The sequence below is a fragment of the Gilliamella sp. B3801 genome, from assembly GCF_026536645.1.
GTDB lineage: Bacteria > Pseudomonadota > Gammaproteobacteria > Enterobacterales > Orbaceae > Gilliamella > Gilliamella apicola_I.
Genome location: NZ_JAFNNR010000005.1, coordinates 115,344 through 173,014, shown reverse-complemented (window position 1 = coordinate 173,014; position 57,671 = coordinate 115,344). Strand labels below are relative to the sequence as shown.

Below are 57,671 nucleotides of genomic sequence, written 5' to 3'. Positions count from 1 at the left end.
CTGAAGCACTACAAATGGCCGCAGCGACATTACCTTTTGCAATTGATGTGAAAGCTATAGCGGATTGAACGGTGGCAGGTAGAACGCAAAGGTAGACAAATCCTAAATAAAGATTTTCAGAGAGGAAAGTTGGCACCAATAATTGCATCATGACGCCCAAAATCGGAAAAACCACAAAAGTGGTGATAAAAATCAGCAAATGTAATCGCCAATTTTTAATGCCAACAACGATTGCTTGAAAAGAAAGCTTTGCACCATGCATAAAAAACAGTAAACCAATGGCGAAGGTGGTCAAATGTTCGAATGCAGTTTTGGTTTCACCTTTACAAGGAAACAAGCTAGCAGTCAGCACAACGCAAATCAGAATTAATAAAAATGGATCTATCTTAAAACGTTGTAATATATTCATAATTAACAGTTTACACGTTAAAAAAATCGCCACAATTGTGGCGATATAGTTACAAATAAAAAAATACTATTCTAAAAAGCTACGTAACACGTCTGAACGGCTAGGATGACGCAATTTACGCAGTGCTTTGGCTTCAATTTGACGAATACGTTCACGTGTTACATCAAACTGTTTACCAACTTCTTCAAGCGTATGATCGGTATTCATATCAATACCAAACCGCATACGTAAAACTTTTGCTTCACGTGGGGTTAATCCAGAAAGAATATCACGTGTTGCGCTACGTAAACTTTCAGATGTTGCCGCATCTAATGGTTGCTCAAGAGCCGTATCCTCGATAAAGTCCCCTAAATGTGAATCTTCATCATCACCGACTGGGGTTTCCATTGAGATTGGTTCTTTGGCAATCTTAAGTACTTTACGTATTTTGTCTTCAGGCATTTGCATGCGCTCTGACAACTCTTCTGGCGTAGGTTCACGACCGATTTCTTGTAACATTTGACGTGAAATACGATTCAATTTATTAATCGTTTCAATCATATGTACTGGAATACGGATAGTTCTTGCCTGATCCGCAATCGAACGAGTAATCGCTTGTCTGATCCACCAAGTTGCATAGGTTGAAAATTTATAACCACGACGATATTCAAACTTATCAACTGCTTTCATCAAACCAATATTACCTTCTTGGATAAGATCTAAGAACTGTAAACCACGGTTTGTATATTTTTTAGCAATAGAAATCACTAAACGTAAGTTTGCTTCAACCATTTCTTTCTTGGCACGACGAGCTTTTGCCTCACCAATAGACATACGACGATTAATATCTTTAATCTGTTCGATAGAAAGATTAGTTTCCGTTTCAATTTTTTGAAGCGATTCAATTTGTGCAGCAACTTGCTCTTCAAACTCTTTTAAATTAGCGGCAAAAGCCCCTTTTGAGCTTGATGCTTTAGTAAACCAGTTCATGTTATTTTCATTACCCGTAAAATAGGTCATAAACTGTTTTTTCGGCATTTTACTTTGTTCGACACAAATCTTCATAATGACACGTTCATGTGCTCTTACACGATCCATCATGCTTCGCATATTGTTGACTAGAATGTCGAACTGTTTACCAACTAAACGAAATTGCTTAAATATTTCAGATAAATTTTCGATCTCTTTTTGTGCTTTTTTGTGAGCTCGTCCGTATTTTTTGATCGCTTCTGATGTTTTATCGTGTTGCTCTTTTAATTCAGCAAATTTAGCACGTGCAACTTCAGGATCAATAGAGACATCATCGTCTGCTGAAGAATCGCTATCTTCATCTTCGCTTTCATCATCACTGTCATCAAGTTCGATGTCAGCTTCACTATCTTCCAAATCTTCAGGAAGTGCATCACCTGATCCTTCAGCATTAGGATCAACAAAACCAGTGATTAGGTCGGATAATCGTACCTCACCACTTTCGGTTAAATTATATTGTTCTAAAAGATATGTAATTGCTTCTGGATATTCTGATACCGACGTTTGAACTTGGTTAATCCCATCTTCAATACGTTTGGCTATATCAATTTCGCCTTCACGAGTTAGTAGTTCCACTGCCCCCATTTCACGCATATACATACGGACGGGATCGGTTGTTCTACCAATTTCTGACTCAACATTTGATAATACCAATGCCGTTGCTGCTTCAACGGCTTCTTCATCAGGGACATTGTCTGAAAGTAATAAGTCATCAGAATCTGGGGCTTCTTCAAGCACTTGAATCCCCATGTCATTAATCATTTGGATTATATCTTCAATCTGATCTGAATCAATAATCTCTTCAGGCAAGTGATCGTTGACATCAGCATAGGTTAAATATCCTAACTCCTTACCTCGAATGATTAGGAGTTTAAGCTGTGATTGAGAATTTTGCTCCATAAAGGTATCCACATTAAAGTTGTTCGGTCATGTATATTATATATGTAAAACGCGGTAAAATTTGGTTCTACATATACCCAATATTTAGTCTTTTTTCGATAAAACAAGTATAAGTGTCGCTAATTCTTTTTTCTCTGCGGTACTTAAGCCGGAGACTCTCTCTTTTGCGATCAGTTCATCTTGCCGTTGGGCGAGTATATTATCATATAACTCTTTTAACGTATGCGAAAAAATTGACTCTATTTGATTGTCTTGATAATGGTGCTCCCATATTGCTAACCGATTTAGTTGCTTATAAAACGGTTTATCAATATATTCAGTTAAGATCTGTGCAGTAGTTATATTTGGGTAATGTTGGCATAATTCAAGTAGTTCAATTAAAATTTCAATACCCGCCATTTTCACTTGACTGATAGCTTTAATATCGGTGACTAGCTTAGCAAGATAAGGGTACTGAATTAATAAGCCGATTAAAATACGCATAGTAGTAAGTTTTACCTGAGACACAGGCGTATTAACCACCGTGTTTGTATCGTTTTTAGTGCGACTTGCACGCAAAAATTGCTCAAGCTGAGACACATCAAGTAAACCCAAATATTTACCTAATTGTTGCAACAAGTTTAAACGGAATGCTTTTGCTTTTACTTGATCAATTAAAGGTAAAGCGAGTGAACTTAATTTAGATTTTCCTTCAGGCGTTTTTAAATCAACTTGTTTCAAAAGTTCATCAAATAAAAACTTAGATAAATTTGGTGCCGTTTGTAAATAGGACTCAAATCCATCTTTACCTATTTTTCGAACCAAACTATCCGGATCTTCATCTTGTGGTAAAAAAGCAAAAGTTATCTCTTTACCGTCAATTAAGCAAGGTAATAAAACATTGAGTGCTCGCCAAGCTGCACTACGCCCGGCATTATCGCCGTCGTAACAAAATAGGACTGAATCTGTTGCTCTAAATAACAGCTTGATATGCTCTTCAGATGTCGCTGTACCAAGTGCCGCAACAGCATAATCTATCCCAAATTGGGCAAGCGAGACAACATCCATATATCCTTCAACCACCATCAGTTGTTTAGGATTACGATTCACTTCTTGTGCTTCATAAAGACCATACAACTGAAACCCCTTATGAAAAATAGGCGTTTCGGGTGAATTGATATATTTCGCATTATCATTGATAATCGTTCGCCCACCAAAGGCAATCACATTACCTTGTCTGTCACGAATCGGGAACATAATTCGACCACGAAAGCGGTCATATTGGTTACCATTATCATTCGTGACTAACATACCAGCTTGATTATAAAGCTCGGCTTCTGCTTTGCTTTTAACCACGTTTTGTAAGGTTAATCGCCACTCATTTGGCGCAAAACCAATTTTATACCGATTGATAATTTCGGCATTCAATCCGCGTTGTTCAAGGTATTGATTGGCATCTGTTGATGTTGGTTGGGCTAATTGTTGCTGATAAAAATGGGTAATTTTAGCCATTAACGTATATAAATCTCGGCGAATATTTCGAGATTCAATATGTTTGGATTGGTCGATTTGCTTGTTTTCACTATCGACATAAGGGACACGAATCCCTTGCATATTGGCTAGCTCTTCAATAGCTTCTGGAAATGATAAACGTTCATATTGCATCAAGAAAGTGACGACAGAACCCGTCGCGCCACAGCCAAAGCAATAATAGATCTGTTTTTTTTCGTTAAGCGAAAAAGAAGCCGTTTTTTCATCATGAAAAGGACAACAACCAAAATAGTTATTTCCCTGTTTTTTCATTTTAACACGTTTACTGATCACATCTAGAATGCTAGATCGAGCTATCAGTTCTAAAATAAAATCGCGAGGAATTTGACCTTTCATAATGAACGTTCAACCAATATTGGCATTTTAGAAAGACAACAAGCCGTACCTTGTGTACGGCTTGTAAGAATTCTTTATATTAAAAATATAACAAATTGATTTTTATATCAATTTAAATTTTAAGTATAAATAATCGCAAAAATATTAATATAAACGAGTGCGACGAGCGTTTTCTCTTTCTAATTTCTTAGCATGACGTTTAACAGCCGCTGCTTTAGCGCGTTTACGAATTGTCGTTGGTTTTTCGTAAAATTCACGGTTACGAACTTCAGCTAAAACTCCTGCTTTTTCGCAAGAACGTTTAAAACGACGTAATGCTACATCGAAAGGTTCATTTTCACGTACTTTAATTACTGGCATGTGCCTCTCACCTCAAAATTGGTTAATATCACAAAGGACTAAAAATTAGTGCGCAATTTTACCTCTAATCAACGTATGTTGTAAAGTAAAAATTTGATTTATTCTAATACAGCAAATTAATTTGCTAAACAGCTTTTGGCATCAGATAATTACTCTAATTTTAATAAGAAAAAATAAGCAGGAGCTTTTATGTCACCATTTATTACAGGTCAATATCCTAAGCGCCGACTCAGACGTAATCGGGCACAAGATTTTAGCCGACGTCTAATTGCAGAAAATAATTTAAGTGTTAATGACCTGATTTATCCGGTTTTTATTGTTGAAGGAAATCAGATTACTCAACCGGTTGCATCTATGCCAGGTGTAAACAGAATGAGCATTGATGTGTTATTGAAAGAAGCCGAACAAATTGTTCGATTAGGCATTCCGGTTTTATCTTTATTTCCCGCTATTGAACCTGAAAAAAAATCGCTTCTTGCACAAGAAGCCTACAATGAAAATGGTTTAGTTCCCAAAGCCGTACGTGCATTAAAAAAAGAATTTCCTGAGCTTGGCATATTAACCGATGTAGCACTTGATCCTTATACGACGCATGGACAAGACGGTATTATTAATGAACATGGTTATGTTCTAAATGATGTTTCTGTCGAAACACTTGTTAAACAAGCCTTGATGCAAGCTCATGCTGGTGTTGATGTTATCGCACCAAGCGATATGATGGATGGACGCATTGGCGCAATTCGTGACGAACTCGAAGCCCAAGGTTTTCATAATACGCAAATAATGGCTTATTCCGCCAAATATGCCTCGAGTTTTTATGGCCCTTTCCGAGATGCAGTCGGCTCAGCTAAAAATATAAAAGGTGGAAATAAAAAAACTTATCAACTTGACCCATCGAATAGCGATGAAGCCTTGCAAGAAATTTATCAAGATTTAAGTGAAGGTGCTGATATGGTCATGGTAAAACCCGGCATGCCTTATCTTGATATTATTCGCCGAGTGAAAGACACCTTTGCCGTTCCGACTTTTGCCTATCAAGTATCTGGGGAATATGCGATGTTAAAAGCAGCAATTGAAAATAATTGGTTAGAAGAAAAATCAGCAATTATGGAATCATTACTCTGCTTTAAACGCGCTGGTGCAGATGGCATATTAAGCTATTTCTCTAAACAAGTCGCCGAATGGTTAAATAACACTTAACAAAATTAATTTTAGCCATTTATAAAATTGACATGCATAGATTTGCATGTCGATTTTTACCCGCCTCTTTATTTAAGATTTTGATAAACATAAAATTAGTTAACCTATTATAAAATATCTAGATTTTAAAATCATCTTAATTGTTAATCGTCCATTAATTTAGTTTTCTTAAAATTTCAATATCGAGAAAAAATTTCTTAAAAAAACTTCAAAATTTACAAATCAGAATAATGTAAAAAAGTGTTAGCTCACCTACTTGTTAAGCTAAATATCTGATAATATTTGTGATAGCAAGTGATTAGGGAGTAATAAATGATTTATGAATTAGTTCCATCTGAATTACACAATGATCTTAATAATTTTCTTCATAACTTAAGAAGAATAACTCTGCAACGTTTTGAAGCATGTCCATTTTGTGGTAAAAGCGATTTTTATTTGATTCGGACAAACCCGACCAACACTTATCGTTGTAAAGCATGCAATAAGTATTCTACCGCGGCGACGAATACTCCTTTCAATCGTTTGACACCATTTAATTGGTTAGAAATAATATTCACTTACCGTATAAAAAATAAAAGCTATCAATATATTGCCAAAAAATTAGCATGTTCACTTGAAAAAGTTATACGACGCGATCATGCAATCATTCAATATTTAAAAATAAATTATACTTGTTTATACAGGTGGTATACCGATAATAAACAAGCCAAAATCACCACAACCTTAGAAGAACAACATCAAGTCATGAACACCAAAATAATGGCATTACTCAATGAAAAAACGCCTACTTGTCTCCATTGTGGATCATCAGAAACAATCAAAGTCGGAACACGAACATGCTATCGATGTAAACGTTGCCGACAAAGTTTTAATATTTTAGGTGATACCCAATTAAATAAATTACCTAGAGCAGACTTATGGTTACAATTTATCGATTTATTAGTATCAGGTGAAAATAATTTACAAATCGAAAAAAAGATGAATTTTAGCAGTAACACTGTCAGACGTTGGCGTTCTGCATGGTGTGACATGATGAAAAACTGGGATTGTAATGCATTAGCGGTATGGTGTAGCCGTCACTAAAATATGAATATTTTTAAGAAAACAAAATGAAAACGTTTAAACTTAAAAATATTCATTAAACCGATAAAACAACTTTAATCTTCACCAAATTTATCGTAATCACGACATAGCGCAATAGTATCTTCGATTAACCGTCTTGCTATTGTGCCATATTCTGGGATTTTAGGAAGATTGGAATAATGATACCAACCAGCATCAACTAATTCGTTTTTATCTATTTGTATCTCTCCGCTGTCATAATCAGCTAAATACGCCATCATTAGCGAATTAGGGAATGGCCACGGTTGTGATGCCACATAACGGATATTTTTTATTTGTATCTTGGATTCTTCGAAAACTTCTCGCTTAACGGCCATTTCCATTGTTTCACCAATTTCAGTAAATCCCGCCAAGACAGTATATAAATCATCCTGATTATGACGAACATGCTTTGCAAGTAAAATTTTATTTTTGTCTCGAATAGCAACAATGATAGAAGGTGAGATTTGTGGATAATAACGCTCTTTACAGTTATCACACATACAACACCATTCCGTCTTACTGATATACATCTTGCTTCCACAATAGCCACAATACTTGTGAGAACGATAAAATTCAGATAATTGAACTGCTCGCCCTGCCATATGGAATAATGATTGATCGGCTTCATAGGTAAGCAAAGATCGAATAGAACTCATAGAGTTTTTCATTTGCTTGCAAATAAGCCAAGCCGTTTGTCCATTCCATTCACCGATTGGTTGTGCAAGCTCTTGAGTAAAACCTAGTTCGTTTGCTTGTCCAAACGGCACTTTACCATTCGGTAACCATAGACGCCCATTTTGACTAACAAACCAATATCCCTTTTCATCTCCAGTTAAATGTAATTGTTGCTGTATATTCATAATCAATTAATACTCAAAAACAGATACGAAAAAGGAGGATTTTACTCCTCCTTCAAATTCTCATTATTTCTTTTTCTTTTCGTGAAGACCTTTTTTCTCTAATTCCCAATAGATAATACGTTGCTGCGCAATCGTAAATAAATTACTGACAATATAGTATAAAACTAAGCCAGATGGGAACCATAAGAAGAATACCGTAAAGATTAATGGCATATAGGTCATCAATTTTTGTTGTAATGGGTCTGTGACAGGTGTTGGTGACATCTTCTGAATTAAGAACATTGTCCCACCCATTAATAACGGTAAAATATAATATGGATCTTGTGCTGATAAGTCATGAATCCAAAGGGCAAATGGCGCATGACGGAGTTCGACACTATTACCCAACATATAGAATAATGACAAGAAAATTGGCATTTGAATCAACAGTGGTAAACAACCCCCTAAAGGATTCACTTTTTCTTGCTTATAAAGCGCCATGGTTTCCATGCCCATTTTTTGTCGGTCATCACCATAACGCTCTTTTAACGCTTGTAAACGAGGTTGTAATAACTTCATTCTAGCCATTGAGCGATATTGCGCGCGTGTTAATGGGAATAAAATACCACGAACGATAAACGTGATAGCAATAATTGCAATTCCCCAATTACCAACAAAACTTTGGATAAATTTCAATAAATAAAATAGAGGTTGAGATAAGAACCATAACCAACCATAATCCACAATTAAATCAAGATGTTTTGCTGTTTGCTTTAATTCGCTTTGAATTTCAGGCCCTAACCACAATTTTGCACTAATCGTTTGCGTACTGCCTGCTTGCACTGTCGTGGATTCACCTTTAAAACCAATGGTTGCTTGCGAATTCTTCGCTGCAGCTCGAGAATAGAATAAATTCTTCTGATCCTGTGTTGGAACCCAAGCCGATGCAAAATAGTGTTGCAACATCGCAACCCAGCCTGTTGTTGTTTCGATAGATAATGCTTTATTTTTAATATCGTCAAAACTGTATTTGCTATAATTTGTATCAGCGCTAGAGTAAGCCGTACCACGGAAAGCACTTAGCCCTAATCCACCACCACCTTCAGTCACGGCATCATGTGGTAACTCAATAGTCTGTTTTAACTGCCCATACATCGCAACTTCAACAGGCGTTGAACTTTGGTTATCAATTGCATACTCAACATCAATTGCATAACTGCCACGATGTAACACATAATATTTAGTGTATTTCACGCCATTGATTTGATAACTGAGCGGTACGCGCAGTTCATCTTGCCCGTCAGCTAACGTATATTCGGTCTGCGCTGTTTGATAAACAGGACGTTGAGAGTTTTGCGTCGCATTATCAGGGCCATCTTTACCGGTTAAACCACTTTCGGCAATATAAACATAATCAGGACGTGAGGTTAACAATTGGAAAGGTGTACCTGAATGGAGAGTCTGCTCATATTTTAATAATTGAGCCGCTTGCACATCACCGCCGTAAGTATTAATGGTAAGTGAAAGAACATCAGATTTAACAATAATGCTCTTACCAAGCAGTGAAGCATCATTCGAATCATTATCACTAACATGTTGTGTCATTTGATTGGTAATAGGTGGTTTAGGGGCATGATCCTCTTCCCAAGCCTTCCAAATAAAAAACGATACAAAAAGTAAAGCAATAACTAAAATATTACGTTGAGATCCCATTAGTGTTTTTCTCTATTGTTTTTAATATTAGGAGGAACAAGATCTTCTCCTCCCTCATGTAAAGGGTGACATTTTAATACACGTTTCACTGTTAGCCAACCTCCTTTTAATAATCCAAAGCGTCTTAGCGCAATTATTGCATACTGAGAACACGTTGGGGTAAAGCGACATTTTGGACCAAATAAAGGGCTGATGACTTTTTGATAAACACGAATCATTAAAACAAAAATATTTATTATCAATAATTTACAAGCCATTACATGCTGTTTGATAACCAATAAAATTTTGTTCACATCTGGTGTTTGCCGACAATTTTTTGGCATAGTTTATCTAATGTAGCGAAAAGTTGTTGATTATCTAATTCTATAACAGGTTGCTTCGCCATTAAAATAAAATCAATGTTAGGTAATTGATGTTGATGATGACGGAAATACTCTTTAGCAAGTCGTTTGATCCGATTACGCTCATGTGCTCGCTTAACCTGCTTTTTAGCTATAGCAAATCCCAAACGTGGATGCGATAACTGGTTTTTACGAGTAATTAGCGTAAGGAAAGGCGATCCCGCTCGTGTGGATTCTTGAAAAACATAATTGAAATCAAAGGGAGTTAACAAGCGCAACTCCCGAGGAAAAGTGAGTTTAGTCACTCAACTTTAAATTAGCTAGAAACAGTTAAACGAGCACGGCCTTTAGCACGACGGCGAGCAAGAACTTGACGACCGTTTTTAGTAGCCATACGTGCACGGAAACCGTGAGTTCTGTTGCGTTTTAATACTGATGGTTGAAATGTGCGTTTCATGACGATTTATATCCAAATCTAATTTATCAACAAGTTGTAGAGTAAAAACTCCACAGCATTAATTAAAGAGGTCGGAATTATAGAGGCTATTTTATTTTTCGTCAATGAGATTTTAAAAGATAAATGATATAAAAATAACCTAAAATAGCCGTCACTGCCGTAAGTATCAGATATCATGTCACCCTTTAATATCGAATAAATTAATCATTAAAAGTTAGAACTCGCTTACTTTTTTCACCGCCGACTTCACGTGCTAATTTAGGAACTAAATAACCCGATACCTGTTCAGATAACTGCTTCATTAATTGTTTAGCGTGCTTGTCTTCTACTAAAAAATGAGCGGCACCTTGTACTTTATCTAATAAATGTATGTAATAAGGCAAAATACCATTATCAAATAGCTTATTACTCAATTGTGCTAACGTCGTTACATTATCATTAATATTTTTCAATAACACACTTTGATTAAGAACGGTCACATTATGTTGCTTTAATTGATTAACCGCTTGTGACACATCATCATCAATTTCATTAGGATGATTAATATGCGTGACAACAACAATTTGTAAACGACTTTTAGCAAAAAGTCGACAAAGTGTATCAGTAATACGTGAAGGAATCACTACCGCTAAACGGGTATGAATGCGTAGCCGTTTAACATGCTTAATTTTTTCTAATTCACTCATTAGATAATCTAATTCATGGTCTTTAGCCATTAATGGATCACCACCAGATAATATGATTTCATCAAGCTCTGGATGATTCGTAATATAATCTAATGCAACCGTTAAATTTTTTTTATTACCTTGATTTTCATGATACGGAAAATGTCGCCTAAAACAGTAACGGCAATTAATCGCACACGCCGTTTTAGTCATCAACAAGGCTCGATTGTGATATTTATGCAATAATCCCGGAATAGCGTTATCTTGTTCTAGCAACGGATCGGCACTAAAACCACTAACTTCAATCATTTCATTATCATTACAAAGCACTTGTAACAATAGCGGATCCGTATAGTCACCCTTCTTCATTCGATGAATAAAAGCCATAGGAACTCGAAGCGGAAACTGTTTTTTCGCTTGTTTCATTGATATAGAAATCGTATCTGGATCCAAATCTAAATAACAATAAAGTTGCTTGATATCGGTCACAACATTAGCAAGATCAAAAATCCAGTCATCTTTATTTGGTAGTTCAACTTTTTGCTGTATAATATGGCTCATTTTTGTAATTCAGAATCATAGTTGGAGCTTTTATGGCATCTTATAGTACTAATGAGTTTAAAGCCGGTCTTAAAATAATGCAAGATGGTGAGCCGTGCGTAATTGTTGAAAACGAATTTTATAAACCCGGAAAAGGGCAAGCAATTAACCGCGTTAAAATTAAAAAATTACTTTCTGGTAAAACCGTTGATAAAACGTTCAAATCAGGTGAATCAGTTGAAGCTGCCGATGTTGTCGATATGAATCTAACCTATTTATATACCGACGGTGAATTTTGGCACTTCATGAATAACGACACATTTGAACAATTATCTGCTGATGCGAAAGCAGTTGGAGATAACGCTAAATGGTTAGTTGATCAAGCAGAATGTATCTTAACATTATGGAACGGACAACCTATCGCCGTTACCCCACCTAACTTTGTTGAACTTGAAGTTATCGAAACAGATCCAGGTTTAAAAGGTGATACAGCAGGAACTGGCGGTAAACCAGCAACATTATCAACTGGTGCTGTTGTCCGTGTACCACTGTTTGTACAAATTGGTGAAGTACTTAAAGTTGATACACGTTCAGGCGAATACGTTTCACGTGTTAAATAAAATCGGTTAAATATCTTAACGATTGAAAGAATATAGCGAGGCTTAAACAGTCTGGCTATATTCAAAACAACGCTCACAAAGTTACTTGTCAACATTGATAAAATAACTAAACTCTTTTTTATCCTTCATTTCCAGTTTTTCAAACAACGACTAAATAGTTATTTAGCACCGATATAACCTAATTGTCGCCATGATTCATAAACTACCACCGCAACGGAGTTAGACAAATTCATGCTACGGCTATTGGCTAACATAGGAATGCGAATTTTATGATCTTGTGGAAGCACATCAAGTATAGAAGCTGGTAATCCCCGTGTTTCTGGGCCAAACATCAAAAAGTCATTGTGTTTATAACTAACTTCACTATGTGACTTTTGCCCTTTTGTGGTTAATGCATAAACTTGGGTGGCTAAATCAAGTTGGTTTGATTCTAAAAAATGATGAATATTTTTATAACGTTTTACATCGACAAACTCTTGATAATCCAATCCTGCACGCCTAAGTTTTTTATCATCCCAAAAGAATCCCATTGGTTCAATAATATGTAAATTAAAGCCCGTATTTGCACAAAGACGGATAATATTACCTGTATTAGCAGGAATTTCGGGTTCGAACAAAACAATATTTAATGGCGCTTTAGACACAACAATTCTCTTCTATTTTTTATTTTGGATAGGCAATACTATCACAACTCTTAGTCCCCCTAACGGACTTTTCTCTGCTTTAACAGTTCCGTGGTCTCGTGTTATCGCATTACAAACAATAGCTAAACCTAAACCTGTCCCACCTGATTCACGATCTCGTGCTTCGCTGGTACGATAAAAGGGTCTAAAGATCTGTTCTAATTCATTATCTGCCACCCCTAACCCATCATCGTCAATAGTAATAGTTAGGTGTTTATGATGCGCGACAAAATCCACCACAATTTTATGATTTGAATAACGAAAAGCATTGCGTATTACATTTTCAAGCGCACTACATAACGCCGCTGGATAACACAAAATAGTCTGATTGCCCGGTGGATTTATAATTAAGAAATCTTTTCCAATTTGTTCTGCTTCAAATGTGGCATTATCAAGCACTTGCTTAAATAACACATTAATACTATTTAATTCCCGAATCTCATTATTATCATATTGATGTCTGGCTAATGATAATAGATCACCAATCATGGCATCGAGTTTTAAGGCTTCATTATTAATACGAGTGACTTCTGTACCTTCGCCTTGCTTACGACGCAATAATGATGCGGCAAGCTGTAAACGTGTTAATGGTGTTCGTAATTCATGAGAGATATCGGAAAACAAACGTTGCTGAGATTCTTGCATTCGTTTCAGTTCCCGTAACATATGGTTAAAACTTGCACCTGTTGCTTTATACTCAGAAGAACCAATTGTTTCGAGATCTGGCCACTCTTGTAAATTACCTTTAGCAACCTGATCAGCTGCGCTTTTTAAACGTCTTGCTGGTTTTGCGATACTCCAAGATAACCAAAGTAAAAATGGTGAGCTAATTAACATCGTTAATGCTAACAACAAAAAGGGATGATCGAAGATAAGGCTAACAAACTGTGATTGAATATCCGATGCTGGTTGTAAAACATACAATTTATATTGCTCTTTAGCGTAATTAACCAGAAATGGGCCGATGATTTCTTGCGAACCATAAATCTTTTTAGCAGGATCATCAACATTATGAGATTTTTCACTAAAGTTTTTTACTAAATCTATGTTTTTAGTATCTGCGGTTATGATTTGCTCATTGGGTGTTAAGATAAATAAGAATTGTTCGGATTTTTGATGATTATCCATAACAACAATAAAACGCATCCACCAACGAAAACTATTTTTAGGAACATTGATTAGCTCTTTTTCGAGCTGATTAGCGAGTATATTGCCAGTTTCTTTTTCTTTATTCGCCAAATAAGTTAAATTTCGGGAATCCAGAGTCGGCAAAACGATAATCAGCATCAAAAAAAAAGCTATTGTCAGTAAGAATATAGTGAATATTCGGATAGTCAGACGATCAAAAATCCACATATCTTCTTACCTTTTTAATAAACAACATCTAACTTTGTAACAGATCATCATTCTGATCTACGACAAATAGATAGCCCTTAGATCGCAATGTTTTAATCCACGGTAAGCCATCACTACGGGGTGGAAGCTTCTTACGTAAATTAGAAACATGAACATCAATTGAACGCGCAAGAGGAATAAACTCTTTACCAAGCACTGTTTCACTCAAGGTATCACGAGAAATTATTTTTCCTGCATTTTCAAGAAGTTTTAATAATATTTGAAATTCGGTGCCTGTTAATTCAATATATTTGTCATCAAAAGAAACAGATTGTTGCTTTCGATTAACGGTTAATTTATCAATCGTATATTGAAGAGACTTCTCACCAAAGCCACCAACTAAATTATCCCAACGTTTACGACGTAATAGTGCGTTAATCCGCGCAACTAACTCCCTATCATTAAATGGTTTCAAGATATAATCATCTGCACCAAGTTCAAGTCCAATAATTTTGTCAAACTCGTTGTCTTTAGCTGTTAAAAAAATAACTGGAACCGTGTATTTATTTCTAAGTTGAGATAAAACACTTAATCCATTCATTTCAGGCATCATAATATCAAGTAATATAAGATCAATGGTATTATCAAACTTATCTAAAGCCTGTACTCCATTATTAGCTGTTACAACTTCAAATCCTTCTAATTCTAATAATTCACACAACAACGAGGCTATCTCTGGATCATCATCAACTACAAGTAATTTGTTCATTACAACCCTCTTAATCCTATTGATTCATAATATTTATATTTTAATTAAAATTAATCCTATTATTGATATAGCTTTTATTTTTTCCTTACCGTTATTATATATGCAAAAAGTGCTAACAATATACAAAATTCTTAGCAATTTTATTCTTTAAATATTTTAACGTTACAAAAACCCTGTTCAATAAGGTATAAAGCCTGTAATTTACTCATTACACCTCGTGCACAATAAAGTAAATATTGCTTAGATTGATCTAAATCGCCGAATTGAGTGGCCAACTTATAAAATGGAATAAGCTTAACTTCAACATCGTTTAATTCAAGAGGCTGATCTTCTTGTTCATCTGGGGAACGAATATCAATAACCACATGTTCATCATTAAGTTTACTAACAGTTTCTACTTGCGTGATAGTTGTATCGGCTTGTTTAGCAATTTCGCGGATATCGATATTTTCAGCTTCGTCAACCGCCTTATCTAAAATAGAAAAATCAAAATTCAACTCTTCGGCTTCAATTTTTTCTTTTACTGCCTTCACGGTTGGACTTTTCGAAATCACACCACAAAATTCTGGCATCGTTTTAGCAATATCTTCCGTTCCAATCTGACGAGCAAGATTAATAATAGTTTCTTTATCATGCGTAATAAGAGGACGTAACACTAAAGTATCACTGACATTATCGATTAAGCGTAAATTGGTTAAAGTTTGACTTGAGACTTGCCCTAAAGCCTCACCAGTAACTAACGCTTCGACCTTATAGCGCTGAGCAATTTTTGAGGCAGCTCGAATCATCATTCGTTTAAGAATAACGCCCATTTGACCGTCATCCACCTTTTCAAGAATCTCACCTACCACGTCGGCAAAATCGATAGCAATAAAACGAACTTTATGTGAACTCCCAAAACGCTCCCATAAATAGTGTGCCATCTGTTTAACACCAATTTCATGTGTCTTACCGCCAAGATTAAAAAAGCAATAATGAACACGACAGCCACGTCTAATGAGCATATAGCTTGACACACCAGAATCAAAACCGCCTGAAATTAACGAAATCACATCTTCTTGTGTGCCTGTTGGAAACCCACCAATACCATCATATCGACCTTTAACAAGCAACAACTTATCTTTATCAATTTCTAAATTAACAGTAATGTCAGGGCGAGTTAATTTCACTTTAGATGAAGCAACATATTGATTAAGCCCCCCACCGACATAACGCTCAACATCAATCGAGGTAAAATCATGTTTTCCTCGACGTTTAACCCTTACACAAAATGATTTGTTTTCGATTAACGGCGCATAGTAATTCAATGCTTTTTCGAATATGTCATGAATATCCACATAAGGCATCTCATCGACCGCTAAAATATGATGAATACCGGGAATCCGGATTAATAAATCAAGAATTTGCGCTTCACTGTTGGCAACTTTTGGACGGACTTCAATAAAATCCCAATGACGAATAACCGCAACGTCTTCAATATGACGTTTCAAAATGTTACGAATATTACTGGTCAATATTTTTATAAAACGTAAACGAACAGATTCACTTTTAATGGTAATTTCAGGAAACAGCTTAACAATAAATTTCATAAAACAACGATACTATAATAAAAATGGCGACATTATACTGATTTTTACCCCGGAAACATACAATTGATTACGATAAATACAGAAAATAAGAAAATATACTTGCTTGTTTGTCACACTTTCGCTAATATTTCGCATCTATAAATTTTTGTTGTATAACACTTAAAAAGTGACAGGTTAAAATGTACGGAATTTTAATAGCAGGTTATTTGGTTATTGCTTTAGCAATAATTGTACTAGTATTAATACAGCGTGGTAAAGGTGCTGAAATGGGCTCTTCATTTGGGGCAGGTGCATCTGCAACCTTATTTGGTTCATCAGGCAGTGGTAACTTTTTAACACGTACAACTACCGTTTTAGGTGTGCTATTCTTTGCATTAAGCATTGTGTTATCTAACATGGTCGGTACCAGTAAATTCAGTCACATTGACGTGAATGAAAGTACGCCTGTGACAACACAACAAACAACAAATGATAATCCGACATCGGATATTCCAAATTAATTACGGCGCCGTGGTGGTGAAATTGGTAGACACGCTATCTTGAGGGGGTAGTGCTCTAAGGGCATGCGGGTTCAAGTCCCGCCCACGGCACCAATTCAATAATCAGCAACATTCTTCAAAATTCTTTAAAACACATCAAAGCTAGTAAAAAAAGCCTTAAAGCCTAGTTTTCTATTCTTCAAGCGTCCATAAGATATATTTACAACCACATTATTTATGTTATACGTATCTCATATAACTAAAAATCGTATAACGATGGCTTGTATAACTGTCCTATTAACAGTTACTCAAATCAAAACAACTAAATTATAAGATAAAGATTATTCGTTATCAGACGGCAACAATTTATTTTTGAGTTTAATTTGGTTTGATTATTTTTATTCTTTTGCTTTTGAATAAGGTTAAGGTATTGGTTGATATAAGGCTTAATCACTTAAATTATTCTCTTTTTTTAAATTGCGATTAATATTTGTTAATACTGGTTAATTTTTCTTATGTTATCACTACACTAACAAGAAATGACTACATATTATTTTCTTTTTAAGCTATTCTATTAAGTACGCTATAACTAATTTTTTTGTTATAGCTTTTCTATTAGCCTTTAATCATTTGGCTATATTACTTAATCCAATTTACTAAACCAAACAATGGAATATATCATGAAAAAATTCATTCCTATATTATTCTTATGTAGTTTGTATGGTAGTAATAGTTATGCAGATGAAAGTCAAAATAGTTTCCAAAAACAACCTCAATCACAAACAAATACCGATTATACTGAATATAAAGCTCATTTAGCCGATAATCTTTCTTTGTCATTTTTTGTTGATAGCCAAGAACAAAAAGCCATACCCGTGTTATTGAAAGATGGCAAAAAATATCAGCCAATTAGTATCAAATACTGTATTAAAAATTCTGATGCTTGCTGGCGACAAATTATTTATCATAATTCACTTTCTCATATTAGTTACAACCTTGATAAACCCGAAAGCAGAAAGAATTTATTGATATGGAAAATAGAGTATCTCGATAATGGTCAATTAGCTGAAACCGATTTTACACAGGCACCAAAAACAGGAGCTTTACCTGATGGGGATGATGATTATGATCCGTATATCCTTTGGCAATCAGACTTGAGCAATTATTAGTTCAAAATAATGTCAGCCAATAAGTTAATATAATAAGAATTAGCAAATCGATAATTTGCTTTTTGATTATATTAACTTATGTTTTCTCTAAAAAATGAAATTTAATCGGTCACCACAAATTAGAATTTTATTCTTCTAACTCAATTTGTATTGAAAACTCACGTTAATTTACTAAAAAAGTATTTCTAAAATTATCTTTTCAAATCAATAAAAATGGCGATAACTAAAATAAGAAATATCCTATGCGAATATCTAAATTTTCCTTAAAACTTAATCAGTTTCAAAAATTTTATAATTAACAACTAGTTGTTAAAATTGTATTTTTATGTTAATTTGCATCATCAATTTAACAATCTTATAGTTAGACATAAGAGTTATTGGATATTTAATAAGGATATGTATGTTATCAACTATTATTATTATTCTAATTTTTATCACCGGTTGGTTATTCTTTGCCTATAATAAACTACGTGGTTTAGCCGAAAATGTTAAGCAGACACAGGCTAATATTTATGCTACGGTCAAAAAGAGACAAGATATAGCACAAAGACTTTCTGATATTGCTTCGAGCTATGGGAATCACGAAAAGCTTACACACTTTACCATTACTGAAAGTGACAGCATTAGCAACGCAGCTACCCGCACGTCACAAACTTCTCAGATATTAGGGAATGTTCAAATGTTAGCTAATCGATATCCTGATTTAAAAGCCAATACAACTTACCAACAATTAATGGTTCAATTAGATGAAATTGAAAACTCAGTTCTGATAAGAAGAGAAGCTTATAATGCCGCAGTACAAGTATATAATTCCACTCGCGGTAGTGTTCCTCATCTATTCTATGCTAGTAAACTAGGATTTGGTGAAGCGGCCTATTTTGAAATGGATCAAAATGGTACTGAACAACAAGCATCGTTTAAAACCGACGATGGTAAAATATTAAGAGACACAATTGGTAGAATGGCCTCAGTAGCTTCTGGAAGGGTAAAAAAAATTAAAGAAAAAACAAATAATAACTCAGAAGATAATCAGTCCAATCAACAAAATTAGTTAATCCTATTTTTACACCTACAACCTTGTTGTTTTATCAGAATAACAAGGTAATCTTCATTTAAAATAATTTTTTATTTTTCATCACAATTAATTAAATTTTTAGCATTCTATAGTTGTAGTTTCAAAAATGAAGGTAAAGCACTCTTCTGGATATTGTTAACCCGTACCTAGTCAATTTTGATATTCTTTTTATTAAAAGCTAATTGAGGAATTTAATATCAGACAATAACCTCTTTATCGACTTTCATCAATAAAGAGGTGGTATAAATCAATCCAGTATTCCGTTATGCAAAGCCTTTTAATCCAACCACATGAACATGTTCTTGATTGTTAATCACTTTACGTACCAGTTTGTAGGTTGTACCTTTTTCTGGACTAATGTTTTCAGGTGCAGCAATAATAAGCTGCATTTCTAACCGTTCACAAAGTTCAAAGAGTGTGGCAATAGATTTGGCATCAAGTCGAGCGGCTTCATCCAAGAATAATAAACGACATGGCGAGATATCTTTATTACGTAAGCGTTTGGATTCTTCTTCCCAACTTTGAATAACCATTAATAGTATTGACATACCGGTACCGATTGCTTCACCGGTTGATAATGCACCACTTTCAGCACGTAACCAACCATCTGCCCCTCGATTAACTTCAACATCCATTTCTAGATAGTTGCGGTAATCAAGTAATTCTTCACCAATATTTTGTGCGGTTCGTTGTCCCATATCGATATGAGGATTTAAACGTTGATAAAGTTTTGCTAACGCTTCAGAGAAGGTTATGCGGTTATTGCTGAAGAGATCTTGATGCTCGTTCTGGTCATCTGCTAATGCCGCTAACAGTGATGAGTGAGCTTCACGAATCGTGACATTTAATCGTACGCCATTCACCTGTCCAAATGCCACCGCTTGTAAACCTTGGTTAAGCATACGAATACGGTTTTGTTCACGCTGAATAGTTTTACGGATAATATTTGCTACACTTTTTGAGCTGATCGCTAACTGTTGCTCACGTGAAGTTAATTCTTCGGTCAAGCGTGATAATTCAATTTCCATTTGTTCAATGGCTTCAATTGGGTCATCCGTTTTGACGATATCTTGGCGAATTCGCTCGCGAAGATGTTTATAAACGGCAATATAAAATTGAATTTTGCGTTCTGGTCGTTTTGGATCTTCGGATAGTCTTAATACATCACGTAAGTGCTCGTTGTCATTGACCGCTAAACGTAATGAACCTAACGCTTTATCCGACATTGAACGTAGTTCATCTGCACTTAAATAAGCCAGCTCACGACGATGTAATCGGCGTTCAACGCTGTTTTCTTTAACTAGACGTAATACTAAGCACCACCCTGCTTTAGCTTCAACAACTTGTTCTCTAAGCTGTTTATAATCCCGCAGTGTTTGTGCTAGTCGTTTTTGCATTTGCGTCATTTCGCTTTCACACATAATGAGCTGCTTTTCAAGCGACGTACAATGTTGGCGATTACTATTTAGTTTTTGATGAATTTCATCACGACGAGCTCGAGCACGCTCTTCAGTGATCGCATCCGCTTTCACACCAATTTGATCTATTTCTTTATGCAGTTCATTAAGCATATCTCTTTTAGTTTCAAAGGCGCTTTTTAGTGAAGCTAACGTTTGATTATATTGATTATACTTATCTTGATATTGCTGCATTTGACTGCGTGCTTCAGTTCTTTGTGCTTCAACAATTTCTAATCGAGCGCGCAATTTTTCGTTCAAATCAGTATTTTCATTCAACATTCCAGCTGAATCTTCGTAACTAAAGTGAGCTCGGCGTTGCATCACTTCCGTAAGTGCAAAAACTTGCTGGCGAATAGTGTGTTGCTGGGCTTTAACGATGTTGTATTGTTCACGTAATGCTTCGTTTTGCTCAGGATCACTTTGTAATACAGCAACTAACGGTTCAAGCTCAGAAACGGTATGGCGATGACGGCTGACGTATTGCGCCGCATCTTGTGCTTCAGCAACCTGTTCACGCAATTCATCTACTCTATCCGCTAAATCATCATCAGCCAGTAAATGCATTTGAGCAACTAATCGGTTTACTGTCACTAATTGCTCTTTACAATTGGCAACTTGCTGTTGATTTTGTTTATCAATCGATTCTTGTGATGTCAATTGACGTTCAATTTCATTGCGTCTTGTCGCTAATTTTTGCGCTTCAGCTTCGGGATCGATATCAAAGGCAACCGATAAATATTCACCAATAAATTGACCAACATTTTGTTCAATACGTTGTAATTTTTGTAAATCAAATGAGAGGTTAGCATAACGTTCATGCAGTTCATCTCGCTCTAATGATAGTTTTTCAAGATGAATTTCACGTGCTGCTCGCCCAAATAACGGAACTTTTGGAAAACTGGAGAAGCGCCATTGGCGTTCACCTGTTTTAACTAATACAGCCTTATTCATCTCTTCACAATCAAAAACACTATCATCAAATGAGGATGGATCACCTTCAATAAAATAGATATCTTCTGGATAATCTTCTTCACTGGTGGTCAGATTTTCAAGTTGTGCTTTAACTTGCGACAAATCCGGCACCACAATTGCTTGACGTGATGGACCATATAAGGCTGAGAAATAAGGTGCATCATCAATGGTGACATCTTCATAAATTTCAGAAAGTAATACACCATTAAATCGCTCAGCTAATGCCGATAAACGACCATCATCAACCCCACTTGGTTGATTAAGTTGTTCAATTTGAGTTTCTAATTGATTTCGTTTGAACGTTATCTGATCGCGTTCTGTAACTAATGCACGTTCTTGTTCAAGCAGCTGTTGCATATGTTGCGTAACAGCTTGACTGTGGGTAAAGCTTTGTCCAGTTTGCTCTTGTAGGGCAATTAAGGCATCTTGTGCTTTTATCCACATTGGTGCTTTTTGTCGATAATCCGCTATTTTGGATTGAATTTGTTCAAGTTCTTGTCTGAATTCGATTCGTTTTTCACTTGATTCATTGGCCAATATTGCGTTTTCATCAAGTTGTATTTCAAGTTCTTGTTTTAACTCGTCAAGTTGATCATATTCAATTTGGCGACCAATACGTTTACAGAATTGGGTTAATAGTGATTCGGCTTCTTTTTGTTCAAAAAAGCGTTGTTCTAATTCATCAAGTTGGAGTTGTAAATGTTCAGCTTGTTCAGCTTGATAACATTGTGACGGCCATTGTCTTAATGCTTCTTTCGCTGCACGCCAAGCATCACTACGAACAACATCGCCAACTAATTTCACCACTAATTGATATGCCCGATCAAATTGATTTATCGCCGCATCAGAAACACTGAGTCTTTGCTCCATTTCAAGCACTTGATCAGTTATTTCTTTTTGTTTTTCTTCAAAAACTTCAAAATGATTTTCGATATTACTTATGCCTAATTTGGGTAATTGACATAAAGATTGAGCATTTTTTAGTGCTTGCAGCGCTTGTTGATATTGAATTGCACGAGTTTGTTGTACATCAAGTGCTTGTTGATAATCCGCTAATTGCGTTTTGATTTCATCAACTTCGTGTTCGGTGTGTTCCACTTGATCTCGATAGGTTTGATACTGTTCATTCGCTTCAAGTACAACTTCATTTTGCTCTTCAAGTTTTAAATTGAGATCATCTAAATCAGCTTGATAACGGTCAATTTTTTCTTGTTGGCGTAGCGCTGTTTGCGCTAAATTAAGGTGATCATTGGCTGCTTGTAAGTCGGTTTCTAAGTCACTTTGTGCATCTTGGAACTCTTTAAGTTCTTTTGCCATTTCAACTTGGCGGAACTGGTTACTAATGAGCAAATCTTGTGTTTTGAACATATCACGACGTAAACCCAGCACCGATTCAATATGTACACGACGCTCGTTAGCATGACGCATATAATCCGCAGCCACGTAATCGGTTGATTCAGTGATAAGATGTTTAAATAGGTCCCGGTCAGATTGAGTCACCCGAATAGCTTCTAGTGTCATTCGGTTTTCACGAAGTGCCGCTTCCATATCCTGAAACGCTTTACGTACACCACTATTTTCAGGAAGTAAGTAATCACGAAGTGAGCGAGTAATCGCACTTGAAATACCACCATATAGTGACGCTTCAATCAACCGGTAATATTTACTACGATCGGATGAGGAACGTAAGCGCTTAGGTAATACACCAAAGTCAAACATAACCGAATGATAATCGGTAATTGAATTAAATTGCTTAAAGATAACGCCTTCTATTGTTTCGACTTTATCTTTTAATTCGGGCAAGGATAAAATTCTAGCTTGTTTATCATTTAAACGTTCGGTTACCAGTTCAGTTGGGCTAATGCCAACAGGCAAACCTTGTAATAGAAAAGGTTTGATGTCGACTTTTTTATCACGCCCAGCCACCTGCTGTAATCGAACACCACATATAATTCGCTGATTACGTGAATTAATGACATCAAGCATGGAATAACAAACGCCAGGTTTTAATTTACCATGTAAACCTTTATCACGTGATCCTGATGTTGCACCGGCTTCAGTAGTGTTTCGAAAGTGTAATAGTGTTAAATCAGGAATTAATGCGGTCACAAACGCCGCCATGGTTGTGGATTTACCTGCCCCATTCCCGCCTGAAAGCGTGGTGACAAGTTGATCTAATTCAAATGTTCTGGCAAAAAAACCATTCCAGTTTATTAGGGTTAATGAGTGAAACTTACCGTGTCCAATCATAATTATTCAATCTCCTCATTAACATCTTCTTCTTGTTCTTCGTTATTATCATCGTCTAGGATAAGCGATGACTCGATTTTGATTGCTTCACCGTCTCGAATTAAACGTAATTGTGCTTCTTGTGCATCATCACTACTGCGCACATCGGCCCCAAAACGGAAGATAGATTCGTTGATACGAAAACGGCTACTGTCATTACCCACAATAAAAAATATCATGCCTAAACGACGTAATCGATTAAGTGCCGTTTTGACTTTATCAAATAGCTTTTGCCGATCCAAATCTGATCCAGTCGACCGTTGATTAACTAATTTAAGTAATTTACTTTCATCTGCTAATGACACAAGCTCATCAAAAAGTTCTTGTAAGGTAAAAATACCTTCATGCGCTAGCCGTTCAGGACTTAAATATAAGTAACAAAGAACTTTACCAACTAACATATCAAGTTCTGATAACACCGAACGAGGGATTAATGTTGTTGAACGAGGACGAAGGTAGAAAAAGCCTTCTGGTGCACGAATTAATTCGACGTTATAACGTTGATAAAATTGTTCCAGTTCAAGTTGAAAATCCATTAAAAAGGCGTGATTATCTAGTTCATCTATACCGATATGGCGTCCGGAACGCAATAAACTATCAAGCTCAGGAAAAAGGGGATTGGCAATTGCCTGTGCTAATTTAACGGGCATATATTTATCGATAGATGCTTGGGAACTTGCCGCAACGCGCCCCATAACTTCATCAAGATGATGAGCTGTTTGTTCTAATTCTAAATCTTTAGTATCTGTTGATGACATGTGCTTGTACCTTAGCTCCATAATCGTTAATAGGTTTCCATTCGGCTGGGATACCGAGTAAATCATTTTCGGCAATCCCTAAACGAATAGCCTGATCGATAAATAATCTTGCAATATCAAAATGTTGTTCCCGTGGGAACTGTGCTAGATAACTATGAATAGCGATACTCATATCCAGTGGTTTATTTTCTTGTTTGAAGACCAATAAATTTTGTTCGATATGGGCAATAATGTGTTCTTGAATCTCTTCAATCATTTCAAATTCAAGTTCTGACGGTAATTCACCTGTTACTTCTGCTTCATGTAGTGCAAGTTCTTCATCACGCATATCAAGTAGGCGATCAGCATTGGCAAAAATAAGTGACCATGGTAAATCGAAATAGCCTTGTATTGATTTACGTAATCGCTGTGAAAAGACTCTATTTTTATCTAAATCAATAGCGGTACGGATAAATTTATGAACATGGCGATCATAACCAATCCAAAGATCAATCGCCTTTTGTCCCCAGCCAATAATACGATCAAGTTTGCCTTGTAAATCCATAACCACATTATTGATTTTATCAAGTTCAGGATTATCCATGGTTGCATCTTGAATCAAGAGCAGACTTGCTTGGAGTTTATCGCCTGCAGCGGCGAGTGTATCTTGCAATTCTCGTAATGTTTGTGACGTTTCAGTGAGTAAGCCTTCACAACTACTAATTGCTGCTTGCCAATCTTGGCTCAATAATGCCGAAATATTTTGTTTTACATCCGCTTGTTGCTCATCCATTACCCGTTGGGTAATATCAATACTATCAAAAATCTCTGCAACGGAGTATTTCAAGGGTGCAAAAACGTTACGATGCCAGTGAAGATCATCACCACCTTCTAGTGCTGCATCTGCTGCACGTTTTAGCTCTTGAGCAACAATAGAAAGCTGAATTGATAAACGTAACGTAGAAAATTCTCGTTGACGAATATAGTAATCCGAAATGCCAATTCCCAAAGGCGTCAAACGATAAATTGAATAACCATCAGTCATTTCGCTAGCAAAACGCGTAATTAATCGCTGGCGTACTAAATCATTAATGGCATTATTTGCTCGAACAGCAATGGTATCTTCACTCTGTTCAAAAATTTGTGATACATGCCTGAAAGCATCAATTAATTCAGATTCAGTCATTTCACCATCAAAGCGTTCGCTATTTAAGACGGCTATCGCCAATAAAAAAGCGAGCCGTTCAACTGGCAAATTAATTGAAAAATCATTTTTTTTTGCCCAAGAGACCAGTTCTGGCACTGATTGGGAAAAATCCATCATAGTGGTTCCTTAATAATAGATGCTCAATTGTTGAATGCGCCCTAAATATAAATGAGTAAGACAATATATTGCGTTAAGGACAAAATACTTTTGATTATATAACAAATTGTAATAGTTAAAAATAGCAAGTTTAAGATTTGTTATTCATAATATGTTTTTATATATCAAAAAAATAAAAACACAATTTGGTTATTTATATTCAAGAATTGTAATGCAATTATTTTATTACTAAAGCGATCAAAAACGAACAAAACATATTTTATATTTAATTATCATATTAAACATTTTTTGATGATCAATAATTACACAAATAGCATTGACTTTTTTTATATCGATATGATAATGATTATCATTTTCATAAAATATAAGGATTTTTATCATGCGTAAATTATTTGTACTCATCTTATCAGGAAGTGTTACTTGTATGATATCACAATCGCTTTCTGCTCATGGTATTTGGATCGCTAATCGGGTTGATCAAAAGCAAATCGTTTTAGGTGAAGGTCCGTTAGATAATGGTTATCAAACGGAATATGTAAAAAAGATTCATGCTTATAACGGTAATTGGACTTCTTTACCGATTAATCAAAAAAAACATCAAAATTATGTGACCGTTGAACCGACAGAAAATACCGCTGTTGTAACCGTTAGTTTTGATTATGGTTATTGGACTAAAAATGCACAGGGTAAATATGTTAATCTTCCGATGAATAAAGTAGAAGGAGCGAGTAAAGGAACCCATGCCATTAAATACAGTGTCAATTATTTATCATCCGTCAACGCACCTAAACGGGTTGAAGATATTCCGTTACAAATAGTACCAGCAGTTGATCCAACCCAATTAAAACGCGGTGATAATTTACTTGTAACGGTCTATAAAAATAATCAGCCATTAACAAATACTGCTGTTATTATCGATGTCGTTAATAATTTAGATAAAACGATTACAACTGATGATAAAGGTCAAGCGACCATTACTATTCCTAATCAAGGCTTAAACGTAGTAGGTGTCGAAATAGGTTTTCCCCTAAAAGATAGCCAACTTGCGACTCAAGAAAAATTTTTTACAACATTAGTTTTTACACTCATGCCAGAAGAAGATTAATTTAAACAATAAAAACGGGATTAAAAAATCCCGTTTTTATCTTGATTTTATACTTCAGCTTCGACAGGTCGAGGAATAAAGAAACTACAAACTAAGGCTAAAATTGTAATGATTAATCCTAATAACATTCCATTAAAATAACCCTTAACGGTATAACCACTTATCATTTGTACAGCAGGCAATAAAGCAAAACTTAATCCTGCACCTAAATTAAAAGCCCCTGCATTCATGCCTGGCAGAAAACCTAAGTTTTCTTTAGGCGATAAGACTATACCAAGACCATTTAAAATGATATTCGCCATTCCTGCATAAAAAATACCTAATGCAATAACACCAATAATTAATATCGGTAGTGAATCAATCCCGTAGAACATGATCATTAATTGACTAATGACACATCCTATTAAACCTAATTTAAGTACCTTATTGTAACCTAAACTTGGCGCCAAACGTCCAGAAAATGGCCCTATCAACCACCCAATTAAGGCATAAGGTGTTAACAAAATAAGTGAAGCCCAATCAGCTTCTAAACCAAATCCGATTTCAGGATTTTGCGCTAATGACATCACTAACCCATTAACGACGGCAAAAATCCCTGTCATAGTTAATAAAGTGGTTAACAATATTGCCCAAGTTGCTCTGGTTTTTAAATGTACTATCGTTACTAATGGTTGTTTACTGGTTTTTTCTGTTTTCCAAAATAGAATAAAACAGATACCAGCAAAAATAGTTAATCCTATGACTTTAAACCAGTTGGCAAGGGCTAAATTCCCTGCTTCATTTAGCGCTAGTAACAATGCAGCAACGGTAAGCACAATGAACAGCACGCCTAACCAATCCATTTTGGTTCCTTCAGAAGGTTTAGACTCAGGTGCATAACGATGAACAAAATAGGTAGATAGCGCTGCGGCAATCGCAATGACCCAAAACACCGAACGAAAACCGCAATAAGTTGCAAGCAGACCGCCGGCAATTGCATCTATGCCAGCAATACCGCCATTTACAGCGGTCACTATGCCCATTAACATGCCATATTTTTTGACATCTTTAACTTCATGACTGAGCATCAGTAAACAAAGTGGAACGACTGGCCCTGATACACCTTGAATAATTCGCGCAATATATAATACAACGATATTCGGGGCAACCGCTGCAAGCACCGTACCTAATGTCATAATAAACAACATAATCGTTAAGACTTTTTTACGACCTTTTATATCACTTAAACGGGGTAAAAATAATGAAAACAGTGCAGCAGAGGTGAAAAAAGCGGTTTGGGATAATCCGACTTGAGCGTCGTTAGAACCTAATTCTTTAGCAATAGTGACTAATACTGGGCTTAACATACTCGCATTGAGTTGAAATGCTACACAAGCAGCAAGCAATGCAAACATTAATGTTAGCATACTATTTTTTTTCTGGCTTAATTCGGCCATATTTTACCTCGTTAATACTTATTATTGGACAATACTTGGTTTTACCATAACCTCAACAGCAAATTACAGGGCTATTAATTGTTACGTATAAATCAAAACAACACTGTTTTGTGTTTATAAGACTGACACTAAAAATCCCAACGATTTAATATCAATTGGGATAGGTTGACGTTTTATCTCGCCAGCATTATTTACCGATTTTTCCATAAATCTTTTTAATTGAACTATTTTGATTGAATGTTCTGATAAATTCCAAGTTTTATACGATGAATCACAAGCCAACTAAACCTGTTTTCTTTCTAATAAATGCAAAGCTATCAGTAGAAGGAATGATCAATTTTAGGTAAACTAACACATCTATTTCTTCCTTAATTAGTTCACTATCAAAAAGATTTAATCACATTGGTTGCAGGGTAAATATTTTAATTTTAATTCACAGATTTAAAATCCAATTATTATTAAATTTAATATTAATATTTCGATAATAAAAAATAAATTCCCTACTCGCACCGTCGCTAATTTATGCTAAAATCGAGAAACATTTACAAGCTCACTTAACATAAGGACGTAACGCAATGCATATCGGTATACCTAAAGAACGGTTAGCCAATGAAGCAAGAGTTGCTGCTACACCACAAACTGTTGGACAACTGTTAAAACTTGGTTTTACAGTTTCAGTTGAACAAGGTGCTGGACATGCTGCTCATTTCGAAGACCAAGCTTTCATTGATGCTGGAGCCACAATTCAAAATACTCAAGATATTTGGCAAAATGACTTAATTCTTAAATTTCACGCACCAACTGATGAAGAAATCACGTTGATGAAAGAAGGATCAACTCTCATTAGCTATATTTATCCTGCTCAGCATAAAGAGTTATTGGAAAAACTTGCTGCCAAAAACATAACAGTCATGGCAATGGATTGTGTGCCACGTATTTCACGAGCACAATCACTTGATGCATTAAGTTCAATGTCTAACATCGCTGGTTATCGTTCAGTTATTGAAGCGGCAAATCAATTTGGTCGTTTTTTTACTGGTCAAGTTACCGCTGCAGGTAAAGTCCCACCAGCAAAAGTTTTAGTCATTGGTGCCGGTGTTGCCGGTCTTGCTGCAATCGGTGCAGCGGTGAGTTTAGGTGCAATTGTTCGGGCATTTGATACTCGCCCTGAAGTTGCCGAACAAATTAATAGTATGGGCGCTGATTTTTTAGAATTAGATTTTGAAGAAGAAGCCGGTTCAGGCGACGGCTATGCAAAACAAATGTCAGCAGCTTTTATTGAAGCTGAAATGGCTTTATTTGCTGAACAAGCCAAAGAAGTGGATATCATCATCACAACCGCTCTTATCCCCGGTAAACCTGCTCCGAAGTTGATTTCTAAAGAAATGGTAGAGTCAATGAAACCAGGTAGTGTGATTGTAGATTTAGCGGCACTAACAGGTGGTAACTGCGAATTAACCAAACCAGGTAAAGTTTTTGAAACCAATAATAACGTTAAAATCGTTGGTTATACTGATTTAGCTAATCGTATGCCTGCACAAGCCTCACAGCTTTATGGTACGAATATTGTTAATTTACTAAAATTGCTTGCTAAAGAGAAAGACGGCAATATTGATATCAACTTTGATGATGTTGTTATTCGTGGTGTGACAGTGGTTAAAGATAAAGAAATCACTTGGCCTGCACCACCAATACAAGTGTCGGCTCAACCGCAACAAAAAGCGACAACGCCTGTTGTAAAACCCGAACCGAAACAAATGGCACCACAAAAAAAATTTGGAATTCTGGCTCTGTTAATCATCGCCTATTTTTGGATTGCTAATTCAGTTCCGGAAAGCTTTTTAGGGCATTTTACTGTTTTTGCCTTATCCTGTGTTGTGGGTTATTACGTTGTTTGGAATGTCACCCACTCTTTACATACACCACTTATGTCTGTAACAAATGCGATTTCAGGCATTATTTTAGTCGGTGCCATATTGCAAATTGGTGATGATAATGGTTTAACGACTGCCATTGCCTTTGTAGCTATTTTGATTGCTAGCATCAATATTTTTGGTGGATTCTTTGTTACTCAAAGAATGCTAAAAATGTTCCAACGTGGCAAATAGAGGGGAGTATCAATAATGTTCAGTAATGGAATTATTCAAGCAGCCTATGTGATTGCTGCATTACTTTTTATATTTAGTCTACGTGGACTTTCAAATCAAGAGACAGCTAAATCTGGTAATATTTACGGTATGATCGGCATGGCTATTGCACTTATTGCTGCCGTTGCAAGTATTAAAGGTGGATTGCATTGGATCATCATTGCCATGATTCTGGGTGCTGCTATTGGTTTATACCTAGCCAAAAAAGTCGAAATGACGCAAATGCCTGAACTGGTGGCATTACTTCATAGCTTTGTTGGGATGGCAGCAGTACTTGTTGGTTTAAATAGCTTTTTAGATTTAAATAGTGCAATACTGATATACCATAGTAGTGAAATGACCGTCCATTTAGTCGAGATTTTTGTCGGTGTCTTTATTGGTGCAGTAACATTCTCAGGTTCTATTGTCGCATTTGGCAAACTTAATGGACGCATTAGCTCAAAACCGTTATCTATTCCAAATAAACATTATTGGAATTTAGCTGCAATTGTTGTCTCAATCATTTTAATGTTTACGTTCATTGAGCTAAAAACAGGCGCTGGCGCACTGGTCTGCTTACTTGCCATGACCATTATTGCATTCGTATTTGGCTTCCACCTTGTTGCATCTATCGGTGGTGCAGATATGCCTGTGGTTATTTCGATGTTAAACTCGTATTCAGGTTGGGCTGCCGCCGCTGCCGGATTTATGCTAAGTAATGATTTATTAATTGTTACCGGCGCATTAGTTGGTTCTTCAGGCGCCATTCTTTCTTATATTATGTGTAAAGCAATGAATCGCTCTTTCATTAGCGTTATTGCAGGCGGTTTTGGTACTGACGGTAGCTCAGCTAACACTACTGATGAAGAACAAGGTGAATATCGTGAAATGCAACCTGCTGAAGTTGCACAAACGTTAAAAGAAGCGCGTTCTGTCATTATTGTACCAGGTTATGGTATGGCGGTTGCGCAAGCACAAGGCGCTGTCAGTAATATTACAGAAAAACTACGTGGTATGGGAATTGAAGTAAGATTCGGGATTCACCCCGTTGCAGGACGTTTACCAGGTCACATGAATGTATTATTAGCAGAAGCTAAAGTCCCTTATGATATCGTACTAGAAATGGACGAAATCAATGATGATTTTCCTGATACAGATGTTGTTTGGGTCATTGGTGCAAATGATACGGTTAACCCTGCGGCAGAAGAAGATCCAAATAGCCCTATCGCAGGCATGCCTGTACTTGAAGTTTGGAAAGCGAAAACGGTGATTATTTCTAAACGTTCAATGAATACGGGTTATGCAGGCGTACAAAACCCACTATTTTTTAAAGAAAATAGCTATATGTTATTTGGCGATGCGAAAGATAGTGTTGAAAAAGTATTACAGAATCTGTAATGATTATTGATTAAATCATTTTATTTAACTGCGGTTTAAACCGCAGTTTTTTTATAACCAAATTATAGGTTTTATTAAATAAAAAATTAAATTAGCGATTTTCGAGTTTAATTTGTTCTTTATGATAAAGATAATAGGCGCCACGTGAAACCATACGAAGTTGAAATATCAGATCTTCGATGAGTTCCTGACGTTGAACGATATCAAAATCAATTGCTTCCGCACCCGCATTAAATGCAATGGTTACCATTGCCTCTGCTTGAGCTTCATTATAGTAATGGGGCATGTTATTGGCATTATCAAGATAATCAACCAGTTCAACAATAAAATGTTGTATTTCGCGAGCGATAGCGGAGCGAAAAGCTGATGAGGTTCCGGCTTTTTCACGTAGTAATAATAAAAAAACTTTCGGATTTTTATCAATAAACTCAATGAAAGTTGTGACAGAGGTGCGTAAGACACTGCCTCCTTTCTCAATACGTTTTCGAGCTTGACGTAATAATTGACGAAGTGTTAGACCACTTTCGTCAACCATTGCTAAACCTAACTCATCCATATCTCGAAAATGACGGTAAAAAGAGGTCGCTGCAATACCTGCTTCACGTGCAACTTCACGCAAACTTAAACTTGCAAAACCTTGCTCTGCGTTAAGTTGATTAAATGCTGCATCGATTAAGCTACGGCGTGTTTTTTCTTTTTGTTTTGCACGCACGCCACCTGATTTGCTATTTTTCATTTTTATTTTTAATAACTTTAAATAAATTGATTTGTTCTAAAATAATTATTTCGCCACGTTAATTAATTTTTCTTTTTCAGCAAATACTTTTGGCATATGATCACGAATTGTTTTAGCAATGGTTTCATAACGAGACCGTAATGGTGAACCTGGTCGATAAATCAGCTCAATACTTCGTGAAGGAACAGGATCAGTACAAGGGATATAACAAATATTATCACGAGTTCGCTCGTTTGGCGCGGCTAACTCAGGAAATAAAGTAATTCCACGACCGGCTGAAATCATACTGCGTAAAGTCTCAAGACTTGTTGCTTTAAATTGCTTGTCTTCGTCGATTCCAACTTGGAAACAATAACCCATAGCGTGTTCACGTAGACAGTGTCCGTCTTCTAACATGAGGAATTTTTGCCCTTTCAAATCTGAAAGTTTGATGGTTTTTTGATTAGCTAAATCGCTATTTGTAGGTACAGCTAAGAACATTGGTTCATCAAATAAAGGTAACTCAATAAATTGCGCTGTCTCTTTAACTTGAGCAACAATCGCACAATCAAGTTTACCACTTTCAAGTTGTGCAACAATATTGGCCGTTTGAGCTTCGTGCAAATAAAGTTCTAATTGAGGAAAAGATTCATGTAAAACCGTGATGACATGAGGCAATAAATAAGGTGCAATGGTGGGAATTAATCCAATATGCATTGGCCCTGACATCTCTTCACCTTGGCGGCTTGCCATCTCTTTCAAAATTTGGATATTACGTAATATCTCTTTGGCTTGTTCTACAAGCATCATGCCAGTTTGAGTAAATAAAACCTTGCGACTAGTGCGTTCTAACAACATTACGCCAAGTTCATCTTCCAATTTTCTGATCTGTCCACTTAAGGTTGGTTGACTTACATTACAAGCATCAGCTGCTTTACGAAAATGCCGGAATTCAGCTAAAGAAACAAAATATTCTAAATCACGAATATTCATAATGCCCCCGATAAGTTATCAGTTAATAGTATATACTCAAGTGATTTTGGGAACTTAATTGCAGTATAAAAATTAACGGTAAAAATGTCTTGTAATCATGTTTTAACGTTGTGTCTGTTGCTGGAAATTATTGTTTCCCTACAATTAACTCAAAAAAATTCAAGTATAAGTTTAAATAATTATAATCAGTTCCATGATATTACATAGATACAAACGAAATTAAATAAGTCGTTTTGATTGAACGATATTACTATATTGTACTATATAAATAAATGTTATTTTTGATAATTGTATTTAAAAAAATCAGATAGAAAAATCATTGACTGTTTTACGACGACTTATTCAAGGAGTTTAATGATTACTTAATAGTTATTGGTTTGAGCCGTGGAAAGTTAAATTCAATTAGGCTATAATTCGGCATTATATTTGGTTTACAATTTATAACAAATTTTGAGGTGCGCTATTTTTAAACAAGTTTCCCGCTTTTATCGTAAAATGTTTTGCCATGATAAACACCCTGAATCACATTATGTGTCCATTCCTCGTAATGAACATAATATCTCTCGCAAAGAGATAAGTGAAAATGCGCTTAAAGTACTTCATCGATTAAATAAACAAGGGTATGAGGCTTATTTAGTTGGAGGGTGTATTCGGGATCTTCTTTTAGGCAAAAAGCCAAAAGACTTTGATATTACAACCAATGCGACACCAGAACAAATACAAAAGATTTTCCGTAATTGCCGTTTAGTTGGCAGACGTTTTAGACTTGCCCATATTATGTTTGGTAAAGAAATTATTGAAGTGGCAACTTTCCGTGGTGAACATGATAATCAATTGGATCAAACCAATATGTCTAGACGTTCGCAATCCGGAATGTTATTACGCGATAATGTGTACGGAACCATAGAGCAAGATGCTATCCGTCGGGATTTCACCATAAATGCACTGTATTACAGTTTAAAAGACTTTAGCTTACGTGATTATTGTGGCGGTATTGCAGATTTACAAAAAGGTCTAATTCGCTTAATCGGCGATCCTCAAGTACGCTACCGAGAAGATCCGGTCAGGATGTTAAGAACGGTACGCTTTGCCGCTAAATTGGATATGGAAATTGAAGCACAAACAGCAAAACCCATTAAGCACCTAGCACCATTATTGAAAAATATTCCAGCTGCTCGACTTTTTGATGAGTCGCTCAAACTTTTACAAACGGGAAATGGTTACGCAACTTATAAATTATTAAAAGAATATCATCTTTTTGAACAACTTTTTCCAGCTATTAACCGATTGTTCACAAATAATCAAAATAGCTTTTTAGAAAAAATCATTGAGCAAGTTCTTAAAAATACCGATTATCGCATTGCTAATAATAAAAGGGTTAATCCGGCATTTTTGTTTGCTGCATTTTTTTGGTACCCAATTATTGAGCAAACACAATTGACTTGTATTGAAGGTGGTTTGCAATTTCACGACGCTTTTTCTGTTGCTATTAACGATGTTCTTGCTGAACAATGTAAAGTGCTCGCCATCCCTCGACGGTTAACCTCTATTATGGGCGATATATGGCGTTTACAGCTACGCATGAAGAAAAGAGAAGGCAAGCGAGCATTTGCAATTTTAGAAAATCCTAAGTTTCGTGCTGCCTATGATCTTCTTGAAATGCGAGCATCAATTGAAAAAGGCGAATTACTTGAACTGGCTAAATGGTGGGATGAATTTCAATTTACATCGCCTGAAAAACGAGTAATCATGGTCAAACAACTCAATAAAACATTTAAACGCAAAGGAAAACGTTAATTTTTCATTCGCACTTTTATAAATAACCGTTATAATGTGTTAATTATAAAAAACATAATTAATTTTAATCATTGATGAAAAAATTAACGCCATCACTAATCACATTAACCATAGTTTTTTCCTTATATAACAATGTTTGTTACGCTATTGCTTTGCCAAAATCTGATAGCAATAACGCTCAATGTCTAAATAATGTGCCTAGATTTGATCGACCATTAGTCAATGGTAATATCAATACATTACCGGTTAATGCTGAATCAAACGAATTTGAAGCTAATTATCCAAATACAGCCACTTACAAGGGTAATGTATCAATTGAACAAGGCAATCGGGTTATAAAAGCCGATAGAGTGACAATAAACTCAGAAAATAATACCCAAACCGTCACCCTCGATGGCAGTATCAATTATCAAGATAATTTAATTCAAATGAAAGGCGATCATGCATCGATGAATCTTAATAATAACAATACTGCAATAACATCAAGTAAATACCATTTAGTAAATCGCCTTGGTCGAGGTCAAGCCGATGAAATCAAACTTGAGAATAATCGTTATGTGATCTTGAAAAATGGTAGTTTTACGTCTTGTCCTGTTGATAACAATACTTGGAGTATCAAGGGTACAACCGTAATTCATGACAACAAAGAAGAATTGCTTGAAGTTTGGAATGCGGTTTTTCGAGTGGGAAAAGTACCTGTTTTATATTCACCTTATTTACAATTACCTACCGGAAATAAACGACGCTCAGGTTTATTAATGCCGAATCTTAGCTTTAATAACAAAGATGGCGTTGATTTTTCGCTACCTATTTATTGGAATATTGCACCTAACTATGATGCAACTTTTCAACCAAGAATCCTAGTAAAAAGAGGATTTCAATTAAAAACTGAGTTCCGTTATCTTAACGAACTTGGTGCAGGTACGCTTGCCTTTGATTGGCTACAACATGACAGTCAATATAATAAAGACCGTGATAATAAAGCCAATGGTATTAATTATGATGATAATCGTCAACGCTGGTTATTCTATTGGAAAAACGATGAACTGATTAATTATAATTGGCGACTAAAAATTAATGCTACACGTGTCAGTGATAACCAATATCTTTCGGATTTAGATTCCGATTATGTTTCATCAACGGCGGGTTACCTTTCTCAACTTTATCAGTTGGGTTATAACGATGAAAATTGGGACATTACATTAAGCCAATTAAACTTTCAGACTTTCCGTACTAATTTAAAAGATAATCTTTATCAAACTCAACCTCAGTTAGATATTACCTATTACAATTATGATTTCGGACCATTTAAATTTAAAAACTATGCGCAAATCAGTCATTTTGTTAGCAAAGGGAAAAATGAACCTAAAACTTGGCGTACTCACATCGAACCAACATTAAACTATACGTTAACTAATTCTTGGTCTTCGATATCAACTGAAGCTGGTTTTATGGCCACTTATTACAATCAGGATTTACCGAGTAATAGTAACCGTTTCAAAAATCTTGATAAAAATGTCAGTCGATTTATACCCAAAATATCGGTTGATGGTAAAATTATTTTTGAACGAGATACAACCCTTATTGAGGGTTATACCCAAACATTAGAGCCACGTGTAAAATACATTTATATACCTTATAAGAAACAATCAAATATATTAAATTATGATTCGACCTTACTCCAATCAGACTATATTGGATTATTTAGGGATCAACCTTATAGCGGTCTAGACCGAATTCCATCTACTAATAAAATTTCAACCGGTATAACAACACGTTTCTATGATATAAATAAAGTTGAACGATTCAATTTTTCGATTGGGCAAACCACGTATTTTACTAAATCAAGAACCAGTGAAAACAATACCAAATTGGATAGAAACTCTGATACGGGTAGTATAACTTGGGCAGCAGACAACTTTTGGCAAATTTCAGATGAAATTGTATTTAGAGGTGGGGTGCAATATGATACTCGCCTTGATGCAATATCATTAGCCAACAGTATTTTTGAATATCGTCCTTCGAGTAATAAATTAATTCAATTATCATACCGTTATGCAAATCATAAATACATCGATACGGTTGATTTAAACTCGATTTATAATAACTATAAGCAAAATATTTCTCAAACTGGTATTATGACTACTTGGCCACTCTCTGAAACAGTTTCAGCAGTTGGATCGTATTATCATGATGTCAAAAAAGGACAAATGGTCGATGGGTTTGTTGGATTACATTACAGCGACTGTTGTTGGGGGATGACAGTGCAATATGGACGAAAACTAACTGATTGGAATATCGATACGCATAAAAGTAAATATGAAAATAAATTGTCTTTAAACTTTGAATTACAAGGATTTGGACGCCGAAGTGACGCAAAAGCAAAAATGTTAAATTACGGCAAACTTCCTTATGTCTCAGCGTTTGAATAAATTGTTCAAAAAAACATAATCAATTAATTTATTACTATAGCAATGACACTATAGCAAAAAAATGAGTTAAAAATATGAAATTATTAAAACTAATTATTGCGTTAAATTTAAGTTTAAGTATTGGTTTGCTTAATCCTTTAACAGCAAATGCTGCGCCACGCGTTATTGAGCAGGTTGCTGCTGTTGTCAATAATAACGTCATTTTAGAAAGTGATGTTCAAGAAATGCTTAAAACCATTAAAGCAAGCACAAATCCTAACAATTTACCGAATGATAAAATACTTCGTCAACAAATCATTGATCGTTTAATTGTTGAAAACTTAATATTACAAAAAGCAGCTAAAGCTAAAATTACAGTCAGTGATGATGAAGTAACTAAAGCAATAGCTCAGATTGCAAGTGAAAATGGCATGACCGTCAATCAATTACGCAGTAAGTTATCAACGATGGGAATTAGTTATTCAGCTTATCGTGAACGTATTCATAACGATATGCTAATTGATCAAACCCGTATGAATGAAGTTAGACATCGTATCAATATTTCTGACAAAGAAGTGGAAAATCTATCAAAAAGTTTGACCAAACAACTCACGAATAATTTAAGCGTAAAGATTAGTCACATTTTAATTGCTATTCCTGAGAAAGCGTCTAAACAACAAGTTGATGTTGCAACCGAAAAAGCACGGGATGTAATCAATCGAGCTAAAAAAGGCGAAAATTTTGCTAAACTGGCTGCCTCATATTCAAACGATGATCTTGCCTTAAAAGGCGGTAACATGGGGTGGCGTAAACTCAACGAGCTACCAACGATATTTGAAGAACGTTTAGTTCGTGCGCCTAAGGATAGCATCATAGGACCAATTCGTTCTGGGGTAGGATTACATATTTTAAAAGTTGATGATACTCGCACTGAAAAACCAAAAGCGATTACTGTTCAAGAAGTGGATGCTCGTCATATTTTGATTAAAACAAATGTCCTTGTTACAGACCAAATAGCTAAACAGAAATTAACAGACATTCGAAAAGCAATCGTGAGTGGTGCTACCACTTTTGAAGCAGCAGCGAAAGCGTATTCTGAAGATCCTGGTTCAGCCGATAACGGCGGTAATTTAGGTTGGAGTATGCCAGAACGTTATGATACTGGCTTTAAAAATGGATTACTTAAACTTAAAAAAGGTGAAATCAGTCAGCCTGTTCAATCTGCTTATGGTTGGCATTTAATTCAGCTACTCGATACCAGAAAGGCAGACAAAACCGAATCAGCAAAACAAGATCATGCTTATCGACTTATATTTAATCGTAAATTTGCTGAAGAATCTCAAATCTGGATTCAAGAGTTAAAAGGTGACGCATATATCAAAATCAAAGGTGTAGATGATAATGAATAATCGAGTTCACCAAGGACATTTTGCCCGTAAACGTTTTGGGCAAAACTTTTTACATGATGAATATATTATTGAAAGTATTGTTGCCGCAATTCAACCTAATAAAGATCAGGCACTTGTTGAAATTGGGCCTGGTCTTGCAGCACTAACTATACCCGTGAGTAAACTTGTTGATCACCTTACTGTCATAGAAATTGACCGTGATTTGGCGGAAAGACTAAAACAAAATCCTTTATTAACTGATAAGTTGACCGTAATTGAACAAGATGCACTTAATTATGACTTTAATATACTTGCAACTGAATTAGGTAAACCATTACGCGTGTTTGGTAATTTACCTTATAATATTTCCACACCTTTAATGTTTCACCTTTTTGAATTTGCAAATATCATCACTGATATGCATTTTATGCTACAAAAAGAGGTGGTTACACGCTTGGTCGCAGCGCCGAATAGCAAAGATTATGGTAGATTGAGTGTTATGGCACAATACTATTGCCAAATCATTCCCGTTTTAGAAGTTCCTCCGAGTGCTTTTAAACCTGCGCCTAAAGTTGATTCGGCGGTAGTTAAATTAATCCCTTATAAGCAAAAACCTTACTTAGTTAATGATGTTAAGATACTTTCTCGATTAACTACTGAAGCCTTTAACCAAAGACGTAAAACGATTCGTAATAGCTTATCCAATATGTTCTCTGTAGAACAACTCATTGAATTAGATATTGATCCAACGCTACGAGCTGAAAATTTAACTGTGCAGCAATATTGCCAGCTTGCCAACGCATGGAAATGATGTCATGGCAAATTTACTTATCGGTGATATTCATGGTTGTTATGATGAGTTTATGCGATTGCTTGAAAAAGCTGGATTTTCCTCAACCGATACGTTATGGCTAACAGGTGATCTTGTAGCAAGAGGTCCTAAATCATTAGAAGTTTTAAGATTTGTCAAAACGAATACCAGCCAAATTCGGCTGGTATTAGGTAATCATGATCTTCATTTGTTATCAGTTTATGCTAATGTTACGCCGCCTAAAAAGAAAGATAATCTTGAAGAGGTGATCAATGCACCAGACTATGATGAATTGATGAATTGGTTACGTAAACAGCCTTTAGTTCAAATTGATGAAAAATTAAAAATCATTATGACCCATGCAGGTGTCTCACCGCAGTGGGATATGGAAACATTAAAAAAATGTGCTGATGATCTCAATAAAATATTATCTAGCGATTCTTATCCCCTCTTTCTTGACAAAATGTATGGAAACTTTCCGGATGAATGGTCATCGGATTTACAAGGTTTTGATCGTCTACGTTATGCCACCAATGCGTTAACACGTATGCGATTTTGTTATGAAGATGGTCGACTTGATTTTTATTATAAAAAACCACCTGAGCAAGCGCCAACCAAACTTAAACCTTGGTTTTTAATTCCTAGTCAAATACCGCCTGAATATAGTATCGTTTTTGGACATTGGGCGGCACTGAATGGTAAAGGTACCCCGGAAAATATTTTTGCACTTGATACGGGATGTTGTTGGGGTGGAAAATTAACTTGTTTAAGATTTGAAGATAAGAAGTATTTTAAGAAAAGAAATATTGAAGCTAAAAAATTAGATAAATCATTATGAAAGGGTCATTTACTATGTCTGTTTTATCCGTCATTAAATCCATATGGAAAGTTATCAATTTCCTAAGAGAGCTTTTTTTTAACATTATATTCTTGATTGCCATATTACTCATTTCAAGTTTTATTGCATTATTTAAAGAATCACAAAGTTTAGACGACGTTCCACAAAATGGCACATTAGTTTTAGATCTTGAAGGTGTTATTGTTGATAGCACACTTTATAATGATGATATTTATCATTTACAAAACAAGATATATGGAAAACGAGTAAATCTTGCTCGAGAAAACAGTTTATTTGAATTAACACAAAAAATAGATCAAGCTGCCGCAGATCCAAATATAGAAAATATGGTATTAAGATTAGATAATTTTGTTGGGGCAGATTTGAGTTCACTACAATATATAGGTAAATATCTCACTAAATTTAAAAAGGCGAATAAACCCATTTATGCCTCAGGCACAAACTTTAATCAAAGCCAATATTATTTAGCAAGTTATGCTGATAAAATTTCTCTTACCCCGCAAGGTGCCATTAATGTCTATGGGCTTGCTGCTAATAACCTATATTACAAGACTTTACTGGATAATTTAAAAGTGAACACGCATGTGTTCCGTGTTGGTACCTACAAATCAGCTATCGAGCCTTTTATCCGTAATGATATGTCTGCTGAAGCAAAAGCGAATACCACAAGATGGTTAACATTGATGTGGAATAATTATTTAAATGATATTGCTTCCCAACGAAAACAAGCACCATCACAACTGGTTCCTAGTCCGGAAATCATGCTATCTAGATTGCACGAGGCTAATGGCAGCATGAGTCAGTATGCGTTATCAAATGGTTTAGTGGATTTCGTAAAATCGGATTACCTTTTTGAACAAGATTTTTATGAATTTGTTCTAAAAGGTAAAGATTTACCTGAAGTCAGTATTTATGACTACAAATTAAAAGATGATAAAAAACAGGATACTAATTCAGTTTCTAAACCGCTTATTTCTATAGTTTTTGTAAATGGTACGATTTCAGATGGTGAAAATGATAGCAATATCGCCGGCAGTCAAGAAATTGTTGATCAACTCAGAACAATTCGTGAAAATTTAACCGACAATAACATTCAAGCTGTTGTGTTAAGAGTCAATAGTCCTGGTGGCGGTGTAGAAGCATCAGAAGCCATTCGTAGCGAACTTGAAGCATTACATGAATATCAAATTCCTATTGTGGTTTCAATGGGTGGTATGGCTGCGTCAGGAGGATACTGGATTTCAACGGCATCGGATTATATTGTTGCTAGCCCTAATACGATAACTGGATCTATTGGTATTTTTGGAATGATTCCAACTTTCGAAAACTCGCTTTCTCATATAGGGGTTTATAGTGATGGCGTGTCAACTTCTCCATTGGCAAATAATAACTTTGCTAAAAACTTGCCTGAAGAGATGAATCAACTCATACAGATGAATATTGATAATGGTTATAGTACATTCATTTCTTTAGTGGCAAAATCACGTAAAATGACCACAGAAGCAGTGGATAAAATTGGTCAAGGCCAAGTTTGGCTAGGTGAAGAAGCCTTTAAAAATGGGTTAGTAGATAAACTAGGTGATTTTGATGATGCCATTGAAATCGCCGCAACGTTAGCTAATTTAACTGACTATCGAATTGATTGGCAAAAACCGGAAGTCAACTGGTTTAGCGCCTTTTATTCAGATATGATTGCTATGTTACCAAAATCAACGGCGGAAGTTTTATTTGAAAAACTTCCTGAAGTAAAACAAATTCGTGAACAAGTCTCTTTATGGGATAAATTTACCGATAAACAAAATCGCTATATTTATTGTCTGAATTGTGCTGATGTTAAATAACATCATCTTATGCCACCAAAATTTTGGTGGCATAATTTTATTTATTACCTTCCTGATAAAAATATCGCATTTTATTCATCGCATCTTGAATGTATTGATAGTTTGGCGTTTGATCAACTTCATGATTTCGTGAATCCATATAATGGCTAATACCCATTCGATTAACAAAATAGATATTATCCAACGTTCGTACCGCATAAGAACTGTAATTTGACATTAACAACCAATTTCTATCTGTGATTGGACTAAATAAATCATACCCTGTTGAATAATCAGATATGTCATTTTGAACATGTAAATAATGTTTCATTAACGAAGGTACAACATCTTCATGACTTGTCAAACGTTGACTATTTTCCTGAAGAATTTTTAGATCTTTCGCTCCAATGATAATAAAAGGCACCTTAGTTTGTGCATCGGTATAATTCCCATTATGCCCCCAAAACCCTAGTCCATTATCATTGATTTCTTGAGAATGATCACCCGTAATAATTATTAACGTATTATTGAGTGTTCCCGATTTTTTAAGTTCATCATAAATATTTTGCATCAAATAATCATCATAATAGACACTCTGTTTATAACGATTAAGAATTGGCAGTGGGTTAGTATTATTATTCAAGGTGATATAATTTATATCGCCTACGGGTTTATACTTTACTTCAAAGTCATTCGGAAAATCATAACCATGAGGAGCATCATAAAATAAAAACGAAAAAGTCGGTTTAGAGGTATCCCGATTTTGATACCAAGCTAGCCAATCATTGGTCATCTGTTTATCACGATATGAAGGCGTACCATTTGGACTGCTAATTCTCAAATTTTTAATGGTTACAAATGCTGTGCGGTCAAATTCAGGAGACGAAACTTTGGCAGAGGTAAAAATACCAATATTATAATTTTGTTGCTGTAAAGTAGTAATAAAAAGTGAAGGAATACTATTACGCAAAAATGCATCCCAATAAGTACCAGGGATACCATAAAATAATCCGAAAATTCCAGTACGGGTTGCATTACCTGTTGAATAATGATTATCAAAAATGACACCATTATTTTGTTTAACAAATCGATAGGTATTGGGTGAATTATCTTCATTGAAAGTATCGTAACGCCATGAATCTAAGACAATAAACATAATATTCATTTTTTCTTTATTTTCAGGATCAATCACTAAACTATTTTTAGGATAATAGATATTTGCACTTGATTTGGTGTACTGATTAATCACTTTACGCTCCCCTGCTTTATCAAAAAAACCCATGATTTTTTTTGAAGTAAAGGGACGATAAAGAGGAAGATACTCTTTAACTACCATAATGGGTGAATAAGCATAATAAAAAGCCACCATATGGATTACATGACTAATTAACGCAGCACCCAATAACATAATTGTGGCTATAACAATCATTCGTGTCTTCTTTCGATGATCTTTTGATTTAGTCATCTTTTTATCTAAAAAACACAGAATAAGTAATTCGATACAAAATACTAAAGTGGCAAGTGCTAACATTACAATATAAGTAATAGTTGAAAAGTCTACCACTTGTCCAGAAAAGACTAATGAAAGAACTGATTGATTAATATGAAAGCGATATTGTTGAAAAACAATCGTATCACAAAATAATACTATCTGCGCTAAACTAACCAACAAAGCAGCAATAGTATTAAAATAACATTTTTTTAACCAAATTAAAGAAACGAGAATCAAAAAAATCAGAAGATATAATGAAAAAAAATGCCCTAGCACGGCAAAAAAAGAAAAAAAACCACTTTGCCATGAAAACGTGACTCCAGGTATCAAAAAGTATCTGATTGCAATTATGGATGAGATAAAGGTATTGATTAAAATAAATGTATATAATTTTTTCATAATAATTGATTACTTTTAAAAATATTCAGCCATATATCAATTAGATAATACAGTAAGATATAATTAAAATTCCATTTACAGAAAAGTTGATGCTTAAAAGTTGGATTACAACGAGAGCAATAAGGGCTCAAAAGAGCCCTTACTATATGAATAAATTTGAAACTATCGACGATCAGCAAAAATTCTTAACAACAAAATAAACAAGTTGATAAAATCAAGATAAAGCGTTAATGCTCCAAGAATAACATAACGTCTAAACATATTTGGGTCATCTTGTGATATGTTTTCGCCTAATTCTTTTAATTTTTGAGTGTCATACGCTGTTAACCCTGCAAAAACAAAAACACCAATATAGGTTACTGCCCACATTAATGGTTCACTTTGTAAAAATATATTTACGATCGAAGCGATAATAATACCAACTAATCCCATAAATAGGAAACGCCCAAAACCGGATAAATCACGTTTTGTCGTATACCCATAAAATGCAAGTGCACCAAACATACCCGCAGTGATAAAGAAGACGCTTGCTATTGAAGATGAGGTATAAACAAGGAAATAAATAGAAAAAGTACAACCATTTAAGACTGAATATAACATAAATAATGTTGTCGCCGCTGCACCTGATAATCGGTTAATTAAACCAGAGATAACAAATACTAATCCAAGCTCAGCAATCAATAGAACCCACATTATGTTATATAATACTCGCATAAGTTGCACATTCGTTGATGCAAACCACGCAATCATTGCCGTTAAAAGCAAACCTACCGTCATCCAACCATAAACATGACTCATATATGTTTGCACACGGCTACCGGATTGTTCAATAATTGAACCATTAGGAGTATATCCTGCCATTCCTTACCTCTCATTAAAAATAAATTGACATAACATAGCTATTATATAGTAAATAGTAATTAATACCATTTTTTCAATGCATCAACATCAGATTTTTTTGCTTCAACCCAATTATTACCATCAATAGTATTTTCTTTTTTCCAAAACGGCGCTTCATTTTTTAATATATCCATAATAAACTCAGCTGCCGCAAATGCATCTGAGCGATGTGCACTACTCACCCCAACGAATACAATTTTTTCATTAGTTTTAATATCACCCACTCGATGAATGACAGCGATTCGACTCAATTGCCAACGTTGTCTAGCTTGTACAACAATATTGCTCAATACCTTTTCTGTCATTCCCGCATAATGCTCTAAATAAAGTCCAATGGTCTTTTTTTCTGTACAACGAACTTTACCAATAAATGTTACCACCGCACCATCTTGTGGTAATTCAGAAAGCCAGCTAATAATGTCATTAGTATTAATCGATTCACCGTCAATTTTAATTATCTCCATTTTATCCTCCCGTTACGGGCGGGAAAAATGCAATTTCATCGCCTGATTGAATAATATAGTTAACATCCACAAATGTTTGATTCACTGCACATAATACTGTTTTTTCTTTTAATGCCAATGCCCACTTATCACCGCGTTGACTAAGATGCTCAATAAGTTCGGAAATAGACCAGTGTTCGGCATTCAATTTAATATTATCTATTCCAACTAACTCTCTGGTTTGAGCAAAAAAAATAATTTTATTCATGATGTTCTATTTCTATGTTTGTACAACAAAATCACCGGATTTTCCACCGGTTTTTGATAGCAACCTTACTTGTGTTATTACCATATCTTTTTGAACTGCTTTACACATATCATAAATGGTTAATGCGGCAACCGAGGCAGCAACTAGCGCTTCCATTTCAACGCCGGTTTGCCCATTTAATCGGCAAAAAGATTCAATTCTTATACAACTTTTATCAATATCTGCTTGAATATTGATTTCAATTTTAGTTAATAATAATGGATGACATAAAGGAATCAGTTCCCAAGTCTTTTTTGCTGCTTGAATCCCAGCAATTCGTGCTGTTGCAAACACATCCCCTTTTTGATGGTTTTCTTCTAGAATCATATTTAATGTTTTTTCACTCATTAAAATTATTGACTCTGCTTTCGCTTCTCGCGTTGTTATTTTTTTTTCTGAGACATCAACCATGTGCGCATCACCACGCTGATTAATATGTGAAAATAACTCTGACATCTTTTATCCCTTTCATAGTCATCAAAAATCCGATAAGATCAAGATAGCAAATTTTACAACTTGAAACCACTTTTCACATCTTAAAATTAGATTTCATGGTGTAGCTTTTGCGAGTTCATTTAATTTTACGTACAATACGAGTTTAATTTAACCATTGATGTGATTTTTCATGCTTATCGCTCATGTAGCTTTACCTGTACCATTACACCAACTTTATGATTATCAATTAACTATGCCTGCTCAAATTGGTATGCGGGTGAAGGTTCCTTTTGGTCATCGTGATGCAATAGGCATAATTGTTAATATCGATAAACATACCGATGTTGATATTAGTCATTTGAAATCCATAAAATCAATTGTTGATGAATCACCCATATTTAATGATTCAATATGGCAATTATTAAATTGGGCAGCAAGTTATTATCATTATCCAATAGGTGAGGTGTTATTTCATGCTTTACCCATTTTATTAAGACAAGGACGAGCAGCAAGTAAGGATGAAATTAAAAAATGGCAATTAACTGAGCTTGGTAAGCAGTTCAATATAGACTCAATGCCTCGTGCGACCAAACAAAAACAACTATTATTAGCATTAAAAAATGATACGCTACAAGAAACCGACTTTAATTCAGCTGTCTATCTTGCATTACAGAAAAAACAGTTAATAGAACAAGTCCGTTGTTTACCAGACAGTACTGAATGGCAAACTTGCTATTCAACAAATACAACTACAATTGAACTCAATGCACAACAATCAAATGCCATTCAAAGCGTCAATAAACAGATTGATAATTTTAATGTGTTTCTTTTAGAGGGAGTGACCGGTTCAGGCAAAACTGAAGTCTATTTAAATATTTTATCTCACGTGTTATCAATGGGAAAACAAGCATTGGTATTAGTACCTGAAATCAGTCTCACACCGCAAACCATTACCCGATTTAAACAACGTTTTAATGCACCGATTGACATTTTACACTCAGGATTAACGGTCAAAGAAAGACTGGGGGTATGGTTAAGAAGTCGTAATGGCGAAACAGCTATTGTCGTTGGAACACGCTCTTCACTTTTTACACCATTTAAAGAGTTAGGTATCATTATTATCGATGAAGAACATGATAGCTCTTATAAACAACAAGAAGGTTGGCGCTATCATGCTCGAGATTTGGCAATAATCCGAGCCAAAATTGAAAATGTTCCGATTTTGTTGGGTTCTGCAACGCCTTCACTTGAAACACTCAAAAATGCTATCTATCATAAATATCAGTTACTCCAGCTTACTGAAAGAGCGGGTAATGCAACGCTGGCTAAACAGTCTATTTTAGATATTCGAGGTTTAACCCTCGATGCAGGATTATCACAGCCATTAATTGAGCAAATCCAGAAACACTTATCTGATAATAATCAAGTCATGCTCTTTTTAAACCGACGGGGTTTTTCACCATTACTAATCTGCCATGACTGTGGTTGGATTGCAGAATGTCCTCGTTGTGACAGACCCTATACTTATCATCACAAACAGCATAAATTGAGTTGTCACCATTGTGATACACCACGAGCTGTTCCTCAACAATGCCCTAAATGTGGATCGACTCACCTCGTGCCAATTGGATTTGGAACTGAACAGCTTGAAAAAAGACTCGAAGTTTTATTCCCCGATATTAAAATTAGTCGCATTGATCGCGATACAGTCAGTAAAAAAGGCGCATTGAATAATTATTTACATGATATTCAACAAGGCGGAGCTCATATCTTAGTTGGCACTCAAATTTTAGCGAAAGGCCATCATTTTCCAGATGTTACTTTAGTTGGAATTATCGATGTAGACGGAGCGCTATTTTCAAGTGATTTTAGAGCAACAGAACGATTTGCACAAATTTATACTCAAGTTTCTGGTCGGGCAGGTCGGGCAACCAAAGCTGGCGAAGTTATTTTGCAAACCTATCATCCAGATCACCCACTTCTTAATATTTTATTAAATGAGGGATATCAAAAATTTGCAAGCGTAACACTACACGAACGTCAATTAACACAGTTACCCCCTTTTAGCTATCAAGTATTGATCCGTGCAGCAGATCGTAATAATCGTTATGCTCCCATTTTTTTACAAAAAATTCATGACTGGTTAAAAGCAAACTGTGATTTAGGTTTATGGCAACTTGGCCCGATGCCTGCAAATCAAGCTAAAAAGGCAGACTACCATCGGTGGCAATTACTTTTACAACATACTAATCGCAAATTGTTACAAAAAATATTGGATAAACTTATTCTCAACATTGAAAATTGGGGAGAAAGTTCACGAGTACGTTGGAATATAGATGTCGATCCGGTAGATTATTAGGGTTAGGCATTTTCCACCAATATGAATTGGTGGAAAATAATATCACAACGCTATTTTCCCGATGTTTTTATCAAGAGTGGCTTGCCCGATACCAGAGACTTCTTTAAGTTGTTCAACCGATACAAATGGTCCAAATTTTTCACGATATTCAACAATTTTTTGAGCTTTACTTAATCCAATTCCTGTTAATATTTTTGTCAGTTCTTGCGCTGACGCAGTATTAATATTAACTTGAATGGTCTGCTTTTGTTCTTGCTTAACGGGTGATATTGGCGTTGGTTCCGCTAAACTGATTGATGAAAAGATAAAAGACGATAGTAAAATACCAAATAATGAAATTCGTTTCATATAATTAACCTCTAAAATAGTTACGCAATTAAATTTGCGTTAGCACTATCTCATTTAATTTATTGAAACGATTTAACTTGTTATAAAAATGAGAAAAGCCACACAAGTGGCTTTTAGTTTTAACAGTGTCTATATCAAATTTTCGATGTATATCACAAATTTGAGTTTGGCATAATTTCAATTTTTGCTCTAGAACGCATATCCGTAGCTAAAGAATTATAGGTATTTTGCAAATAATAACGCAGTAAATAAGATGAAACATCTTGCCACTCACCATCTTTAACTTGTGTTAATACCGTGATATAAGCATCATGTTTATTGATGTATTCAACCCCATAGACACGTTTATCGGTTGCCGAAGGAACTAAATTAAACACCATATCAACCACTTTCCTATCAAGTTCATTAGAATCTCTTTTCAAGGTATAATTGGTAGAAAATTGTACTTGTTTTGATGTGCCTTTTTCATTTAACTCTTTCACAATATCATCTACTGTTGATTTAAAACGACTATCAACAATATCATCATAAAGTTTTTGATGTATTTCGTTTTTTACCTCTTCAAATGAAGCAATTCCTTCAGGTTTATAATCGACAACTTGAATGATAAAATCTGACATGTCTAAATCTCGTCCTACAGGTATTATTTCTGAAATTTTACCCGTCACTTTATCATCAGCAATCATGTCGCTACTAAATATGACATCTCGTACTTCTGGATAACGAGCAATTGAACTTGCATCATTATAATAAGTCCAATCTGTTTCTTTAACGTCTAAACCAGCCTCTTTAGCTATCGCATCGAAATCGTTAGAATGGTTAACTAGCGCTGACTTCATTTTATCTTCAGCATTTTCAAAATGTTGTTGAATTTTATTTTCTTGAAGCTTGGTCTTAATTTTGTATTTTGCATAATCATAATCCATAGATTTAGCTTTTTGTAAATCATCTAGTTTGACAATGACATAACCACCTTCGACTTGTATTGGTTTAGAAACTTCACCAATATTGTGTAAATTTGCCTCTTTAAAAGGTTGTGGTAAGTCATCATTATCAGCAAACCAACCTAGTGAACCATTTTTGCCATAAGGGGAAACATCTTCATTCTGATTAATATTCTTCAATACTGTTGAAAATTCGGTACCCGATGATAGGTCTTTGACGATATCTTCAGCTTGATTATAGTCTTTTACAAAAATCACACTAAACGATTTTTTGGCAGGATAGGTATATTCCTTTAGGTTATCATTAAATTCTTTTTTAATGTCTTTATCATCAATACTGATAGTGTTTAGATAATCTTGCTTAGAATTTGCTATGTATTTAAATTTAACTCTTTCCTTTCTAAAAAAAGAATTTTTATGCTCATCATAGTATTTTTGCTCATCTTCAGTCGTAATATTGACATCATCCATTTTGACAATAGAAGAACTGATTGGCGCGGCATAAATAGTTCTTGTTTGATCAAGTAATTGTGAAAAATCAGAATCATTTGGTACAACAAAATCACTATAGATTAATGAACTGATAAGCTGTTGTCGCTGTGCAGCTGCTCTAATAGACTCCGCATAAGCCTCTGGTGTAAAGTTATTTGCCGCAAGAAGATTTAAATATTTTTGATTACTAAACTTTCCGTTTTCAAAAAATTCCTTTTGCTTGCTAATCATTTCTTTTAAACGATCGTCACTAATATTAAGGTTGAGCTCTTTAGATAATTGATAAGCGAGATAGTTATTAATTTGATCAGCAAGAACATCTCGACGAATTTGTTTAATAAAAGTGCTATCACCCATCGCTCTTGATGATTCTGCACTAGCCTGAGCCTCAAATTGCGCTCGACTAATCCCTTCACCATCCACTTTCGCTATATATATTTGTTCATCACGTGCACTATTACCGCCACTGAACACGCCGGTAAAAATAAAACTTATAATAATTATAGCGAATATAATTTTAACAGCTACATGGTTTGCAGCTGCTCGGATTGTTTCCATCATTTCTAAAGATTCTCCATAAAACCAATAATTAATTTGGCAAGTATAGCATATTTACTAAAATAGGCTATTGTCAGAATGTTAAGCAAAAAAAAAGATCAACATGCGTTGATCTTTTTGAAATTTAGATAATTAATTTAATCGAGCTGGCACTTCAACATTCCCTTTTACTTTTTTAATCGCCTTTTTAGTCGGTTGTTTTAAAGTAACTTTATTGGTAACAGGTTCCATTCCAAATGGGTTATTTTGAAGTGCTACGGTTATAACATCATCAATCCATTTTACAGGTATAATTTCAACTTCAGATTTAACATTGTCTGGGATGTCTTCCAGATCTTTGACATTATCCATTGGAATTAACACGGTTTTAATGCCACCACGATGTGCTGCAAGAAGCTTTTCTTTCAAACCACCAATTGGTAACACTTCTCCACGCAATGTGATCTCACCTGTCATTGCAACATCAGAACGAACAGGATTACCCGTTAATGTTGATATTAATGAAGTACACATAGCAATGCCTGCACTTGGACCATCTTTTGGTGTCGCACCATCTGGCACGTGCACATGAATATCACGTTTTTCATAAAAATCACTATTGATACCCAATTTCTCCGCTCGAGAACGAACAACTGTTAATGCAGTTTGAATGGACTCTTGCATAACATCACCTAATGATCCAGTATAGGTAAGTTTTCCTTTACCTGGAACACTGACAGATTCAATAGTTAACAAATCACCACCGACCTCTGTCCAGGCAAGTCCAATAACTTGTCCTATTCGGTTTTCATTATCCGTTTTTCCATAATCGAAACGTTGCACGCCTAAGAACTCTGCTAAATTAGCTTGCGTGACTTTCACTTTTTTCAATTTACTATCTAGCGCTAATTGTTTAACAACTTTGCGACAAATTTTGGCTATTTCACGCTCTAAACTTCGCACACCTGCTTCACGAGTATAATAACGAATAATACCGATAATGGCAGAATCTTCAATGTCAATTTCTTTTGATTTTAAGCCATTATTTTCAATCTGTTTAGCAATTAGATGTTGTTTAGCAATATTCAATTTTTCGTCTTCTGTGTAACCAGAAAGTCGAATCACTTCCATTCTATCAAGTAATGGAGCAGGAATATTCATTGAATTTGCCGTTGCAACAAACATCACATCGGATAAATCATAGTCAACTTCCAAATAGTGATCACTAAATGCATTATTTTGCTCTGGGTCAAGAACTTCTAATAAGGCAGAAGCAGGATCTCCACGCATATCAGATGCCATTTTATCAATCTCATCTAATAAGAATAATGGATTTTTCACCCCAACTTTAACCATACGTTGAATTAATTTACCCGGCATAGAACCGATATAAGTACGTCGATGTCCACGTATTTCTGCTTCATCACGTACACCACCTAAAGCCATTCGGACATACTCTCGCCCTGTTGCTTTAGCTATTGACTGACCAAGCGAAGTTTTACCAACACCTGGCGGCCCAACTAAACATAAAATAGGGCCTTTTACTTTATTAACTCGTCCTTGCACAGCTAAATACTCTAAAATTCGGTCTTTGACTCTCTCAAGTCCATAATGATCCTTATCTAGAATCTTTTGAGCAGCTTCAATATCTTTTTTCACTTTACTTCGTTTATGCCAAGGAACTTGTAACATCCAATCAATATAACCACGTACCACGGTCGCTTCCGCTGACATTGCTGGCATCATCTTAAGTTTATTAAGTTCAGCCATAGCTTTTTCTGTGGCTTCTTTTGGCATTTTTGCTTTAGTGATTTTGGTTTTTAACTCTTCAAACTCATCAGGTTTATTATCAATATCACCCAATTCTTTATGAATAGCTTTGATTTGTTCATTTAAGTAATATTCTTTCTGCGCTTTTTCCATTTGTTGTTTAACACGCTGACGAATATTTTTTTCAACTTGCAACAAATCGATTTCAGCTTCCATCATTGCAATAAGCAATTCGAAACGTTTTTCTAAATCAGCTGTGACTAGAATTTGTTGTTTCTGATCCACTTTCAAAAATAGCGTTGCCGCAATAGAATCTGATAATTGTGAAGGTTCTTTTATTAAACGAATTGAATCAACCACTTCTTGTGTGATTTTTTTGTTGAGTTTTGAATATTCTTCAAAATTAGATAATACAACGCGGACAAGCGCTTCATTGAGATCTTGAGCGCGTTTTTTCTCACTAAGTGGTTTAATATTAGCAATTAAAAAGTCATCATCATTTTGATCAACAATATCAACTATTTTAGCTCGCTCTACGCCTTCGACTAAAACTTTCACTGTGCCATCTGGCAATTGGAGTAATTGTAGAATATTTGCTATCGTGCCAATTTCATATAAATCTTCAATATCTGGATCATCTTGCGATGGATTTTTTTGGGTAACAAGAAAAACTTGCTTATCCATTTCCATTGCACTTTCAAGGCAACGTATAGATTTATTTCGTCCTACAAAGAGAGGGATCACCATGTGTGGGAACACAACAACATCACGTAATGGTAAAATAGGCATAATCATTGATTTAGTTTGTTTTGTTTTCATATTGTTCTCTCTGGTAATACAAACTTATTAGGTAGATATTGGGATTGTTTTGAGATATTCAAGCCTATTTTATTATTGTTTAAAACATATTATTCCTTAAAAGCCTTGACGAATTCAATCACTCATAATGTTTAGTTTAACTTATACAATTTTTTCATCAGTATACTGCCACTTTCATGGCAGTTTATTTCTATCATTAAGCTAAAAGTTTCGTGTTATCTCGATACACTAGCTTAGGTGCTTGAGATTTTTCAACCGTGTCTTGTTCAACAATCACTTGTTTAATATTTTTTTCTGATGGTAAATCATACATCGTATCTAATAAAATATTTTCAACAATCGAGCGTAAACCACGCGCCCCTGTTTTACGTTGCATCGCTTTGACGGCTATGGCGTCTAATGCTTCTTTAGAAAACTCAAGATCTACACCATCTAAATCAAACAATGCTTGATATTGTTTAGTTAATGCATTTTTAGGTTCAGTCAATATACTGATTAGCGCATCTTTATCCAATTCAGATAGTGTACCAATCACAGGTAACCGTCCAATAAATTCTGGAATTAAGCCAAATTTCACTAAATCTTCAGCTTCGATTTGGGCTAACAGTTCTGATTCAGAAGCTTTTTGCTTGGTACTTTTAACATCAGCGCCAAAACCGATTCCTGTATTAGTTGAAACACGATTTTCAATGACTTTATCCAAGCCACTAAATGCGCCACCACAAATAAATAGGATTTTTGATGTATCAACTTGTAAAAACTCTTGTTGAGGATGCTTACGTCCCCCTTTAGGTGGAACGGATGCAACCGTACCTTCAATAATTTTTAACAATGCTTGTTGAACACCTTCGCCCGACACATCCCGTGTGATTGATGGATTATCTGATTTTCGTGAAATTTTATCAATTTCATCTACATAAATAATACCACGTTGCGCTTTTTCAACGTCGTAATCGCAATTTTGTAGTAATTTTTGAATAATATTCTCAACATCTTCGCCCACATAACCCGCTTCCGTTAGCGTTGTGGCATCGGTCATTGCAAAAGGAACATCCAGATATCGAGCCAATGTTTCAGCTAATAATGTCTTTCCACTACCTGTTGGCCCAATTAATAAAATATTACTTTTACCTAATTCAACATCTCTCGGATTAGAATAGTTGCGTAACCGTTTATAATGATTGTAAACCGCTACAGATAATACTTTTTTGGCGCGATCTTGACCAATAACGTACTCATCAAGATGTGCACGAATTTCATGAGGGGTTGGTAAAGGTTTACTGATAAACTCTTCATGGGAAAGAAAGTTTTTAGTTTCCTCTTTCAAGATATCATTACACAAACCAATACATTCGTTGCAAATATAAATAGATGATGGCCCTGCAATGAGTTTACGAACTTCATGCTGACTCTTACCACAAAAAGTACAATAAAGTAATTTTTCGGAATTTGTTTTATTCACTTTAACCACCTACCTAGTCTGTTATTAAGATCGTTTACTGTATATGGCATCCACTAAACCATATTCAACCGCTTTTTCAGCAGACATAAAGTTATCACGATCTGTATCTCTTTCAATCACGCTAATATCTTGACCTGTATGCATCGCCATAATTTTATTTAATCGACTTTTAACCTGTAAAATTTCTTGAGCATGAATTTGTATATCAGAAGCTTGACCTTGAAAACCGCCTAATGGTTGATGGATCATCACTCGAGCATTAGGCAAGCAGTAACGTTTTCCTTTTGTACCGGCAGTTAGAAGTAAAGACCCCATTGAACAAGCTTGACCTAAACAAATAGTGCTAACATCAGGTTTGATAAATTGCATCGTATCATAGATTGCCATTCCTGCTGTTACTACACCACCAGGTGAATTGATATAGAGATGAATATCTTTTTCAGGATTTTCGGCTTCTAAAAATAGCATTTGAGCAATAATTAAATTAGCCATGTTATCTTCAACTTGACCTGTTAAAAATATAATCCGCTCTTTCAATAAACGTGAATATATATCATAAGCCCTCTCTCCACGAGAACTTTGCTCAACCACCATTGGTATAACACTCATAAATGGTTCCAAAGGCATTTTTATCTCCTAATTAAACAAAATAGCCCAAACAGATAATCCTTATTTGGGCTTTAAAGTAATTTTTTTAAACTGAATAAAACTGCTAATTAAGCCATTTGCTGATTCATTAATTCAGAAAATGAAGAATTTTTATCAGTTACTTTTGCACTAGCTAATAACAGATCAACAACTTGATCTTCTAGCGCTACAGAACGGATATTGTCCATCGCTTTTTTATCTTTGCGGTAATATTCTATCACTTCTTTAGGATCTTCATAAGCCGTTGCTATTTCATCAATCAATGTTTGCACACGAGCCTCATCAGCTTTGAGTTTATTACTTTCAATGATTTCACTGAATAATAATCCAATACTGACACGTCGTTTTGCTTCAGCTTCAAATAACTCTTTTGGTAGTTCCATTGGTTGTTTCATGTTGCCACCAAAACGTGATAAAGCCTGTTGACGTAATACATCAACTTCACGATCGATTAACGCAGTTGGAACGTCAATTTCATTATTTTTAACCAATCCATCGATAACTTGTGATTTGATTTTGTTACGAATTGTCGCATTAAGTTCACGTGTCATATTTTTACGAACTTCAGCGCGTAAACTTTCGATTGTTCCATCAGCAATACCAAAACGTTTAATAACATCTTCAGTCAGCTCAGGAAGTTCAAGCTCTTCAACTTTTGTCAATGTTGCAGCAAATACAGCTGGTTTACCTTTCAAGTTTTCAGCGTGATAATCTTCCGGGAAGGTTACATTAATATCAAACGAATCACCTGCTTTATGCCCAATAATCGCATCTTCAAAACCGGGGATCATTCGACCTTGTCCTAAAACTAATGCAAAATCATTAGCTTTTCCACCTTCAAACTCTTCTCCATCTACTTTACCCACAAAATCTAAAGTCACTCGATTTTGTTCGCCTGCAGCTTGTTCTGTTACTTTCCAAGTACCTTGTTGTTTACGTAGTGTTTCAATCATAGTTTCAACATCTGCATCGACAACTTCTGCAACAGGTTTTTCAACTTCAATTTTATCTAAATCTTTAACTTTAACGTCAGGATACACTTCGAATTCAACGTTAAATGTGTAATCTTCTCCATTTTTATATTCTTTAGGAGTATAAGTTGGAGCACCAGCTGGATTTAATTTTTCTTGAATAATCGCATCAATAAAACTTTTTTGCATTAAATCACTTAATGCTTCTTGTAAAATTGAAGCACCGTAACGCTGTTCAACAAGTTTTAAAGGCACTTTTCCTTTACGGAAACCATCAATACGAACTTTTTTAGCCGTATTAACTAATTCTTTATCAATAGCTTTTTTAATATTTTCAGCTTTAATAGTAATTGACAAACGTCGACCTAAACCTTGTGTTGTTTCTACCGAAACTTGCATCTTTATACCTCGGAATTATTGAATATATTCAGCCCATAAATAAATCATCAATGATATTTGGGCTTAAAAAAATTATAAAATAGGTTGGCATTATACCGACCGAAACTGGCTACGTCGAGCTATTTAATAGTTTCTTCTCAAGTGATTTCAAGCGTTTATTCATTTCATCAATATGTAAAACTAA

48 protein-coding genes and 1 tRNA gene (2 of these 49 cut by a window edge) are annotated in these 57,671 nt (G+C 35.2%); 17 read left to right on the top strand and 32 right to left on the bottom strand.

Translation table 11 applies throughout. The features are described from left to right. The 4 genes from J3U14_RS06090 to rpsU form a co-directional block, all read right to left on the bottom strand. On the bottom strand, positions 1 to 409 hold the beginning of the coding sequence (locus tag J3U14_RS06090; RefSeq protein WP_267352363.1) for a bile acid:sodium symporter family protein. Its footprint begins 563 nt before the window's first position; the window shows 409 of its 972 coding nt (coding positions 1-409); its start codon is at positions 407 to 409; its stop codon lies beyond the left edge, outside the window. Between the two features lie 66 nt (positions 410 to 475). Next, positions 476 to 2,317 (bottom strand): RNA polymerase sigma factor RpoD, encoded by a 1,842-nt coding sequence (gene rpoD / locus J3U14_RS06085; protein WP_267352364.1) that lies wholly within the window; start codon positions 2,315 to 2,317, stop codon positions 476 to 478. A gap of 84 nt (positions 2,318 to 2,401) precedes the next feature. After that, positions 2,402 to 4,183 carry a DNA primase gene (gene dnaG / locus J3U14_RS06080; protein ID WP_267352365.1) on the bottom strand — a complete coding sequence of 594 codons (1,782 nt, stop codon included), beginning with the start codon at positions 4,181 to 4,183 and terminating at the stop codon, positions 2,402 to 2,404. 144 nt (positions 4,184 to 4,327) lie between these two features. Continuing rightward, positions 4,328 to 4,543 (bottom strand): 30S ribosomal protein S21, encoded by a 216-nt coding sequence (rpsU, locus tag J3U14_RS06075; protein ID WP_034882800.1) that lies wholly within the window; start codon positions 4,541 to 4,543, stop codon positions 4,328 to 4,330. A gap of 189 nt (positions 4,544 to 4,732) precedes the next feature. On the opposite strand from rpsU, the gene hemB reads away from it, so the two are divergent. Further along, positions 4,733 to 5,743, top strand: a complete 1,011-nt coding sequence (gene hemB, locus J3U14_RS06070; protein WP_267352366.1) for a porphobilinogen synthase — start codon at positions 4,733 to 4,735, stop codon at positions 5,741 to 5,743. Between the two features lie 312 nt (positions 5,744 to 6,055). Next, complete coding sequence (locus tag J3U14_RS06065; protein ID WP_267352367.1) at positions 6,056 to 6,826, top strand: hypothetical protein; 771 nt, start codon at positions 6,056 to 6,058, stop codon at positions 6,824 to 6,826. 74 nt (positions 6,827 to 6,900) lie between these two features. Here the strand turns inward: J3U14_RS06065 and nudC are convergent, their stop codons facing one another. The 6 genes from nudC to epmB form a co-directional block, all read right to left on the bottom strand. Next, positions 6,901 to 7,707, bottom strand: coding sequence for an NAD(+) diphosphatase (gene nudC, locus J3U14_RS06060; RefSeq protein WP_267352368.1), 807 nt, complete (start codon positions 7,705 to 7,707; stop codon positions 6,901 to 6,903). A gap of 63 nt (positions 7,708 to 7,770) precedes the next feature. Further along, positions 7,771 to 9,399 (bottom strand): membrane protein insertase YidC, encoded by a 1,629-nt coding sequence (yidC, locus tag J3U14_RS06055; protein WP_065558924.1) that lies wholly within the window; start codon positions 9,397 to 9,399, stop codon positions 7,771 to 7,773. Continuing rightward, positions 9,399 to 9,656, bottom strand: coding sequence for a membrane protein insertion efficiency factor YidD (yidD, locus tag J3U14_RS06050; RefSeq protein WP_267352429.1), 258 nt, complete (start codon positions 9,654 to 9,656; stop codon positions 9,399 to 9,401). The genes yidC and yidD overlap by 1 nt, the downstream gene beginning before the upstream one ends. A 32-nt stretch (positions 9,657 to 9,688) precedes the next feature. After that, entirely contained in the window at positions 9,689 to 10,045 is a 357-nt protein-coding gene (gene rnpA / locus J3U14_RS06045; RefSeq protein WP_267352369.1) for a ribonuclease P protein component, read from the bottom strand. A gap of 11 nt (positions 10,046 to 10,056) precedes the next feature. Then, positions 10,057 to 10,197 carry a 50S ribosomal protein L34 gene (rpmH, locus tag J3U14_RS06040; RefSeq protein WP_039105005.1) on the bottom strand — a complete coding sequence of 47 codons (141 nt, stop codon included), beginning with the start codon at positions 10,195 to 10,197 and terminating at the stop codon, positions 10,057 to 10,059. A gap of 200 nt (positions 10,198 to 10,397) precedes the next feature. Then, positions 10,398 to 11,423, bottom strand: a complete 1,026-nt coding sequence (gene epmB, locus J3U14_RS06035) for an EF-P beta-lysylation protein EpmB (RefSeq protein WP_267352370.1) — start codon at positions 11,421 to 11,423, stop codon at positions 10,398 to 10,400. Between the two features lie 32 nt (positions 11,424 to 11,455). Here epmB and efp point away from each other — a divergent pair, with 32 nt between their 5' ends. Next, a complete protein-coding gene (efp, locus tag J3U14_RS06030) occupies positions 11,456 to 12,022 on the top strand; it encodes an elongation factor P (RefSeq protein ID WP_034882790.1) in 567 nt (188 codons plus the stop codon). A gap of 158 nt (positions 12,023 to 12,180) precedes the next feature. On the opposite strand, the gene trmL is transcribed toward efp, so the two are convergent. The 4 genes from trmL to thiI form a co-directional block, all read right to left on the bottom strand. Continuing rightward, positions 12,181 to 12,666, bottom strand: a complete 486-nt coding sequence (trmL, locus tag J3U14_RS06025; protein ID WP_267352371.1) for a tRNA (uridine(34)/cytosine(34)/5-carboxymethylaminomethyluridine(34)-2'-O)-methyltransferase TrmL — start codon at positions 12,664 to 12,666, stop codon at positions 12,181 to 12,183. A 12-nt stretch (positions 12,667 to 12,678) separates the two neighbouring features. Continuing rightward, positions 12,679 to 14,061 carry an envelope stress sensor histidine kinase CpxA gene (cpxA, locus tag J3U14_RS06020; RefSeq protein WP_416380171.1) on the bottom strand — a complete coding sequence of 461 codons (1,383 nt, stop codon included), beginning with the start codon at positions 14,059 to 14,061 and terminating at the stop codon, positions 12,679 to 12,681. Between the two features lie 28 nt (positions 14,062 to 14,089). Beyond that, the gene (locus J3U14_RS06015; RefSeq protein WP_065558927.1) at positions 14,090 to 14,809 is read right to left on the bottom strand and encodes a response regulator; all 720 of its coding nucleotides are present in this window, start codon (positions 14,807 to 14,809) and stop codon (positions 14,090 to 14,092) included. 140 nt (positions 14,810 to 14,949) lie between these two features. Next, entirely contained in the window at positions 14,950 to 16,398 is a 1,449-nt protein-coding gene (thiI, locus tag J3U14_RS06010; protein ID WP_267352372.1) for a tRNA uracil 4-sulfurtransferase ThiI, read from the bottom strand. Positions 16,399 to 16,577: 179 nt separating this feature from the next. Here thiI and secG point away from each other — a divergent pair, with 179 nt between their 5' ends. From secG to J3U14_RS05990, 4 genes are all read left to right on the top strand, one after another. Beyond that, positions 16,578 to 16,898, top strand: coding sequence for a preprotein translocase subunit SecG (gene secG / locus J3U14_RS06005; RefSeq protein WP_267352373.1), 321 nt, complete (start codon positions 16,578 to 16,580; stop codon positions 16,896 to 16,898). Between the two features lie 7 nt (positions 16,899 to 16,905). After that, positions 16,906 to 16,991: transfer RNA gene (locus J3U14_RS06000), tRNA-Leu, on the top strand. A 566-nt stretch (positions 16,992 to 17,557) separates the two neighbouring features. After that, the gene (locus J3U14_RS05995) at positions 17,558 to 18,046 is read left to right on the top strand and encodes a hypothetical protein (protein ID WP_267352374.1); all 489 of its coding nucleotides are present in this window, start codon (positions 17,558 to 17,560) and stop codon (positions 18,044 to 18,046) included. A 400-nt stretch (positions 18,047 to 18,446) separates the two neighbouring features. Further along, positions 18,447 to 19,097 carry a LemA family protein gene (locus J3U14_RS05990; RefSeq protein WP_267352375.1) on the top strand — a complete coding sequence of 217 codons (651 nt, stop codon included), beginning with the start codon at positions 18,447 to 18,449 and terminating at the stop codon, positions 19,095 to 19,097. A 287-nt stretch (positions 19,098 to 19,384) separates the two neighbouring features. Here the strand turns inward: J3U14_RS05990 and mukB are convergent, their stop codons facing one another. From mukB to mukF, 3 genes are read right to left on the bottom strand one after another with little or no spacing between them, the layout of a single operon-like run. Then, positions 19,385 to 23,803: a chromosome partition protein MukB gene (gene mukB / locus J3U14_RS05985; RefSeq protein WP_267352376.1), complete on the bottom strand. Its 4,419-nt coding sequence runs from the start codon at positions 23,801 to 23,803 to the stop codon at positions 19,385 to 19,387. A gap of 2 nt (positions 23,804 to 23,805) precedes the next feature. Continuing rightward, positions 23,806 to 24,537 carry a chromosome partition protein MukE gene (gene mukE, locus J3U14_RS05980; RefSeq protein WP_416380173.1) on the bottom strand — a complete coding sequence of 244 codons (732 nt, stop codon included), beginning with the start codon at positions 24,535 to 24,537 and terminating at the stop codon, positions 23,806 to 23,808. A 43-nt stretch (positions 24,538 to 24,580) separates the two neighbouring features. After that, entirely contained in the window at positions 24,581 to 25,903 is a 1,323-nt protein-coding gene (gene mukF, locus J3U14_RS05975) for a chromosome partition protein MukF (protein ID WP_267352378.1), read from the bottom strand. A 379-nt stretch (positions 25,904 to 26,282) separates the two neighbouring features. Here mukF and J3U14_RS05970 point away from each other — a divergent pair, with 379 nt between their 5' ends. After that, positions 26,283 to 27,008, top strand: coding sequence for a DUF4198 domain-containing protein (locus J3U14_RS05970; protein WP_267352379.1), 726 nt, complete (start codon positions 26,283 to 26,285; stop codon positions 27,006 to 27,008). Positions 27,009 to 27,055: 47 nt separating this feature from the next. On the opposite strand, the gene J3U14_RS05965 is transcribed toward J3U14_RS05970, so the two are convergent. Further along, complete coding sequence (locus tag J3U14_RS05965) at positions 27,056 to 28,444, bottom strand: MFS transporter (RefSeq protein ID WP_267352380.1); 1,389 nt, start codon at positions 28,442 to 28,444, stop codon at positions 27,056 to 27,058. 575 nt (positions 28,445 to 29,019) lie between these two features. On the opposite strand from J3U14_RS05965, the gene pntA reads away from it, so the two are divergent. Together pntA and pntB are read left to right on the top strand one after the other, a co-directional pair. Further along, the gene (pntA, locus tag J3U14_RS05960) at positions 29,020 to 30,552 is read left to right on the top strand and encodes a Re/Si-specific NAD(P)(+) transhydrogenase subunit alpha (protein ID WP_267352381.1); all 1,533 of its coding nucleotides are present in this window, start codon (positions 29,020 to 29,022) and stop codon (positions 30,550 to 30,552) included. Between the two features lie 15 nt (positions 30,553 to 30,567). After that, positions 30,568 to 31,968, top strand: a complete 1,401-nt coding sequence (gene pntB, locus J3U14_RS05955; protein WP_267352382.1) for a Re/Si-specific NAD(P)(+) transhydrogenase subunit beta — start codon at positions 30,568 to 30,570, stop codon at positions 31,966 to 31,968. A gap of 91 nt (positions 31,969 to 32,059) precedes the next feature. Here pntB and fabR read toward each other — a convergent pair whose 3' ends face one another. After that, positions 32,060 to 32,704 carry an HTH-type transcriptional repressor FabR gene (gene fabR / locus J3U14_RS05950; protein WP_267352383.1) on the bottom strand — a complete coding sequence of 215 codons (645 nt, stop codon included), beginning with the start codon at positions 32,702 to 32,704 and terminating at the stop codon, positions 32,060 to 32,062. A gap of 45 nt (positions 32,705 to 32,749) precedes the next feature. Continuing rightward, positions 32,750 to 33,676, bottom strand: coding sequence for a DNA-binding transcriptional regulator OxyR (gene oxyR / locus J3U14_RS05945; RefSeq protein WP_267352384.1), 927 nt, complete (start codon positions 33,674 to 33,676; stop codon positions 32,750 to 32,752). 462 nt (positions 33,677 to 34,138) lie between these two features. On the opposite strand from oxyR, the gene pcnB reads away from it, so the two are divergent. From pcnB to sppA, 6 genes are all read left to right on the top strand, one after another. Next, positions 34,139 to 35,473: a polynucleotide adenylyltransferase PcnB gene (gene pcnB, locus J3U14_RS05940; RefSeq protein ID WP_411589972.1), complete on the top strand. Its 1,335-nt coding sequence runs from the start codon at positions 34,139 to 34,141 to the stop codon at positions 35,471 to 35,473. Between the two features lie 74 nt (positions 35,474 to 35,547). After that, positions 35,548 to 37,905, top strand: coding sequence for an LPS assembly protein LptD (gene lptD, locus J3U14_RS05935; RefSeq protein WP_267352386.1), 2,358 nt, complete (start codon positions 35,548 to 35,550; stop codon positions 37,903 to 37,905). Positions 37,906 to 37,979: 74 nt separating this feature from the next. Then, positions 37,980 to 39,293 (top strand): peptidylprolyl isomerase SurA, encoded by a 1,314-nt coding sequence (gene surA, locus J3U14_RS05930; RefSeq protein ID WP_267352387.1) that lies wholly within the window; start codon positions 37,980 to 37,982, stop codon positions 39,291 to 39,293. Then, on the top strand, positions 39,286 to 40,083 hold the full coding sequence (gene rsmA / locus J3U14_RS05925; RefSeq protein WP_267352388.1) for a 16S rRNA (adenine(1518)-N(6)/adenine(1519)-N(6))-dimethyltransferase RsmA: 798 nt from the start codon (positions 39,286 to 39,288) through the stop codon (positions 40,081 to 40,083). Before surA ends, rsmA begins: the two co-directional genes overlap by 8 nt. Before the next feature lie 4 nt (positions 40,084 to 40,087). Beyond that, complete coding sequence (apaH, locus tag J3U14_RS05920) at positions 40,088 to 40,921, top strand: bis(5'-nucleosyl)-tetraphosphatase (symmetrical) ApaH (protein ID WP_267352389.1); 834 nt, start codon at positions 40,088 to 40,090, stop codon at positions 40,919 to 40,921. Between the two features lie 14 nt (positions 40,922 to 40,935). Continuing rightward, a complete protein-coding gene (gene sppA, locus J3U14_RS05915; RefSeq protein WP_267352390.1) occupies positions 40,936 to 42,783 on the top strand; it encodes a signal peptide peptidase SppA in 1,848 nt (615 codons plus the stop codon). Between the two features lie 37 nt (positions 42,784 to 42,820). Here sppA and J3U14_RS05910 read toward each other — a convergent pair whose 3' ends face one another. From J3U14_RS05910 to moaC, 5 genes are all read right to left on the bottom strand, one after another. Further along, positions 42,821 to 44,653: a sulfatase-like hydrolase/transferase gene (locus J3U14_RS05910; protein WP_267352391.1), complete on the bottom strand. Its 1,833-nt coding sequence runs from the start codon at positions 44,651 to 44,653 to the stop codon at positions 42,821 to 42,823. A gap of 162 nt (positions 44,654 to 44,815) precedes the next feature. Then, positions 44,816 to 45,514: a Bax inhibitor-1/YccA family protein gene (locus J3U14_RS05905; protein WP_267352392.1), complete on the bottom strand. Its 699-nt coding sequence runs from the start codon at positions 45,512 to 45,514 to the stop codon at positions 44,816 to 44,818. 59 nt (positions 45,515 to 45,573) lie between these two features. Continuing rightward, positions 45,574 to 46,017: a molybdopterin synthase catalytic subunit MoaE gene (gene moaE / locus J3U14_RS05900; RefSeq protein ID WP_267352393.1), complete on the bottom strand. Its 444-nt coding sequence runs from the start codon at positions 46,015 to 46,017 to the stop codon at positions 45,574 to 45,576. 1 nt (position 46,018) lies between these two features. Further along, positions 46,019 to 46,264 carry a molybdopterin synthase sulfur carrier subunit gene (moaD, locus tag J3U14_RS05895; protein WP_267352394.1) on the bottom strand — a complete coding sequence of 82 codons (246 nt, stop codon included), beginning with the start codon at positions 46,262 to 46,264 and terminating at the stop codon, positions 46,019 to 46,021. Positions 46,265 to 46,276: 12 nt separating this feature from the next. Beyond that, on the bottom strand, positions 46,277 to 46,759 hold the full coding sequence (gene moaC, locus J3U14_RS05890) for a cyclic pyranopterin monophosphate synthase MoaC (protein ID WP_267352395.1): 483 nt from the start codon (positions 46,757 to 46,759) through the stop codon (positions 46,277 to 46,279). A gap of 169 nt (positions 46,760 to 46,928) precedes the next feature. Between moaC and priA the strand changes: the two genes are divergently transcribed. Beyond that, complete coding sequence (gene priA / locus J3U14_RS05885; protein ID WP_267352396.1) at positions 46,929 to 49,097, top strand: primosomal protein N'; 2,169 nt, start codon at positions 46,929 to 46,931, stop codon at positions 49,095 to 49,097. Positions 49,098 to 49,139: 42 nt separating this feature from the next. On the opposite strand, the gene J3U14_RS05880 is transcribed toward priA, so the two are convergent. From J3U14_RS05880 to lpxD, 7 genes are all read right to left on the bottom strand, one after another. After that, positions 49,140 to 49,445, bottom strand: coding sequence for a ComEA family DNA-binding protein (locus tag J3U14_RS05880; protein WP_267352397.1), 306 nt, complete (start codon positions 49,443 to 49,445; stop codon positions 49,140 to 49,142). Between the two features lie 152 nt (positions 49,446 to 49,597). Continuing rightward, positions 49,598 to 51,442, bottom strand: coding sequence for a SurA N-terminal domain-containing protein (locus tag J3U14_RS05875; protein ID WP_267352398.1), 1,845 nt, complete (start codon positions 51,440 to 51,442; stop codon positions 49,598 to 49,600). A gap of 129 nt (positions 51,443 to 51,571) precedes the next feature. Next, positions 51,572 to 54,007, bottom strand: a complete 2,436-nt coding sequence (lon, locus tag J3U14_RS05870) for an endopeptidase La (RefSeq protein ID WP_267352399.1) — start codon at positions 54,005 to 54,007, stop codon at positions 51,572 to 51,574. 196 nt (positions 54,008 to 54,203) lie between these two features. Next, positions 54,204 to 55,478 carry an ATP-dependent protease ATP-binding subunit ClpX gene (gene clpX / locus J3U14_RS05865; protein WP_324169821.1) on the bottom strand — a complete coding sequence of 425 codons (1,275 nt, stop codon included), beginning with the start codon at positions 55,476 to 55,478 and terminating at the stop codon, positions 54,204 to 54,206. A gap of 15 nt (positions 55,479 to 55,493) precedes the next feature. Next, positions 55,494 to 56,096 (bottom strand): ATP-dependent Clp endopeptidase proteolytic subunit ClpP, encoded by a 603-nt coding sequence (clpP, locus tag J3U14_RS05860; RefSeq protein WP_065558960.1) that lies wholly within the window; start codon positions 56,094 to 56,096, stop codon positions 55,494 to 55,496. An 89-nt stretch (positions 56,097 to 56,185) separates the two neighbouring features. Beyond that, positions 56,186 to 57,487: a trigger factor gene (tig, locus tag J3U14_RS05855; protein ID WP_267352401.1), complete on the bottom strand. Its 1,302-nt coding sequence runs from the start codon at positions 57,485 to 57,487 to the stop codon at positions 56,186 to 56,188. 109 nt (positions 57,488 to 57,596) lie between these two features. Next, positions 57,597 to 57,671, bottom strand: the final stretch of a protein-coding gene (lpxD, locus tag J3U14_RS05850; protein WP_267352402.1) for a UDP-3-O-(3-hydroxymyristoyl)glucosamine N-acyltransferase. 954 nt of this gene lie beyond the right edge of the window; only the last 75 of its 1,029 coding nucleotides appear in the window; its start codon lies off the right edge, out of view — the gene reads right to left on this strand; its stop codon occupies positions 57,597 to 57,599.

Excerpts from the sequence above, each read along its gene's own strand:
- rpoD (WP_267352364.1), bottom strand. The coding sequence starts at position 2,317 with ATGGAGCAAAATTCTCAATCACAGCTTAAACTCCTAATCATTCGAGGT.
- dnaG (WP_267352365.1), bottom strand. The coding sequence starts at position 4,183 with ATGAAAGGTCAAATTCCTCGCGATTTTATTTTAGAACTGATAGCTCGA.
- rpsU (WP_034882800.1), bottom strand. The coding sequence starts at position 4,543 with ATGCCAGTAATTAAAGTACGTGAAAATGAACCTTTCGATGTAGCATTA.
- hemB (WP_267352366.1), top strand. The coding sequence starts at position 4,733 with ATGTCACCATTTATTACAGGTCAATATCCTAAGCGCCGACTCAGACGT.
- J3U14_RS06065 (WP_267352367.1), top strand. The coding sequence starts at position 6,056 with ATGATTTATGAATTAGTTCCATCTGAATTACACAATGATCTTAATAAT.
- nudC (WP_267352368.1), bottom strand. The coding sequence starts at position 7,707 with ATGAATATACAGCAACAATTACATTTAACTGGAGATGAAAAGGGATAT.
- yidC (WP_065558924.1), bottom strand. The coding sequence starts at position 9,399 with ATGGGATCTCAACGTAATATTTTAGTTATTGCTTTACTTTTTGTATCG.
- yidD (WP_267352429.1), bottom strand. The coding sequence starts at position 9,656 with ATGGCTTGTAAATTATTGATAATAAATATTTTTGTTTTAATGATTCGT.
- rpmH (WP_039105005.1), bottom strand. The coding sequence starts at position 10,197 with ATGAAACGCACATTTCAACCATCAGTATTAAAACGCAACAGAACTCAC.
- epmB (WP_267352370.1), bottom strand. The coding sequence starts at position 11,423 with ATGAGCCATATTATACAGCAAAAAGTTGAACTACCAAATAAAGATGAC.
- efp (WP_034882790.1), top strand. The coding sequence starts at position 11,456 with ATGGCATCTTATAGTACTAATGAGTTTAAAGCCGGTCTTAAAATAATG.
- cpxA (WP_416380171.1), bottom strand. The coding sequence starts at position 14,061 with ATGTGGATTTTTGATCGTCTGACTATCCGAATATTCACTATATTCTTA.
- J3U14_RS06015 (WP_065558927.1), bottom strand. The coding sequence starts at position 14,809 with ATGAACAAATTACTTGTAGTTGATGATGATCCAGAGATAGCCTCGTTG.
- thiI (WP_267352372.1), bottom strand. The coding sequence starts at position 16,398 with ATGAAATTTATTGTTAAGCTGTTTCCTGAAATTACCATTAAAAGTGAA.
- secG (WP_267352373.1), top strand. The coding sequence starts at position 16,578 with ATGTACGGAATTTTAATAGCAGGTTATTTGGTTATTGCTTTAGCAATA.
- J3U14_RS05995 (WP_267352374.1), top strand. The coding sequence starts at position 17,558 with ATGAAAAAATTCATTCCTATATTATTCTTATGTAGTTTGTATGGTAGT.
- J3U14_RS05990 (WP_267352375.1), top strand. The coding sequence starts at position 18,447 with ATGTTATCAACTATTATTATTATTCTAATTTTTATCACCGGTTGGTTA.
- mukB (WP_267352376.1), bottom strand. The coding sequence starts at position 23,803 with ATGATTGGACACGGTAAGTTTCACTCATTAACCCTAATAAACTGGAAT.
- mukE (WP_416380173.1), bottom strand. The coding sequence starts at position 24,537 with ATGGGGCGCGTTGCGGCAAGTTCCCAAGCATCTATCGATAAATATATG.
- mukF (WP_267352378.1), bottom strand. The coding sequence starts at position 25,903 with ATGATGGATTTTTCCCAATCAGTGCCAGAACTGGTCTCTTGGGCAAAA.
- J3U14_RS05970 (WP_267352379.1), top strand. The coding sequence starts at position 26,283 with ATGCGTAAATTATTTGTACTCATCTTATCAGGAAGTGTTACTTGTATG.
- J3U14_RS05965 (WP_267352380.1), bottom strand. The coding sequence starts at position 28,444 with ATGGCCGAATTAAGCCAGAAAAAAAATAGTATGCTAACATTAATGTTT.
- pntA (WP_267352381.1), top strand. The coding sequence starts at position 29,020 with ATGCATATCGGTATACCTAAAGAACGGTTAGCCAATGAAGCAAGAGTT.
- pntB (WP_267352382.1), top strand. The coding sequence starts at position 30,568 with ATGTTCAGTAATGGAATTATTCAAGCAGCCTATGTGATTGCTGCATTA.
- fabR (WP_267352383.1), bottom strand. The coding sequence starts at position 32,704 with ATGAAAAATAGCAAATCAGGTGGCGTGCGTGCAAAACAAAAAGAAAAA.
- oxyR (WP_267352384.1), bottom strand. The coding sequence starts at position 33,676 with ATGAATATTCGTGATTTAGAATATTTTGTTTCTTTAGCTGAATTCCGG.
- lptD (WP_267352386.1), top strand. The coding sequence starts at position 35,548 with ATGAAAAAATTAACGCCATCACTAATCACATTAACCATAGTTTTTTCC.
- surA (WP_267352387.1), top strand. The coding sequence starts at position 37,980 with ATGAAATTATTAAAACTAATTATTGCGTTAAATTTAAGTTTAAGTATT.
- rsmA (WP_267352388.1), top strand. The coding sequence starts at position 39,286 with ATGAATAATCGAGTTCACCAAGGACATTTTGCCCGTAAACGTTTTGGG.
- apaH (WP_267352389.1), top strand. The coding sequence starts at position 40,088 with ATGGCAAATTTACTTATCGGTGATATTCATGGTTGTTATGATGAGTTT.
- sppA (WP_267352390.1), top strand. The coding sequence starts at position 40,936 with ATGTCTGTTTTATCCGTCATTAAATCCATATGGAAAGTTATCAATTTC.
- J3U14_RS05910 (WP_267352391.1), bottom strand. The coding sequence starts at position 44,653 with ATGAAAAAATTATATACATTTATTTTAATCAATACCTTTATCTCATCC.
- J3U14_RS05905 (WP_267352392.1), bottom strand. The coding sequence starts at position 45,514 with ATGGCAGGATATACTCCTAATGGTTCAATTATTGAACAATCCGGTAGC.
- moaE (WP_267352393.1), bottom strand. The coding sequence starts at position 46,017 with ATGGAGATAATTAAAATTGACGGTGAATCGATTAATACTAATGACATT.
- moaD (WP_267352394.1), bottom strand. The coding sequence starts at position 46,264 with ATGAATAAAATTATTTTTTTTGCTCAAACCAGAGAGTTAGTTGGAATA.
- moaC (WP_267352395.1), bottom strand. The coding sequence starts at position 46,759 with ATGTCAGAGTTATTTTCACATATTAATCAGCGTGGTGATGCGCACATG.
- priA (WP_267352396.1), top strand. The coding sequence starts at position 46,929 with ATGCTTATCGCTCATGTAGCTTTACCTGTACCATTACACCAACTTTAT.
- J3U14_RS05880 (WP_267352397.1), bottom strand. The coding sequence starts at position 49,445 with ATGAAACGAATTTCATTATTTGGTATTTTACTATCGTCTTTTATCTTT.
- J3U14_RS05875 (WP_267352398.1), bottom strand. The coding sequence starts at position 51,442 with ATGATGGAAACAATCCGAGCAGCTGCAAACCATGTAGCTGTTAAAATT.
- lon (WP_267352399.1), bottom strand. The coding sequence starts at position 54,007 with ATGAAAACAAAACAAACTAAATCAATGATTATGCCTATTTTACCATTA.
- clpP (WP_065558960.1), bottom strand. The coding sequence starts at position 56,096 with ATGCCTTTGGAACCATTTATGAGTGTTATACCAATGGTGGTTGAGCAA.
- tig (WP_267352401.1), bottom strand. The coding sequence starts at position 57,487 with ATGCAAGTTTCGGTAGAAACAACACAAGGTTTAGGTCGACGTTTGTCA.